At 63.7% G+C, this 55,805-nt stretch carries 57 protein-coding genes (1 of these 57 running past the window's edge); 26 read left to right on the top strand and 31 right to left on the bottom strand.

Translation table 11 applies throughout. The features are described 5' to 3' along the window. Window positions 1-1,932, top strand: partial view of an ATP-dependent helicase HrpB gene (gene hrpB / locus GGR30_RS20965; RefSeq protein WP_183490822.1) — the 3' portion only. It extends 516 nt beyond the left edge of the window; 1,932 of the gene's 2,448 nt are visible here — the last part of the coding sequence; its start codon lies beyond the left edge, outside the window; its stop codon occupies window positions 1,930-1,932. Between the two features lie 11 nt (window positions 1,933-1,943). Further along, window positions 1,944-3,251 (top strand): ActS/PrrB/RegB family redox-sensitive histidine kinase, encoded by a 1,308-nt coding sequence (locus GGR30_RS20960; protein ID WP_183490810.1) that lies wholly within the window; start codon window positions 1,944-1,946, stop codon window positions 3,249-3,251. Here the strand turns inward: GGR30_RS20960 and GGR30_RS20955 are convergent. The 3 genes from GGR30_RS20955 to GGR30_RS20945 all read right to left on the bottom strand — a co-directional run bounded on the left by GGR30_RS20955 (window position 3,242) and on the right by GGR30_RS20945 (window position 6,442). Beyond that, window positions 3,242-4,507, bottom strand: a complete 1,266-nt coding sequence (locus GGR30_RS20955; protein ID WP_183490808.1) for an MFS transporter — start codon at window positions 4,505-4,507, stop codon at window positions 3,242-3,244. The two genes, GGR30_RS20960 and GGR30_RS20955, sit on opposite strands and share 10 nt — an antisense overlap. A gap of 134 nt (window positions 4,508-4,641) precedes the next feature. Beyond that, window positions 4,642-5,172: a gluconokinase gene (locus GGR30_RS20950; RefSeq protein ID WP_246414082.1), complete on the bottom strand. Its 531-nt coding sequence runs from the start codon at window positions 5,170-5,172 to the stop codon at window positions 4,642-4,644. Between the two features lie 148 nt (window positions 5,173-5,320). Continuing rightward, window positions 5,321-6,442 (bottom strand): cytochrome c3 family protein, encoded by a 1,122-nt coding sequence (locus tag GGR30_RS20945; protein ID WP_246414080.1) that lies wholly within the window; start codon window positions 6,440-6,442, stop codon window positions 5,321-5,323. 184 nt (window positions 6,443-6,626) lie between these two features. Between GGR30_RS20945 and GGR30_RS20940 the strand changes: the two genes are divergently transcribed. The 10 genes from GGR30_RS20940 (at window position 6,627) to GGR30_RS20895 (ending at window position 14,347) form a co-directional block, all read left to right on the top strand. Further along, window positions 6,627-7,895: a Na(+)-translocating NADH-quinone reductase subunit A gene (locus tag GGR30_RS20940; RefSeq protein WP_246414078.1), complete on the top strand. Its 1,269-nt coding sequence runs from the start codon at window positions 6,627-6,629 to the stop codon at window positions 7,893-7,895. Continuing rightward, window positions 7,892-8,668, top strand: coding sequence for an RnfABCDGE type electron transport complex subunit D (locus GGR30_RS20935; protein ID WP_183490804.1), 777 nt, complete (start codon window positions 7,892-7,894; stop codon window positions 8,666-8,668). The genes GGR30_RS20940 and GGR30_RS20935 overlap by 4 nt, the downstream gene beginning before the upstream one ends. After that, a complete protein-coding gene (locus GGR30_RS20930) occupies window positions 8,661-9,461 on the top strand; it encodes an FMN-binding protein (RefSeq protein WP_183490801.1) in 801 nt (266 codons plus the stop codon). The genes GGR30_RS20935 and GGR30_RS20930 overlap by 8 nt, the downstream gene beginning before the upstream one ends. Window position 9,462: 1 nt before the next feature. Continuing rightward, window positions 9,463-10,128, top strand: coding sequence for an NADH:ubiquinone reductase (Na(+)-transporting) subunit D (locus GGR30_RS20925; protein ID WP_138746943.1), 666 nt, complete (start codon window positions 9,463-9,465; stop codon window positions 10,126-10,128). Next, window positions 10,125-10,736, top strand: a complete 612-nt coding sequence (gene nqrE / locus GGR30_RS20920) for an NADH:ubiquinone reductase (Na(+)-transporting) subunit E (protein ID WP_183490799.1) — start codon at window positions 10,125-10,127, stop codon at window positions 10,734-10,736. The genes GGR30_RS20925 and nqrE overlap by 4 nt, the downstream gene beginning before the upstream one ends. Next, window positions 10,733-11,959, top strand: a complete 1,227-nt coding sequence (gene nqrF / locus GGR30_RS20915; RefSeq protein ID WP_183490797.1) for an NADH:ubiquinone reductase (Na(+)-transporting) subunit F — start codon at window positions 10,733-10,735, stop codon at window positions 11,957-11,959. Before nqrE ends, nqrF begins: the two co-directional genes overlap by 4 nt. A gap of 4 nt (window positions 11,960-11,963) precedes the next feature. After that, window positions 11,964-12,980 (top strand): FAD:protein FMN transferase, encoded by a 1,017-nt coding sequence (locus tag GGR30_RS20910; protein WP_183490795.1) that lies wholly within the window; start codon window positions 11,964-11,966, stop codon window positions 12,978-12,980. Window positions 12,981-13,002: 22 nt separating this feature from the next. Continuing rightward, window positions 13,003-13,170, top strand: a complete 168-nt coding sequence (gene nqrM, locus GGR30_RS20905; RefSeq protein ID WP_183490793.1) for a (Na+)-NQR maturation NqrM — start codon at window positions 13,003-13,005, stop codon at window positions 13,168-13,170. Further along, the gene (locus GGR30_RS20900; protein WP_183490791.1) at window positions 13,167-13,559 is read left to right on the top strand and encodes a CBS domain-containing protein; all 393 of its coding nucleotides are present in this window, start codon (window positions 13,167-13,169) and stop codon (window positions 13,557-13,559) included. Before nqrM ends, GGR30_RS20900 begins: the two co-directional genes overlap by 4 nt. Before the next feature lie 269 nt (window positions 13,560-13,828). Beyond that, a complete protein-coding gene (locus GGR30_RS20895) occupies window positions 13,829-14,347 on the top strand; it encodes an ActR/PrrA/RegA family redox response regulator transcription factor (protein WP_246072157.1) in 519 nt (172 codons plus the stop codon). 6 nt (window positions 14,348-14,353) lie between these two features. Here GGR30_RS20895 and GGR30_RS20890 read toward each other — a convergent pair whose 3' ends face one another. From GGR30_RS20890 to GGR30_RS20875, 4 genes are read right to left on the bottom strand one after another with little or no spacing between them, the layout of a single operon-like run. Further along, a complete protein-coding gene (locus tag GGR30_RS20890) occupies window positions 14,354-15,415 on the bottom strand; it encodes a 4-oxalomesaconate tautomerase (protein WP_183490787.1) in 1,062 nt (353 codons plus the stop codon). Next, window positions 15,408-16,115, bottom strand: coding sequence for a 4-carboxy-4-hydroxy-2-oxoadipate aldolase/oxaloacetate decarboxylase (locus GGR30_RS20885; RefSeq protein WP_183490784.1), 708 nt, complete (start codon window positions 16,113-16,115; stop codon window positions 15,408-15,410). The genes GGR30_RS20890 and GGR30_RS20885 overlap by 8 nt, the downstream gene beginning before the upstream one ends. A 3-nt stretch (window positions 16,116-16,118) precedes the next feature. After that, a complete protein-coding gene (locus tag GGR30_RS20880; protein ID WP_183490782.1) occupies window positions 16,119-17,090 on the bottom strand; it encodes a VOC family protein in 972 nt (323 codons plus the stop codon). A 41-nt stretch (window positions 17,091-17,131) separates the two neighbouring features. Then, on the bottom strand, window positions 17,132-17,869 hold the full coding sequence (locus tag GGR30_RS20875; protein ID WP_183490780.1) for a PIG-L deacetylase family protein: 738 nt from the start codon (window positions 17,867-17,869) through the stop codon (window positions 17,132-17,134). Between the two features lie 251 nt (window positions 17,870-18,120). On the opposite strand from GGR30_RS20875, the gene GGR30_RS20870 reads away from it, so the two are divergent. Together GGR30_RS20870 and GGR30_RS20865 are read left to right on the top strand one after the other, a co-directional pair. Next, complete coding sequence (locus tag GGR30_RS20870; protein WP_183490778.1) at window positions 18,121-19,014, top strand: NAD(P)-dependent oxidoreductase; 894 nt, start codon at window positions 18,121-18,123, stop codon at window positions 19,012-19,014. A gap of 84 nt (window positions 19,015-19,098) precedes the next feature. Next, the gene (locus GGR30_RS20865; RefSeq protein WP_183490776.1) at window positions 19,099-20,301 is read left to right on the top strand and encodes a LysR family transcriptional regulator; all 1,203 of its coding nucleotides are present in this window, start codon (window positions 19,099-19,101) and stop codon (window positions 20,299-20,301) included. A gap of 3 nt (window positions 20,302-20,304) precedes the next feature. Here GGR30_RS20865 and GGR30_RS20860 read toward each other — a convergent pair whose 3' ends face one another. The 15 genes from GGR30_RS20860 to GGR30_RS20790 form a co-directional block, all read right to left on the bottom strand. Next, a complete protein-coding gene (locus tag GGR30_RS20860) occupies window positions 20,305-20,628 on the bottom strand; it encodes a 2Fe-2S iron-sulfur cluster-binding protein (RefSeq protein ID WP_183490774.1) in 324 nt (107 codons plus the stop codon). 24 nt (window positions 20,629-20,652) lie between these two features. Next, window positions 20,653-21,858: an NAD(P)/FAD-dependent oxidoreductase gene (locus tag GGR30_RS20855; protein WP_183490772.1), complete on the bottom strand. Its 1,206-nt coding sequence runs from the start codon at window positions 21,856-21,858 to the stop codon at window positions 20,653-20,655. Beyond that, a complete protein-coding gene (locus GGR30_RS20850; RefSeq protein ID WP_183490770.1) occupies window positions 21,855-22,319 on the bottom strand; it encodes a GFA family protein in 465 nt (154 codons plus the stop codon). Before GGR30_RS20850 ends, GGR30_RS20855 begins: the two co-directional genes overlap by 4 nt. 16 nt (window positions 22,320-22,335) lie before the next feature. Beyond that, a complete protein-coding gene (locus GGR30_RS20845) occupies window positions 22,336-22,749 on the bottom strand; it encodes a Rieske (2Fe-2S) protein (RefSeq protein WP_183490769.1) in 414 nt (137 codons plus the stop codon). 9 nt (window positions 22,750-22,758) lie between these two features. Then, window positions 22,759-23,859 (bottom strand): amidohydrolase family protein, encoded by a 1,101-nt coding sequence (locus tag GGR30_RS20840; RefSeq protein ID WP_183490767.1) that lies wholly within the window; start codon window positions 23,857-23,859, stop codon window positions 22,759-22,761. A 1-nt stretch (window position 23,860) separates the two neighbouring features. After that, entirely contained in the window at window positions 23,861-24,943 is a 1,083-nt protein-coding gene (locus GGR30_RS20835) for an amidohydrolase family protein (protein ID WP_183490765.1), read from the bottom strand. Between the two features lie 15 nt (window positions 24,944-24,958). After that, window positions 24,959-26,938 (bottom strand): tripartite tricarboxylate transporter permease, encoded by a 1,980-nt coding sequence (locus GGR30_RS20830; protein ID WP_183490763.1) that lies wholly within the window; start codon window positions 26,936-26,938, stop codon window positions 24,959-24,961. Between the two features lie 305 nt (window positions 26,939-27,243). Then, entirely contained in the window at window positions 27,244-28,338 is a 1,095-nt protein-coding gene (locus GGR30_RS20825; protein WP_183490761.1) for a type 2 periplasmic-binding domain-containing protein, read from the bottom strand. A gap of 710 nt (window positions 28,339-29,048) precedes the next feature. Further along, complete coding sequence (locus GGR30_RS20820; protein ID WP_183490758.1) at window positions 29,049-29,969, bottom strand: methylenetetrahydrofolate reductase; 921 nt, start codon at window positions 29,967-29,969, stop codon at window positions 29,049-29,051. A gap of 211 nt (window positions 29,970-30,180) precedes the next feature. After that, entirely contained in the window at window positions 30,181-31,029 is an 849-nt protein-coding gene (purU, locus tag GGR30_RS20815) for a formyltetrahydrofolate deformylase (RefSeq protein ID WP_183490757.1), read from the bottom strand. Window positions 31,030-31,321: 292 nt separating this feature from the next. Then, window positions 31,322-32,626 carry a TRAP transporter large permease gene (locus tag GGR30_RS20810; protein WP_183490755.1) on the bottom strand — a complete coding sequence of 435 codons (1,305 nt, stop codon included), beginning with the start codon at window positions 32,624-32,626 and terminating at the stop codon, window positions 31,322-31,324. Further along, window positions 32,623-33,135 carry a TRAP transporter small permease gene (locus GGR30_RS20805; RefSeq protein WP_183490753.1) on the bottom strand — a complete coding sequence of 171 codons (513 nt, stop codon included), beginning with the start codon at window positions 33,133-33,135 and terminating at the stop codon, window positions 32,623-32,625. Before GGR30_RS20805 ends, GGR30_RS20810 begins: the two co-directional genes overlap by 4 nt. A 4-nt stretch (window positions 33,136-33,139) precedes the next feature. Beyond that, complete coding sequence (locus tag GGR30_RS20800) at window positions 33,140-34,126, bottom strand: TRAP transporter substrate-binding protein (protein WP_183490751.1); 987 nt, start codon at window positions 34,124-34,126, stop codon at window positions 33,140-33,142. 315 nt (window positions 34,127-34,441) lie between these two features. Continuing rightward, on the bottom strand, window positions 34,442-35,827 hold the full coding sequence (gene ligM / locus GGR30_RS20795; protein WP_183490816.1) for a vanillate/3-O-methylgallate O-demethylase: 1,386 nt from the start codon (window positions 35,825-35,827) through the stop codon (window positions 34,442-34,444). A 142-nt stretch (window positions 35,828-35,969) separates the two neighbouring features. After that, window positions 35,970-36,725: a GntR family transcriptional regulator gene (locus tag GGR30_RS20790; protein WP_183490749.1), complete on the bottom strand. Its 756-nt coding sequence runs from the start codon at window positions 36,723-36,725 to the stop codon at window positions 35,970-35,972. Window positions 36,726-36,943: 218 nt separating this feature from the next. Between GGR30_RS20790 and GGR30_RS20785 the strand changes: the two genes are divergently transcribed. From GGR30_RS20785 to GGR30_RS20745, 9 genes are all read left to right on the top strand, one after another. After that, entirely contained in the window at window positions 36,944-37,654 is a 711-nt protein-coding gene (locus GGR30_RS20785; protein WP_183490747.1) for an alpha/beta fold hydrolase, read from the top strand. Continuing rightward, entirely contained in the window at window positions 37,647-37,988 is a 342-nt protein-coding gene (locus tag GGR30_RS20780) for an extradiol ring-cleavage dioxygenase (protein ID WP_183490745.1), read from the top strand. Before GGR30_RS20785 ends, GGR30_RS20780 begins: the two co-directional genes overlap by 8 nt. Next, window positions 37,988-38,827, top strand: a complete 840-nt coding sequence (locus tag GGR30_RS20775; RefSeq protein ID WP_183490743.1) for a class III extradiol dioxygenase family protein — start codon at window positions 37,988-37,990, stop codon at window positions 38,825-38,827. Before GGR30_RS20780 ends, GGR30_RS20775 begins: the two co-directional genes overlap by 1 nt. Next, window positions 38,827-39,159 carry a YciI family protein gene (locus GGR30_RS20770; RefSeq protein WP_183490741.1) on the top strand — a complete coding sequence of 111 codons (333 nt, stop codon included), beginning with the start codon at window positions 38,827-38,829 and terminating at the stop codon, window positions 39,157-39,159. The genes GGR30_RS20775 and GGR30_RS20770 overlap by 1 nt, the downstream gene beginning before the upstream one ends. Window positions 39,160-39,195: 36 nt before the next feature. Beyond that, window positions 39,196-40,098 carry a bifunctional methylenetetrahydrofolate dehydrogenase/methenyltetrahydrofolate cyclohydrolase FolD gene (gene folD / locus GGR30_RS20765; protein WP_183490739.1) on the top strand — a complete coding sequence of 301 codons (903 nt, stop codon included), beginning with the start codon at window positions 39,196-39,198 and terminating at the stop codon, window positions 40,096-40,098. 97 nt (window positions 40,099-40,195) lie between these two features. Continuing rightward, window positions 40,196-41,662, top strand: coding sequence for an aldehyde dehydrogenase family protein (locus tag GGR30_RS20760; protein ID WP_183490737.1), 1,467 nt, complete (start codon window positions 40,196-40,198; stop codon window positions 41,660-41,662). Window positions 41,663-42,059: 397 nt separating this feature from the next. Beyond that, a complete protein-coding gene (locus tag GGR30_RS20755) occupies window positions 42,060-42,845 on the top strand; it encodes a pyrroline-5-carboxylate reductase (protein ID WP_183490735.1) in 786 nt (261 codons plus the stop codon). A gap of 12 nt (window positions 42,846-42,857) precedes the next feature. After that, window positions 42,858-43,496 (top strand): LysE family translocator, encoded by a 639-nt coding sequence (locus tag GGR30_RS20750; RefSeq protein ID WP_246414077.1) that lies wholly within the window; start codon window positions 42,858-42,860, stop codon window positions 43,494-43,496. A gap of 1 nt (window position 43,497) precedes the next feature. Further along, entirely contained in the window at window positions 43,498-43,716 is a 219-nt protein-coding gene (locus GGR30_RS20745) for a DUF1413 domain-containing protein (protein WP_183490731.1), read from the top strand. 574 nt (window positions 43,717-44,290) lie between these two features. On the opposite strand, the gene ispG is transcribed toward GGR30_RS20745, so the two are convergent. From ispG to acs, 6 genes are all read right to left on the bottom strand, one after another. Next, window positions 44,291-45,550, bottom strand: a complete 1,260-nt coding sequence (gene ispG / locus GGR30_RS20740; protein WP_183490729.1) for a flavodoxin-dependent (E)-4-hydroxy-3-methylbut-2-enyl-diphosphate synthase — start codon at window positions 45,548-45,550, stop codon at window positions 44,291-44,293. A 59-nt stretch (window positions 45,551-45,609) separates the two neighbouring features. After that, a complete protein-coding gene (locus GGR30_RS20735; RefSeq protein ID WP_246414076.1) occupies window positions 45,610-46,797 on the bottom strand; it encodes an MFS transporter in 1,188 nt (395 codons plus the stop codon). Window positions 46,798-46,808: 11 nt separating this feature from the next. Next, a complete protein-coding gene (locus GGR30_RS20730) occupies window positions 46,809-47,204 on the bottom strand; it encodes a VOC family protein (protein ID WP_210288133.1) in 396 nt (131 codons plus the stop codon). Then, window positions 47,201-47,971 (bottom strand): DeoR/GlpR family DNA-binding transcription regulator, encoded by a 771-nt coding sequence (locus GGR30_RS20725; protein WP_246414075.1) that lies wholly within the window; start codon window positions 47,969-47,971, stop codon window positions 47,201-47,203. Before GGR30_RS20725 ends, GGR30_RS20730 begins: the two co-directional genes overlap by 4 nt. A 223-nt stretch (window positions 47,972-48,194) precedes the next feature. Further along, window positions 48,195-48,692, bottom strand: coding sequence for a hypothetical protein (locus GGR30_RS20720; RefSeq protein WP_183490725.1), 498 nt, complete (start codon window positions 48,690-48,692; stop codon window positions 48,195-48,197). Window positions 48,693-48,752: 60 nt separating this feature from the next. Beyond that, entirely contained in the window at window positions 48,753-50,711 is a 1,959-nt protein-coding gene (acs, locus tag GGR30_RS20715; RefSeq protein ID WP_183490723.1) for an acetate--CoA ligase, read from the bottom strand. Between the two features lie 198 nt (window positions 50,712-50,909). Between acs and GGR30_RS20710 the strand changes: the two genes are divergently transcribed. Then, window positions 50,910-51,611 carry a DUF1013 domain-containing protein gene (locus tag GGR30_RS20710; protein WP_183490721.1) on the top strand — a complete coding sequence of 234 codons (702 nt, stop codon included), beginning with the start codon at window positions 50,910-50,912 and terminating at the stop codon, window positions 51,609-51,611. 247 nt (window positions 51,612-51,858) lie between these two features. Here GGR30_RS20710 and GGR30_RS20705 read toward each other — a convergent pair whose 3' ends face one another. Together GGR30_RS20705 and GGR30_RS20700 are read right to left on the bottom strand one after the other, a co-directional pair. Further along, on the bottom strand, window positions 51,859-52,476 hold the full coding sequence (locus GGR30_RS20705; RefSeq protein ID WP_183490719.1) for a DUF3800 domain-containing protein: 618 nt from the start codon (window positions 52,474-52,476) through the stop codon (window positions 51,859-51,861). A 76-nt stretch (window positions 52,477-52,552) separates the two neighbouring features. Next, entirely contained in the window at window positions 52,553-52,918 is a 366-nt protein-coding gene (locus tag GGR30_RS20700; RefSeq protein ID WP_183490717.1) for a winged helix-turn-helix transcriptional regulator, read from the bottom strand. Window positions 52,919-53,037: 119 nt separating this feature from the next. Between GGR30_RS20700 and GGR30_RS20695 the strand changes: the two genes are divergently transcribed. After that, the gene (locus tag GGR30_RS20695) at window positions 53,038-54,165 is read left to right on the top strand and encodes an NADH:flavin oxidoreductase (protein ID WP_183490715.1); all 1,128 of its coding nucleotides are present in this window, start codon (window positions 53,038-53,040) and stop codon (window positions 54,163-54,165) included. 62 nt (window positions 54,166-54,227) lie between these two features. Here the strand turns inward: GGR30_RS20695 and GGR30_RS20690 are convergent, their stop codons facing one another. After that, window positions 54,228-54,710: a MarR family winged helix-turn-helix transcriptional regulator gene (locus GGR30_RS20690; RefSeq protein WP_183490713.1), complete on the bottom strand. Its 483-nt coding sequence runs from the start codon at window positions 54,708-54,710 to the stop codon at window positions 54,228-54,230. A gap of 78 nt (window positions 54,711-54,788) precedes the next feature. Here GGR30_RS20690 and GGR30_RS20685 point away from each other — a divergent pair, with 78 nt between their 5' ends. Beyond that, window positions 54,789-55,685 (top strand): EamA family transporter, encoded by an 897-nt coding sequence (locus GGR30_RS20685; protein ID WP_183490711.1) that lies wholly within the window; start codon window positions 54,789-54,791, stop codon window positions 55,683-55,685. Window positions 55,686-55,805: the final 120 nt, after the last annotated feature.

Here is a 55,805-nt window from a genome sequence, read left to right as displayed (position 1 = left end):
CCAGTGATCGAGAGCGCCGGCCGGGCCTTTCCCGTCGAACACCGCTACCGGCCGCGCCCGCCCCGTTCGCGCATCGAGGATGATGTCGCGGCTGCGGTGCTCGACATGCTGGCGCGCGAAGAGGGCTCGATCCTTGCCTTCCTGCCCGGACAGGCCGAAATCCGCCGGACCGCCGAGAAGCTGGCCGCCAGCGTTGCCGACGATGTGATCATCGCCCCGCTTTACGGCAATCTGTCGCGGGCCGAACAGGACGCAGCGATCGCGCCGTCGCCGGCAGGAAAACGCAAGGTCGTCCTGGCAACCGCGATCGCCGAGACCGCGATCACCATCGACGGCGTGCGGGTGGTGATCGACAGCGGCCTGCAGCGCCTGCCGGTGTTCGAGCCGGCAACCGGGATCACCCGGCTTGAAACCGTGAAACTATCGCGCGCGGCGGCCGACCAGCGCGCGGGCCGCGCCGGACGCACCGCGCCGGGCATTGCGCTGAGGCTCTGGCACGAGGGCCAGACGGCCGCTCTTCCCGCTTTCAACCCGCCCGAAATCCTCTCTTCCGACCTCACCGGGCTGGCTCTCGACCTTGCCCATTGGGGCGTCGTCGATCCCGCGCAGCTTTCCTTTGCCGACCAGCCGCCGGGACCTGCCCTTGCCGAGGCGCGCAAGTTGCTGCAGATGCTCGGCGCGCTTGATCCGGCGGGGCGGCTGACGCCTTCCGGCGAACTCTTGCGCGCCATTCCCCTGCCGCCGCGCCTTGCGGGCATGGTCGTCAAGGCGGCGGAAAGCGGCACGGCCTTCAAGGCGGCCGAGCTTGCCGTGCTCCTGACCGAGCAGGGACTTGGCGGCACCAGCATCGACCTTTCCGAGAGGCTCAGACGATTTCGCGCCGAGAAAGGCCCGCGGGCTGAGGCCGCGCGCGGTCTTGCCGCCCGCATCGCGAAGACGGCGGGCGCCAGCCGCGATGACAACGGTCCCTTCGATCCCGGCGCGGCCCTGAGCCAAGCCTTTTTCGACCGCATCGCCATGGCGCGCGGCGCACGCGGGCGCTATCTGATGGCAAACGGTCGCGGCGCGGAGCTTGCCGAGGACGACCGGCTCGCGAGCGAGGACTTTCTCGTCATCGCCGACCTGACGGGCTCCGCGGCGCGCGGGCGCGTGCTTGCCGCCTGCCCCGTGACCCGCGAAACCATTCTCGAGGCCCGCGCGGAGGCGATCGTCACCCGCGCGGAATGCGTGTTCGACCGCGACAGCCTCTCCGTCCGGGCGCGCAGCGTGACCCGGCTCGATGCGCTGGTGCTTTCCGAACGCCAGGGGACAAGACCATCCGGCGCGGAAGCGGCGGAAGCGCTGGCCGAAGGGCTTCGCCGATACGGGCTTTCGCTTCTCTCCTTCCCGAAGGAGGCGGCGCACCTCGTCGAACGGATCGGTTTTCTCCATCGCAAGCTTGGCGATCCCTGGCCGGATGTCTCGGAGACGGGCCTGCTGGAAAGCCTGGACATATGGTTCACCCCGTTCCAGACGGGCGTGACCGCTCTTTCCGCCGTCAGTCCGAAAAGCCTGACGCAGGGCCTGCAGGCGCTTCTGCCCTATCTGCTTGCAGCCGATCTCGACCGGCTGGCGCCGACGCATTTTCAAGCGCCGACCGGCGACCGCGTGCCGATCCGTTATGATGGCGACGAACCGGTTCTTTCGATCCGGGTGCAGATGCTCTACGGACTGAAGAACCATCCGACGATTGCCGGCGGCGTGCCGCTCGTTCTGGAACTGACCTCGCCCGCCGGTCGGCCGATCCAGACGACGCGCGACCTGCCCGGCTTCTGGGCAGGATCCTGGAAGGATGTGCGCTCCGACATGCGCGGACGCTACCCGAAGCATGTCTGGCCGGAGGACCCGGCCGATGCCGAGCCGACACGGCGGGCAAAGCCGCGCGGGACGTAAGGAGGAATGCGATGAACAAACCGGTCACCGATATGGTCGGGCACGAACGCCGCGGAAACCTGCGCCTGCAGACGTTGGTGCGGCTCAGATGGCTGGCTGTTGCCGGCCAGACGGCGACGGCGCTGACGGTTCACTTCGGGCTCGACTTCCCGATGCCGATCATTCCCGTGCTGGCGCTGATTGTCGCGCTCGCGCTCGGCAATCTGGTGCTGAGCGTAAGCTTCCCGGCCACCCAGCGCGTTTCGCCGCGCATCGCCTTCGGGATGATCGGCTTCGACCTTCTGCAGCTGACCGCGCTTCTCTACCTGACCGGCGGACTTGCCAACCCCTTCGCGCCGCTGATCTGCGTGCCGGTGATCATTTCCTTCGCCGCACTGCCGCTGCATTACGCCTTCGCGCTGCTGGCCTTTGCCGTGTCGGGCGTTTCGGCGCTGGCGCTCAGCCCTTTTCCCTTGCCCTGGCATGCGGGGATCATCCTCGAGATCGAACCGATCCTGAAATTCGGCATCTGGATCGCGATCATCTCAATGCTGGGCTTTGCCGCCTTCTACGTCCAGCGCATCACGCTCGAGGCGCAGCAAATCTCGGATGCGCTGGCCGCGACCGAGCTGGTACTGCAGCGCGAGCAGCATCTCTCCCAGCTTGACGGGCTGGCCGCCGCCGCCGCCCATGAACTCGGCACGCCGCTGGCAACGATTTCGGTGGTGGCCAAGGAAATGGCGCGCGCGCTTTCCGATGATCCCGAACATGGCGAGGACGTGCAGCTTCTCGTCAGCCAGAGCCAGCGTTGCCGGGATATTCTCTCCCGCCTCACCTCGCTTTCCAAGGAGGACGAGGCTCATATGCGGCTTCTGCCGCTGACCTCCCTGATCGAGGAAGTCGTCGCGCCCCACCGGCCCTTTGTCTCCGAGATGAAGATCCGCGTTTCCGGCGAGGCTGGCGGCGAACCGGTCGGCAGCCGCAATCCGGGCATTCTTTACGGGCTCGGCAATATCGTCGAGAACGCTGTCGAACATGCCCGCAAGACCGTGGAAATTACGGCGCATTACAGCGACACGCGGGTGACGATCACCGTCACCGATGATGGCGGCGGCTACACGCCGGACATCCTGCCGCGCATCGGCGATCCCTTCGTCTCCGACCGGCAGAAGAACCCGGCCGACAGCCGCGCCGGCGGCCTCGGCCTCGGCCTGTTCATCGCCAAGACGCTGCTGGAACGCTCCGGCGCGCGACTGACTTTCGAAAATGTCGGCGGCGCGCGCATCACCGTCTCCTGGCCGCGCTGGCGGATGGAGGCGGATATGGCGGATCAGAGCTGAGACTTCTCCGCCGGGATCACCTGGGTGAGGAAGATCGCGACCGTGGCGAGCGCCGCAAACAGCGCCAGCAGAAAGCCGGGCGCAAGCGTGAAGCCCGTCTGCTGGATGATGAAGGTGGCGAGAAGCGGCGTCAGCCCGCCGACAATGGCAAAGCCGATATTGTAGACGAAGGCGACGCCGGTATAGCGCACATCGGTCGGGAAGATCGCGGTCAAAAGCACAGGCCCCACGCCCCAGGCAAAGGCGCCGATCAGCGAGATCACGATCATGGCCGGCATCAGCGAGGCGATGCCCTCGTGGATCCAGACATAGACCGGGATGGCCGCGATCGCGAGCAAAAGGGTGGCGACAAAGGCCGGAACCTTGATGCCGATGAAATCGGAGATCGCCCCGGCCACCGGCATGGGCAGCGAGAAGACGATGATGCCGACAAGCACGGCGGTTGCCACCTGGTCCGGATCATAGTGCAGGAAATCGGTCAGGTAGCTGTTCATGTAGAGGTAGAGCAGCGGCACGGCGGCAGCACCCAGCCCGGTGATGAACAGGCCGAGCCAGACGGCGCGGGCATTGTCGCGGAAGAGTGCTGTGAGCGGCACCTTGTGCGTCGCCGATTCCATCTCGGCAAAGGCCGGGCTTTCGGCGAGGCGGGCGCGCAGGATGAAGCCGGCAATGGCCACCAGCCCGCCGATGAAGAAACCGATGCGCCAGCCATAGGAGAGCACCGCCGCATCGCTCAACAGATGTTCGATCGCCCATTGCACCGCCTGGGCCGCCAGCATGCCGACATTGATGATCATGAACAGGAAGCCGCAGGCAAGCCCGCGCCGCTTCGGCATGGTTTCGGTGATCAACGTCATCGCGCCGGGGATTTCGCCGCCAAGGCAAAGGCCCTGCACCATGCGCAACACGACGAGCGCGATGGTGGCCGAAATGCCCCAGGTCGCATAGCCAGGCATAAAGGCGATGAGGAATGTTGCCCCTGCCATGCCGGCAATCGAAAGGCGCAGCATCAGCTTGCGGCCGTGTCTGTCGCCGAAATGGGAGAAGAGAATGCCGCCGATCGGGCGCACCAGATAGCCGGCGGCGAACACGGCGAAGGCCGCCAGAAGCCGGGTCGACGCCTCTTCGGCCGGAAAGAAGGTCTTGCCGATCTGCGAGGCGAAGGTGGCGTAGATCACGAAATCATAGAATTCCAGGCCGCCGCCCATACTTCCCAGAAAAAGCGCCCGGTTGCGCTCACCCGCCGTCACCGCCATGTTTCACCCTCCGATCGGTATGTCGGAGTGAAAATTGGCCGAAGGCAATACGAAAGGCAAGCCTAATATAAGGCGATATCGACAACCGAGGCTTGCGTGAAAGACCGGGAAGCAGCCCTTGCAGCCGCCGCTCTCTAGCGAAAAGACACGGCGCCAAGGCCCGCAATCGCCTCCTCGGCAATCACCTCCAGCGGATTGTTGATATCAACGGTGACCACGCCGGGTTCGCCGGTCGGGTCCTCGAGGGTGTCGAGCTGGCTCTTCAGCAGCGTCGTCGGCATGAAATGACCGGCGCGCGCGCCGATCCGCTCAGCCAGAAGCGCCTCGCTGCCGTTCAGGAACACAAAGGCAAGCGGCTGGCCCGCCGCCGCGCGCAACCGGTCGCGATAGACCTTTTTCAGCGCCGAGCAGGTGATCACGACGCCTTCCGCTCGGGATCTGGCCAGTTCAGCGCCGACGAGATCGAGCCAGGGCCAGCGATCGGCGTCCTCTAGCGGGATGCCGGCGCTCATCTTTTCGACGTTGGAGGCCGGGTGAAGGTCGTCGCCCTCCACCTGGTCGCACCCCAGGCGTTCGGCGACCAGCCTTGCGATGGAGGATTTTCCGCATCCGCTCACGCCCATGACGATGATGGCGCGCGGCGCTTCGGCCTTGTTCGTGTTCATTGATTGTATCATCCGGTCCGGCAGGAAAAACGGCGGGCAATGCCGCCAAGCATGAGCCCTGCGTTAACATGACCGAACCGATTGCAGCAACGGGACAGAATGTCCCGCCGGGCGGAGAGGCCCGACGGGCAGTCTTGGATCACTGCCTTTAACGCTGGATACCCAGCTCGCTGACATCGACCTCAAGCGGGCCCGAAAGGTCCTCGATCGAATCGTAGAGCAGTTCCAGCACATATTGCGGATTGTGCGCGAAGGCGCCGGGGTCGGCGGTGACGAATTTCCAGTTATAGGCCGCCTTCAGGCTGCGCGGCGTCCAGGCCTTGTAGCTCGCTGACCGTCCGTCAACCTCGTCGGCGCGGCCGTCCTGATCGGCATCGACGAAGAAATACGGATAGTGCGGCTCGAAGATGATCGGCGTGCCGGCGACATTGGCGGCGTAATCCTGGATCATCTTCATCAGCAAGGCGGCATTGTTGGCGACATCCGAACGGATGCCCTTGGAAAGATCGCCGCTGCCGTCATAGCTGACGCGGGAAATGCGGATCGCGTCGAAATTGCCGGTCTCGTGGCAGGGGAGACAGGTCTCTTCCGCCACCGTCAGCGTGTGCGGATTGTGGCAGGAGGCGCAGTCAGCGACCGGGCGGGCATGGAAGAAGCGGCCGGAATAGGTCTTGCCGGGATATTCGAAACCGCCTGCCCCGACAGCGCCGAGACGCACGGCGCCGGCCAGAGCGTAGTGCGGATTGACGAAGCCGATTTCCGGATCCGGCGTATCATCGGCCTTTTCGCCGACGGCATTGGAAACCGTCACGCCGGCCGCGCGGCCAGCGTGACAGGTGAGACAAGCCGCCTCGACGCCGGGCTTGACCGGATGTTCGATGCCGCTCGGCAGCGTGATCGCGGTGATTTCGGCAAGGCCGGGATTGTGGCAGGTCTCGCAATCGACGACGCCGCCGACCGGCACGGCCGCCGCCACGCCCGGCTCGCTGCCGTCAAGGCCGTGGAAGGCGCGGAAGCCCGCGCCGGAGTGACAGGTGGAACAGCTCGCGGGAACTTCGCCTTCGCCATCCCAGTGCGTAAAGGCTTCGGCAGAGGCATCGGCATGGGCGGAGCGCGCCCAAGCCTCGATCATCTTCTGCTGCGGGATCGAAATCTGATCCGGACGGAATGGCCCCGATTGCGGCATGACGAAGAGTTCAAGCGCTTCGACCGCCGCCTCGCCTTCCCCGCTATCCTGTGCGGAGACGCCACTAGAATTGACAAACGTCAATGTCGCTGCAATAACTGCAATGAAAGTTGAAGAAAACCGCTTCACTCCATAAGACATGGCTTTTCACCCCCGCTGAAAATTCATAGTCTGTGCTAGGCTTATGCTAAACAATTCGGCCCGTTCCGGCAAATCAAATGTCGGAAAGACCGCATTGTTTGACGCCGAAACGCTTGGGAGTGACTTGTTGGACCGTCTTTTTTCCGCCGGCCTGTCCGTGCCGACCGGCCCTTCATTACCCTCTGACCATGCTGCCGAAACGCTTCTGACCGAAGAGGCGGCCCTTGTGCCTGCCCCCGGCGAGGAACTGCGCGTCGTGCCGCTGGTCGAGGTCGATCAGCGCGTCGTCCAGGGGCAGCCGCTCTTCTCGCTGCGTGCGGCAGAGGAGATCAAGCTTGTCGCGCCCATGCCCGCGCGGGTGGCGGCGATCGAGCTCAATCCCGGCCGAAGGCTGATCCAGATGCTGCTGTTCCGCGAGGATGGCGGCGACCGGCATTCATTCCCGACAGAAAAAGCAGACAGCGATGCAGCGGCGCTGCGGTCCCTGATGCAGGAAGCCGGCCTCTGGCGGCTGTTCCGCAGCAGACCCTTCGGCCATATGCCTGCCCTTTCCGAGACCCCTGCCGCCATCTTCGTGATGGCAACCGATTCGAGGCCTGCCGCGCCCGATCCGCGATTGGCGCTTGCCGGCCGTGAGGAAGCGCTTTCACGCGGGCTTTCCGCGCTCGGCCTTCTCGCCGGCGAGCAGGTTTTCCTCTGCGAGGCCAGCGGCAAGAAGCTCGACCTCGACGGTAGCGCCAAAGTCCGTCGCATAACCTGCGGTTCGCTGCACCCGCAGGGTCTTCCCGGCATCCAGATCCACCACCACGCGCCGGCCACAGTCGACGCCCGCATCTGGGATATCCACGCCGAGGATGTCGCCGATCTCGGCGATCTCCTTGCCTCGGGCCTTCTTCCCGAGACCCGGCTCGTCACCGTCACCGGTTCGGCCATGCGCGAACCGCGGCTTCTGCGCTGCCAGCCCGGCGCGGATCTGCGCGGGCTCTGTCACGGCCATGTACAGCCCGGGCCCTATCAGGTGCTCGCAGGCTCCGTGCTCGACGGCCAGCCCGCCCACTGGCTGGGCCCGCGCGACCGGCAGGCGAGCGTTCTTGCGCGCGGTTCCGGCAAACGGCGCGGCCATTGGTTTTCCGCAGCATTGACCCGCGCCGCCCGGCCGCTGCCGATCATTCCGACGGCCGCCCTGTCTCAGGCCTTCGGCGGCGATATTCCGGCCGCCGCCCTGATGCGCTCGCTTTCCTCCGGCGATCAGGAGGCCGCCGCCCGCCTCGGCGCGCTGTCGCTTCTGGAAGAGGACCTTGCCCTGGTCGATTACGTCACCTTTGCCGAACCATCGCTTTCCGCCCAATTGCGCGGGCTTTTGAACGCCATCGAGAAAGAGGAGGCGCCCGCATGAACCACGGATTGTGGGACCGCGAAACCGTCGCCCTCCTGCTGCTGATTTCGGTCATGCCGCTGGCTCTGACCTGGCTCTGGTATGGCGGGCTGGATGCCGCCGGCCTTCTGGTGCTGGCGCTGATCATCTCCGGCCTCTGGCATGTCATCTTCATGCTGGCCCGGGCCCAGCCGCCCTCCTTTGCCGGCGCGCTGACGGCGCTTGCCATTGCCATGCTGGCGCCGGAGGACCTCTCCATCCTGCAGCTTGTCCTCGGCATCTCTTTCGGCTCGGTCATGGCCGAGCTCGTCTTCGGCGGCTGGGGCCGCAACGTGCTGAACCCGGCGACTGTCACGCTTGCCTTTCTCGGCTTCGGCTTTGTCACGGCCCCCTGGCCGGAACCGCCGCTGCCGCTTGCCTGGGCCGCCATACCCGCCGCCCTTCTCGGCGCGCTCTTCGGCGTCATGCCGGCGCGCGTGATCGCCGGCGCTGTCATCGTCATTGGCGGCGCGCATCTTGCCGGCCTGCCCGTTGCCCCTGCATTTCCAGCCATCGCCGTGGTGCTGGTGCTGCTTGTCGCCGATCCGGTGGCCAGCGCCTCGACAAAGCTCGGCGGTTGGCTCAACGGCGCCTTTTTCGGTGCAATGATCATCCTGTTCACGCTTGGTTGGCAGAGTGCGGCCCATGTCCAATTGGCCGTTTCGGCCGCCCTTCTGACCTCGCTTGCCGCCCCGTTGCTGGACGAAGCCGCCATTGCGCTGTGGCTTGCCCAAAGGAGAAGACGTCATGGCTGACCTGAACCCGTTCTCGGCATGGCGCCGGTTCCTGGCGCTGCCCAATGAAAACCGGACAAAGACCGTCGTCATCGCCTTTCTCGTCTCCGCCGTCTGCGCCCTCATGGTCTCCGGCGCAACGGTCATCCTGCGGCCGATCCAGGCGGCAAACCGCGCGGCGGAAGAACAGGCCCGGCTTGAAGCGCTCGTCGCCGGCATTCCCGGCATGACGCAAATCCTCGAGCAATCCGGCGGTTCGCTGTCCACCGTCGTGATCAACCTGCCGAAGGGGCAGGCCGCGGAGGATGTGACCCCTGCGACGCTTGCGGCAGCCCTGGATGACGCAGCCAACTGGACCACGCTGACGCCGGCGGAAGACACGGCCGGCATCGGCCGGCGGCCGGATTACGCCCAGATCTATCTTCTTCGCAACGAGGCTGGCGACATTTCGCTGGCGCTCTTGCCGATCAGCGGACCGGGCTACCAGGCGCCGATCGACGCGATCGTGGCGCTGCGCGGCGACATGAACACGATCGCGGGCCTTGCGATCACCAACCAGGCCGAAACCCCCGGCCTTGGCGGGCGCATCGAGGAGCCGGCCTGGCTCGCCCAATTCCCCGGCACCGAGCTCGCCGATCAAACGGGCACGGTGCGCTTTGCCGTCGCCAAGGGTGCTGCGGGCAACGACTACGAGGTCGACGGCATTACCGGGGCGACGCGCACCGGCAACGCGTTCACCAAGATCATGCGCTTCTGGGGCGGACCCGAGGGCTACGGCCCGTTCATAGACGCCGTTCAGCGCGGGGAGTTCTGATATGGCCCGGTCAACCAATCTCTGGTCGACGCTGACGGAGCCGCTGGTCCTGCAAAACCCGGTGACGCTGCAGATCCTCGGCATCTGCTCGGCGCTCGCCGTCACCACCTCGGTTGCGACCGCGCTCACCATGTCAGCCTCGCTGACGACGGTTCTGGTGCTCTCGGCCCTGCTCGTCAGCCTCATCCGCCGGCATATTCCCGATTCCATCCGGCTGATCGTGCAGATCGTCATCGTCGCGTCGCTGGTGGTCGTCATCGACCAGTTCCTGCAGGCCTATTTCTTTGACATCAGCCGCAAGCTCTCGGTCTTCGTCAGTCTGATCACCACCAACTGCCTGGTGCTCGGACGCACGGAGAGCTTTTCCCGTTCCAACCCGCCGCTTCCCTCCATGGTCGACGCGCTCGGCAACGGGCTCGGCTATTCGCTGGTGCTGATCGTCATCGGTTCCGCGCGCGAGCTCTTCGGCGCGGGTAAGCTCATGGGCTATCAGGTCTTTCCCGTGGTCGCCGATGGCGGCTGGTTCACGCCGCTCAATCTGATGCTGCTCGCCCCGAGCGCCTTCTTCATGCTCGGCGGTCTCGTCTGGGCGATCCGCACCGTTCTGCCGCAGCAGGCCGAACCCTCCGAATTCAACCCGCCGAAGACAGAGGAGGCCGGAAAATGACCGACCTCTGGAACCTGTTCCTCAGTGCCGCCTTCGTCGAGAATGCGCCGCTGACGCTGTTTCTCGGGCTCTGCACCTTTCTGGCGCTGTCGCGCCGCACGCCGTCGGCCATCGGCCTCGGCATCGCGGTGACCGCCGTCATGGGCGTCACAGTGCCGCTCAACCAGGTCATCTATCACGCGCTGCTGGCGCCGGGCGCCTGGGCCTGGGCCGGCATGCCGGATATCGACCTTTCCTATCTGAAGCTGATCTCCTTCATCGGCGTCATCGCCGCCACCGTTCAGCTCGTGGAAATGGTGCTCGACCGCTTCTTTCCGGCAATCTATGCCTCCTTCGGCGTGTTCCTGCCGCTTCTGACCGTGCATTGCGCCATCCTCGCCGGCAGCCTGTTCATGGTCGACCGCGACTATTCCATCGGTGAATCGGCGGTCTTCGGTCTGGGCCAGGGCTTTGGCTTCGGCGTTGCCGTGGTGCTTCTCGGCGCGATCCGCGCGCGGCTTGCCTATGCCGACCTGCCGCAGGGCCTGCGCGGGCTTGGCATTACCTTCACCCTTGCCGGGATGATGTCCCTCGGCTTTTCCGCATTCGCGCAAATGGTGACGCCATGAACGAGATTGCAGTCGGAGCCCTTGTCGTCATCGGCCTTGTCCTCGTGCTGACGCTCGCGCTCCTGATCACCCGCGCGCGCCTGATCCCCGCCGAGGCGCTGACGGTGACGGTCAACGAAACCATGACAATCGAGGCCAATCGCGGCGACCGCCTGCTCGGCGTTCTGCACGGGGCGGGCATCGGTATTCCCGCTGCCTGCGGCGGATCCGGCACCTGCGGGCTCTGCCGCGTGCATGTGGACGGCGAAGGCGCCGGCGAGCCGCAGGCGACCGAGCGCGGCGTGCTGTCTGCCGCCGAGCGCCGCGCCCATATGCGCCTTGCCTGCCAGACAGCACTGCGCGGCCCCTGTTCGGTAACCGTGCCGCAGGACTTCGTCGGCGCGACCGGCTTTACCTGCCGCGTCGTCTCCAACGAGATGAAGGCGCCGCTGATCCGCGAACTGGTGTTGCAGCTTCCCGAAGGCCAGCCGTTTGATTTCATCGCCGGCGGCTTCATGCAGCTGACAGCGCCCGCCTACAGGCTCGACTTCCGCGACATCGACATCGACCCGCCATTCCGCGACGCCTGGGCGATGTCCGGCTGGTCGGAGATGACGTCCTATGCGGAAAAATCCGTAACCCGCGCCTATTCGATCGCCTGCAGGCCGGAGGACGCGAAGGCCGAGCGCGCCGTCTTCAACATTCGGCTTGCCGCCCCGCCGCCCGGGCGCGAGCAGGAAATTCCGCCGGGCATCGTCTCCTCCTTCCTGTTCGCGCTGAAACCGGGCGACGAGATCGAAGCGTCCGGCCCCTTCGGCGAATTCGAGGTGCAGCCGACCGACCGCGAGATGGTGTTCATCGGCGGCGGCGTCGGCATGGCACCGCTGAGGGCCATGATCCATGACCAGATCGGCAAGAACACACCCCGGCGGATGCGCTTCTTCTATGGCGCGCGCTCGGTCGCCGACCTCTTCTATGTCGAGGAGTTCGAAAAGATCGCCGCCGAGCACGACAATTTCTCGTGGACACCGGCGCTTTCCGATCCCGCGCCCGGCGACCGCTGGACGGGGGCGAGCGGCTTCATCCACGATATCGTGCGGGCCGAGCTTTCCCGCCATCCGGCACCGGAGGATTGCGAATACTATATGTGCGGACCGCCGGTGATGATTTCGGCGGTCACCAATACGCTGCACCGGCTCGGCGTCGAGCCGAAGTCCATCTTCTACGACGATTTCGGAGTCTGACCTCATGAAAGCACGTCATACCTATCTGACCCGCCGCCGCGTTCTGGCGCTTTCCGGAGCAGGCCTTCTGGCCGCGACCGCTGCCCGGGCCGAAGCGCCCGCGATCCTGAGATCCGCGCCCGCGACCCGGCAGATCACCGGCAAGGCCTTTGCCACCACATGGCGGGTCGCCGTGCCGGATAACGGACAGCCGGAAGCGCTTCGCGGCGATATCGACACGCTTCTTTCCGGCATCGACCGGATGATGTCGCCCTGGCGGGACGACAGCGAGATCACCGCCTTCAACCGCGCCGGCCCCGGCGGCAAACGGGTATCGGCCGAGACCGCCTTCGTCGCGCAATCGGCGCTCGATGTGGCGCGCGCGAGCGACGGCTGGTTCGATCCGAGCGTCGGGCCTCTGGTCGCTCGATACGGCTTCGGCCCGATCGAAGGCGATGCAGCCGAGGATGGCGCGCCGCCGCTCTGGCATGCGCTCGGCGTCGACGGAGACCGCCTGGAAAAGACGAAATCCGGCGTGACCATGGATCTTTGCGGCATAGCCAAGGGCCGCGCGCTCGACTTGATGGCAGACCGCCTGATGGGTGCCGGCTATTCCGACTTCCTCATCGATCTCGGCGGCGAACTGGTCGCGCGCGGCAATCATCCGGCGGGACGCCCGTGGCAGGTGGCGGTGGAAGATCCACGGCCGGACGCCAACGGCGGCGCCGGCGTGCTGCGGCTTGCCGACGGCGCGGTCGCCACCTCCGGGCTTCGCGCCCAGAGCTATGCGCTCTCCGGCCATACCTACAGCCACATCATCGATCCGCGCCATGCCGTGCCGGTCGAGGGCGCGATTGCCTCGGTCTCGGTGCTGGCGCAAGACGCGATGACGGCCGATGGTTGGGCGACGGCGCTGACGGCCGCCGGCGAGGATGGCCCGGCGCTGGCCCGCCGCCAGTCGATCGCCGCCCTCTTCCTCTTCCATGAGGGACAAGACCTCAGGCGTGAAACAACGGGCGGTTTCGACCGTTATCTGCTATAATCGCCTCGAAGGGAGCACGGACATGGAAATCCTGCTGGCAATCGCGATCGTCGTTCTCGGCATGGCCGGCCTTGGCGTCAGCCTCTTCGTCGGGCGCGGCCCGCTGAAGGGCTCATGCGGCGGCATGGCCTGCATGAAGGAGGCCGCCTGCGAGGGCTGCCCGAACCGCCTGTCGAGCGAGGCCGAATGACCGACACGATCGCCGAGATCACCAAGACCGACGCGCTGACCGTCACGCCGGAAATGCCGATCCGCCGCGCCGTTGCGCTGCTTGTCGAAAGCAGAGCGGCGGCGGCGCCGGTTATCGATGAAGGCGGAGCGCTTTGCGGCATCCTCACCCAGAAAGACTGTTTCAACCCCGCCCTGCAGGCGAGCTATTACCAGGAATGGAAGGGAACGGTCGGCGACTATATGAGCCGCAATGTCGTCAGCCTGCCGGCAAGCGCCGATCTGGTCGCCGCGGCGGAGGCCTTCATTTCCCATCCGCACCGCGTCTTCCCCGTGACCGACGGCAACCGGCTTGTCGGTCTCCTGCGCCGTTCCGACGTGCTCTCGGCCCTTGTCCGGCTGAGCGGATAGACCGTCCGCAAGAGCCCTCGAGGCCATCGGCCGGCCAGCCGGCCGGATCGCTCCTGCCAAACCGGCCTGCGCCGCGCCAAGACGCGTCGCATACGACCGTTTTTGAGGCGGTGCAGGGTTTACCCCCGGGCCGAGGAGGTCCATAACCATTTGACAGGATTGACGCGCGGTCATTTGCCGCACACGAGAATTCAGGCATGACAGACATGGACGACACGCAAGAAACCGATTTCGGCCGGGATGCACTGACGGGTGAACCGGACGGCGAAATGAGCCTTCTGATCGTTGATGACGACACGCCCTTCCTGCGCCGCATCGCCCGGGCCATGGAAACGCGCGGCTTTGCCATCGAGACCGCCGAGACCGTTGCCGAAGGCATTGAAAAGGCAAAGGCGCGGCCGCCGAAATATGCCGTCGTTGACCTCAGGCTCGAAGACGGCACCGGCCTCGACGTGATCGCCGCCATTCGCGAGGCGCGCGAGGACACGCGCATCGTGGTGCTGACCGGCTACGGCAATATCGCCACCGCCGTGACGGCCGTGAAACTCGGCGCGCTCGACTATCTGGCCAAGCCCGCCGACGCCGACGATATCGTTCATGCCCTGACCCAGGCGCCGGGCGAAAAGGTCGATCCGCCGGAAAACCCGATGTCGGCCGACCGCGTGCGCTGGGAACATATCCAGCGCGTCTACGAGATGTGCGACCGCAATGTGTCGGAAACCGCGCGCCGTCTCAACATGCACCGCCGCACCCTGCAGCGCATCCTCGCCAAGCGCGCGCCGCGCTGAGACGGCTCACCCCTCGCGCGGGAACACGCGACCGTCGAACAGCTTGCGGGCCGTGCGGCGATTGCCCGCGCCGAGGATTTCGCCGTCCGCGCCGATGTCGAGAAACACGTCCAGCGCCCCGGTCGGATGCTCGACCAGATAATTGCCGTCGCCCGGATCGACGGCGAGATCCTTCGCCACCGACCCCTCGATCCGCGTTGCCGTTGCCACCGAGATGGCGGCAAACACGCCGATGGCGGCGTGGACCCTGTGCGGAATGAAGGAGCGCGTGGCAATCGAACCGCCGTTTTCCGGCGCCGAGACCAGCGTCATCTTCGGCACCGAGGCCTCCGTCACGTCGCCAAGCGCCATCATCGGCCCGGCCTTCAGCCGGATCGCCTCAAGCCGTTTCTTCAGTTCCGTGTCCTTTTCCAGCGCCTCCGGCTCTTCCTTGCCGGTGAGGCCGAAATCCTCCGCCCGCAGGATGACGCAGGGCATGCCATTATCGATCAGCGTCGCCTTCACGCCCTCGATCTCGTCCACCGCATTGCCGGTGGGCAAGAGCGCGCCGCACATGGAGCCGGCGATGTTCTTGAACAGAAGCGGGATCGCCGCATGACGGCCGGGCACCCCGGCAATCTCGGCATCGCCAGCATAATTGACCCTGCCGCCGGGCGTCTCGATCCGCGCGACCGCGATCTCGCCGGTGTTGACCATATGGATCCTGACCTCGGTCCGCGCGCCCGTCGCCGGCACAAGCCCGCGCTCGATCGCCGCAGGGCCGACGCCGGCAAGAATATTGCCGCAGCCCTGCTTGTCGCTCACCAGCGGCTTGTCAACGAAGACCTGCAGGAACAGATAATCGACATCGGCATCCGCGCGCGAGGGCGGCGACAGGATCGCCACCTTCGAGGTCAGCGGATCGGCCCCGCCGATGCCGTCGATCTGGCGCGGATCGGGCGAGCCCATGATCCGCAGCAGCAGATCGTCGCGCGCGGCCTTCTCGTCCGGCAGGTCGGAAGCCAGGAAATAGGCGCCCTTGGATGACCCGCCGCGCATCCAAAGACAGGCAATGCCGTCCTCAGACATATTTCAGGCCCTTTTCCGCAAGGCGCGGGCGCATGTCGTAGATGTCGAGGCCGAGCTCGCCGGCGGCAAGCCGCTTGCGCTTCATCTCCTCGTTGTCGAGGCGTTTTTCGGCGGCCGCCAGCACCTTTTCGGCATCCGCCCGTTTCACGACGCAGACGCCGTCATCGTCGGCGACGATGATATCGCCCGCCTCGATCAACTGCCCGCCGCAGATGACCGGCACATTGACCGAGCCGAGCGTTTCCTTGACCGTGCCCTGGACGCTGACCGCCTTGGACCAGACGGGAAAATCCATCGCCTCGAGATCCTTCGTATCGCGCACGCCCGCATCGATGATCAGGCCGCGGCAGCCGCGCACCTTTGCCGAGGTTGCCAGCAGATCGCCGAAATAGCCGTTGTCGCAGGGGCTGGTCGGGGCGAGCACCAGAATGTCGCCCGGCTGAAGCTGTTCGATCGCCACATGGATCATCCAGTTGTCGCCGGGGGCCGCGGAGATGGTGACGGCGGAACCGGCGATCTGCGCGCCGCGATAGATCGGGCGAAGATCGGCGGCAAGGCAGCCGATGCGCCCTTGCGCCTCGTGCACGGTCGCAACGCCCGCCTTGCCGAGCGCGTCGATGACGGCGCCGTCGGCGCGCGGCACATTCTGGATGACATAGCCGGGCGTGCCGGGCGCCAGTTTGAGATTGTCCGTGCTCATCCTTCACTCCTTGCCGGCGACCGGCGGCGTGCCGTGGGTGTGGAAGCTCTCGATCGTCTTCAATCCCCAGGCCTGGCCCTTCTTGCGGTCGGCCTCGGTCCAGCAGACCGGCTGCCAGTCCGGCGCCAGAACAAGACGGGAACCGGCATTGGCGAGCTCGACGCGATTGCCCGCCGGCTCCCACACATAGAGGAAGAAGGTGCCCTGGATGGCGTGCTTGTGCGGCCCGGTCTCGATGTGGACGCCGTTCTGCAGGAAGATGTCGGCGGCGCGCAGAATGTCCTCGCGCTGGTCGGTGGCATAGGTCACGTGATGCAGTCGTCCCTTGCCGCCGCCATGCTCCTCGGTGCAGGCGAGGTCATAGCTCTTGTTGTTGATGGTGAACCAGCAACCGCCGAGCCGGCCATTGTCGAGAAGGATATATTCCGTCACCCGCGCGCCGAGGCAGGTGATCATGAAGCGGCGGAATTCGGTGACGTCTTCCGACAGCAGGTTGATATGGTCGAGGCGGCGCGGCGGCATGCCGGTAAAGGCGGATGCCGTGTTCTTCAGCGCCGCCTTCTCCGCGTCCTCCTGCGGCTCGTACCAGTTGGTGTCGTAATAGATCTCGAACACATGGCCGAAGGGATCCTCGAAACGGAAGGCCCGGCCGTGGCTCAGGTCGCCGTCGTTCCAGCCGATCACCTTGAAATCGGAGGCCTCGATCGCCGCGACGCGCCGTTCCAGCGCTTCCGGCGAGGCGGCGCGATAGCCGATATGGGCGATGCCCGTGGTGTCGGATTTCGTCAGCTTCAGCGTTGCATATTCATAATCGTCCCAGGCCCTGAGATAGGCCGAACTCTCGTCCTGTCCGGACAGTTTCAGCCCGTAGATCCGGGTGAAGAAATCGAGGCTCTCCTCGAACTTGTTGGTCAGCACTTCCACATGGCCGAGATGGGCGATGTCGAAGCTCGGATTTGTCGGTTCCGTCGTCATTCCTGTTCCTCCCCTTTCTTCTTCAGGCGTTTCCCGCCGCCTCAGAGTTCGTCGACCGTGCGCGGAAAGATCGACTGGAACCCTTCCGCATATTTGCAGTCGCGCCCCGAGGCCTGCCCGCCGGAATTGCGCTTGAAATGATTGGCGCGGTTGATGGCGACGCGGGTGTAATACTCCCAGAGGTGCTCCTGCCCGGCCATGCATTCGATCGCCGCGCGCTTCTTCTCCCACACCGGCGTGATGTCGAGAAACGTGTCCGGCTTCCAGCCCATCTGCTCGGTCTGGTGCGGCTCGAACAGATAGAGCTGCGGCGCGCCCAGCACCTTCTCACCGGGATTATGCCCCCAGGCCTGGGCGATCATCCGGCATTCGAGCGCCACCTGCGTGGCGTACATATGGTCGGTGTTGTAGGGGTCATATTGCGAGTGCGACAGCATAAAGGCGGGCTGCACCTTGCGGATGACCTCGACCACCCTGTTCTTGTCCTCGCGGGAAAGCTCCAGCGGATAGTCGCCAAGATCGAGACAGACGAGATCGTGGACGCCAAGGGCTTCCGCCGCCTGTTCGGCCTCCTTGCGGCGTTCGCTCTTCACCTTGTCGAGCGTCATGCCCTCCTGCTTCCAGAGTTTCGCGCTCTCGCCGCGCTCGCCGAAAGAAAGGCACAGCACCGTGACGTCATAGCCCTTGGCAGCGTGAAGCGCGATCGCCCCGCCGCAGCGCCAGACGAAATCGGCGGCATGGGCGCTGATCACGAGCGCGGTCTTGTTGGTTTCCGGCATGGTTTCCTCCGTTACTCCGTTGATCCGCATCTCACGCCGGAGAGCCCGCAATGACAATTTCGGATTGCGGCGTACGCATAAGAATTTGCTATAGAGCCACGCCGAAAACATTCGAATGGCTTGAGCATGACGTCGTTCTATAGCTAATACTTATAGCCGCGCCGGGCTTTTGAATGGCCTTTGCCCCGCCGCGTGGTTCTAGATGTCGGTTCCGGTTTGCCGAGAGGGCGGACACCAACGGAGGAAGAGCCATGACAGCCATCGGATTTATCGGTTTCGGCGAGGCCGCGCGCGCAATCGCGGACGGCTGGGCGGCGGCGGGCATCGCCGCGACCCTTGCCGCCTTCGATATCAAGACGCTGCGGGCCGACACGGCAGAAGCAATCACCGAGGCCTGCGACGAGCGCGGCGTCTTCTGCGCCCCGTCTTCCGCCGCTCTGCTGCAGCGAAGCGATCTCGTCTTCAGCCTGGTCACCGCCGACAACGCATTTTCCGCTGCAGAGGCGGCCGCGCCGCATATCAGGCCCGGCACGCTCTATCTCGACGGCAATTCCTGTTCGCCGGAGACCAAGCGCCGTAACGCGGCGTTGATCGATGCCGCCGGCGCGCGTTACGTCGATGTCGCGATCATGAGCCCGATCCACCCGAAACGCCACGAAACGCCGTGCCTCGTCTCGGGTCCGCACGCGAGAAAAGGCGCGGAGGCGATGGCAGGCCTTGGCATGAACGGACGGGTGACCGGCCCTGAGATCGGCGATGCCTCTTCGGTGAAGATGATCCGCTCGGTGATGATCAAGGGCACGGAAGCGCTGATGGCGGAGTGTTTTCTCGCCGCCGAAAAGGCGGGCGTCAGCGCTGCGGTTCTCGCCTCGCTTTCCGCCTCCGATCCGCAGATCGACTGGCCGAAAAAGGCCGCCTACTGCCTCGAGCGGATGATGGTGCACGGCACACGGCGCGCCGCGGAAATGCGCGAGGTCGCGGCAACCGTGAGCGATCTCGGACTTGAACCGCGCATGAGCGCAGCAACCGCGGCATGGCAGGCGGAAATCGGGGGCTATGAGCTGAAGACGGCAAGAGACGATGACCTCGCGGAGCGCGTTCGACTGATCCTTTCGGCAAAGAGCAATTCCCGCGCCGAAGACTGAGGCCCTCGCACCAACCCGTGCCTTTGCCATCGCTTCCGCCGTTCCGCATGCTATAAATCCGCCGAACACGTCGCGGAGGCGCCCTTGCCCTACAATCTTCGCCATCTCAGGGTCTTCCTGGCCGTCGCCGAGACGCATTCGGTCACGCGGGCGGCAGAATTGTGCTTCGTCTCGCAACCGGCCGTGACCCAGGCGCTGGGCAAGATCGCAAGCCTTGCCGGGGCGACGCTCTTTTCGCGCACGCCCCAGGGGCTCTTCGTCACCGAGGCCGGCGAGACGCTTGCACGCCGAGTCAGGCGCGCTTTCGCCTATCTCGATCCCGCGCTCGCCGATGTCGCGCCGCGCCTGGAGGTGACGGTCACGCGCGCGCAACTGCTTGCTCTGATCGCCGTTGCCGAAACCCAGAACTTCACGCTTGCCGCCAAGCGGCTCGGCCTTGCCCAGCCGACGGTTCACCGCGCCGTCAGCCAGCTTGAAAGCGAGGCGGAGCGTCCTTTGTTCGAGCGCACCTCCTTCGGCATCGTCGCCACCCGCGCGGCATCCGCGCTCGCGCAGGCCGCGCGGCTCGCCTTTGCCGAATTCGCTCAGGCGGACGCCGATCTGGCGGAGGCGATGAAGCGGGAGACCGGCCGGATCGTCGTCGGCGCCATGCCACTGTCGCGCGCCTGCGTGCTGCCGGATGCGATCGTCGCCTTTCGCGCGCTCGGTCGCGCGATCCCGGTCGATGTGCTGGAAGGCGATTACGACGACCTGCTTGCCGGGCTCAGGCGCGGCGAGACGGACTTCCTGATCGGCGCGCTGCGCGATCCGGCGCCGATCGGCGATATTGTCCAGGAGGAACTGTTTACCGACAGCGTGGTTCTGGTCGCCGGGCCCGGGCATCCGCTTCTGCGCGAGAGGAAGGATGGCACGCTGTTGCAGCCGACATTCGAGGCTCTTGCCCGCTATCCCTTCGTCGTCGCCCCTGAAGGCACGCCGATCCGCAGCCATTTCGACCGCATTTTCGAGGCCGCCGGGCTTGCCGTTCCATCACGGCTGGTGGAAACACGCTCGGTGATCCTGATGCGCGAACTTCTGGAAAAGAGCGATCATCTCGGCTGCGTCTCGAAACGGCAGGCGGAGGCGGAAATCGGCCACGGGCTGATGGTCGCCCTGCCGTTCGAACTTCCGGCAAGCGCGCGCCCGATCGGGCTGACCTTGCGCGCCGGCTTCCTGCCGACCGCCGCCCAGGCGCTGTTCCTGAAGCTTCTGCGCGACAAGGCGGCTTCGCTTCCTGGTTCTGAGTGAGGTTCACGCCTGTTCGGCGGGAACCTGAACCGTCAGCCCGTCAAGCTCTTCGGTGACGGTCAACTGACAGGAAAGCCGCGAGCGGCCGGGCTCCATGCCCGGCGCGAAATCGAGCATGTCCTCTTCCATCGGCTCGATCGGCGGCAGACGGTCGAACCAGTCCTCGGCCACATAGACGTGGCAGGTGGAGCAGGAACAGCAACCGCCGCATTCGGCGACAACGCCGTTGACCCCATTGTCGCGCGCGCCCTCCATGACGCTCTGGCCCGCGGCGACGTCAAGCTCGTGGCGCTTCCCGGCATGCTCGATATAGATAATCTTCACCAATTCCAGGTTTCTCCTTGTTGGGGCTCAGGCCGCTGTCAGCGTCTTCAGGTCGGCTGCGGCCAGATCGTCAGGGTCCGGGCTGATCCCCGCGCCAAGCAACCGCCTTCCGGTCATGTAGGCGCGCGGATCGTTCATCGCGTCGATGGCGATGAAGCGCCTGCCGGTGAAATACCAGTGCGAGACCGAACCTTCGCGGTCTCCCTTGCGCACCACGACTCGGTCATAGCCTGTATTGAGACCGGCAATCTGCAGCTTGACCTCATACTGATCCGACCAGAACCAGGGCTCGGGCCGGTAGGGCATTTCTGCGCCCAGCAGGTTCCTGGCCACGCATTCGGCATGTTCGATGGCGTTCTGCACGCTCTCCAGCCGAAGCCTGCCGCCCGCGTTTGGAAAGCTGGCGCAATCCCCCGCTGCCCAGATCGCCGGATCCGCCGTGCGCCCGAAGGCGTCCGTGGCAATGCCGTTGTCAACCACCAGCCCCGCCTCTTCGGCAAGCGCCGTCGCGGGCTGAACGCCGATGCCGACAATCACCAGATCGACGTAAACCGTCGCGCCATCGGCAAGTTCCGCGGCCTCCACTGTCTTGCCGCCAAGAAGCCGGCGAAGCCGCGTTCCCTCTCGCAGGTCGACGCCGTTTTCGCGGTGAAGGGCGCGGAAATAATCCGCCGTTTCCTTCGCCGCGACGCGGCCGAGAATGCGCGGCGCGCTTTCGATCAGGGTCACCTTGAGACCGGAGCGCGCGGCAACGGCCGCCGCCTCCAGGCCGATATAGCCGCCGCCGACCACCAGAAGCCGCGCCCCGGGGACGAAGAGCGGCGCCATGGCATCGACATCGTCGATCCCGCGCAGGGTGAAGACGTTGCCAAGGTCGCCGCCGATTGCTGTCGGTAGCCGCCGGGGGGTTGCACCGGTCGTCAGTACCAGCCTGTCATAGGCAAGTGCCTCATCACCGAACGTGACCGTCCCTGCTTCTCGGTCGATCGCCTCGACACGCGCGCCGAGCCTCAGATCGATATCGTGCTCGGCGTAGAACTCCCTTGAGCGCAAATAGAGACGCTCCCGCGCCAGGTCCCCCAGCAGGAATTTCTTCGAAAGCGGCGGACGCTGATAGGGTGGCCAGGCCTCTTCGCCAAGAAGCTTCAGCGGGCCGTGATAGCCCTCGGCGCGCAGCTTCGCCACCAGCGCCAGACCGGCCTGGCCCGCGCCCGCAACCACGATACCGCTCATCGGCCGGCCTCCTCATGCCCGGCAAGCCACCGCGCCCAGTCGACTTTCAGACGCTCCATGTCCGGGCTCCCGGAATATTGCGCCACGCCGGGTAACGGCGAGAGCCATGGCTGGCGGGACGCGGTGAAGATTTCCGCCGCCGGAAAAAGCCAGGACGGATCGTCGAGCGTGCCGGGCTTGACCACCAGAACCGGACTGTCCTTGCGCTGATGGGTCAGCCGCACGCCGCACGTCCCGCAAAAAACCTGCCGGATCGGCACGCCGGAACCGCCGACCGTCCAGCGCTCCTGCGGCGTGCCGTCGAGCGTCAGGTCCTCGCAGGAAAACATCAGGCTTTCGCCGAACGCGCTGCCGGACTGGCGCTGGCAGCTCGCGCAATGGCAGAGGTAGAAGGTGAGCGGCGCCCCGCTCACCCGGTATCTGAGCGCCCCGCACTGGCACCCGCCCATAAGCGGAAGCACAGGAAGGCGCCCGTTTTCAGATGGTGAGGACGACATAATCATCCTCTGTGCGGACCTCGAATATTTCGGCGCGATAAGGCCCTTCCGCCAGGCTCTGGCCATGCGCCACCTTGACGTCGAAGATCTTCACCCGCATCCGGCTCGGGTCGCAGTAGGAGCGGCCGTTCTCAAGATCGAACTCCCAGCCGTGCCAGGGGCAGCGGACCATGATCTTCTCGTCCTCGGTGCGGTAGGCGCCTGGGCCATCGGCATTCACGAGCGCGGCGACCCTGCCGTGACAGAGTTCCGCCCCCTCATGCGGGCACGTGTTGGTGATCGCCGCGAAGCGATCACCGAGGTTGAAGATGGCAATGACGCGGCCGGCGACCTCGACCCTTTTCGCTTTTCCCTCGGGAATTTCATCGACCTTGCAGATGATGTGATCGGTCATGGCCTCTCCTCAACCCAGTCCGTAAACGGCAAAGGCGTTGTCACGCATGATGCCGCGCTTTGCCTCTTCGCTCAGCCCGACGCGGAAGGCCCGGTCCGGATGGTCGAAGTCCCAGTGCGGATAGTCGGTGGAGAACATCAGCCGGTCCGCCCCGATCCACTGAAGGAGGTTGTTCATGTGCCGGACGTTCGGCGGTTCCTCGATCGGCTGCGTGGTGATCCAGATATTGCGGCGGATATAGTCGGATGGGCGGCGCTTCACATGCGGCACTTCCCCGCGCATGCGCTCCCATTCCCGGTCCATGCGCCACATCAGCGACGGCAGCCAGGCGAAGCCGCCCTCGACCAGCACCACTTTGAGCTTCGGGAACCGCTCGAACACGCCCTCGAAGATCATCGAGATCAGGATGGTCTGGATCGAATGCGAAAAGGCATAGTGCTCCTCGACATAGAAGGAGGCCCAGCCCGCGCCGGTATTGGCGTGCCAGCCCGTTGCCGCCGGATGGACGGCGATCGGCAGGTCATGCGCCTCGGCGATCTCGTAGATCGGCCAGTAGCGCTTGCGGCCGGCCGGTTCGAGACTGCGCGGCACGAATTGCAGCTGGGCGAAGCGCTTGTCCTTCAACCGCTCCTCGATTTCGCGCACCGAGGCTTCGGCGTCTTCCTGGGCAATGGAGATGCCGCCCTTCAGGCGCGGTTCGGGCGCCAGCCATTTGTCGACCTGCCAGTCGTTGATCGCCGCGCAGACGGCCGCGCTTAATTCGAGGTTCTGCAGTGACGGTCCGGGGTTCAGCGCCTGCAGCATGCCAAACTCTATATTGAGCTCGTCCAGAAGCTGCTTCTGCAGGAAGGCGAGGCTGGAGGCCGGCGGACCGCCCTCCGGCGGATAGGCATCCTGGCGCATGCCGCCATGGTTCAGCCGCGGATATTGCAGCATGCCGACGAGCGAACCGCCCGACCGCATGCCGAAATCGCGCACGTGCTCGCGCCAGCGCAGCGGCATGAAGCGGGAGAGTTCGTTCCTTTCGGTCATCGCGGGGTGAATGTCGCAATCGACAATCCCCAGTTTCGTCTTGGCCGTGTCGGGCCTGTCCAGTTCGGCAACAGTCATGTCAGACCTCCAGTCTCGGATAGGTGGCAAGGACATTCTCGCGGCAGATGGCATTGGCAAGATCGGCGGAAAGCCCCTTCGGCCATCCGGCGGCGGTCGGTCCGTGATCATGCGGAAAATCGGATGAATAAAGCAGCAGCTCCGGCCCGCCGATGCATTCGACAACGGCTTCGACCTCTTCCGGCTCGACCGGAAGATCGAAGGGCTGCAGGGTGAAGCGCAACTGCCGCTCCATGATCTTGTCCGGGCCCTCCTTCAGCCACGGCACCTCGACGCGGCAGCCGCGCCAGTCCTTCGCCATGCGCCAGGAAACGCCGAAGAGCCAGGAAATCCCGCTTTCCGCCATCACCACCTTCATGTCGGGAAACTCGGTCAGCACGCCCTCGCTCAGAAGGCTTGCCGCCTGGCTGGCAAAGCCCTGCGACCAGTTGACCTGTTCCTCGACCAGATAGGACATGAAGCCGGATTGCGTCGGCGCGTGGCGGTAATTGCTGCCCGGGTGGATCGAGAGGGCAAAGCCGGCATCGGATGCCGCCTTGTAGATCGGCCAGAACTGGCGCTGGCCGAGCGTCGCCTCGCCCATGCAGATCGCCAGGATCTGGACGAAGCGGCGGTCGTCGGCATAGCGCCTGATCTCCGCCACCGCCTCTTCCGGGTGACGGAAGGGCACCAGCAGCGCGGCGCGCAGGCGCGGATCGCGATCCAGCCACTCCGCCGCCAGCCAGCGATTGGTCGCCTGGCACATCATCGCCTGCATATAGGGGTCGAACAACGCCTGGACGCCGTTGACGACGTTGAGGATCGCCGCCGAAAGGCCCATAGGGTCGAGATGGGCTTCCGCCAGCCGCGCGGGGCTTGCGACCCCGCCATCCGCCCCTTCCGCCCGGAAGGGCTTGGTCGAGAACGGATAGGACATCAGTTCCATATGCCCGATATTGCGATAGGGCATCATGTCCTTCCAGTAACTGTCGACGAACGGGATCAGGTCGGCCATTTCGGGACTGCGTGGATGCACGTCGCAATCGATGGCGCCGATTCCCGCCGCCGGTTCCGGCCTTGTTTCGGCATCAAGCTCTGTCAGCATGTTTCAGTCTCCTCATCACATGAAGAACGGTAATTCGAACGGGGCATGAAGAAGGCGGTCGTAAAGGAAATAGAGCACCGCCCCGAGGCCCGCCGTGTAGAGGGCAACGACCCACCACCGGAACCGGCCCCAAAGCGCCGTATAGATCGCGGCGAAACCGAGGATCGCAGCATAGGTGCCGAGCCACGGCGTCAGCGCCGCCATCAGCGCGATCGCCAGAAAGGTAATGATTTGCCGCTGGTTCGCGGCAATGAACTGCTGCACGGTTCCACCCGCGAGCGCATCACCTGCCCGCCGCGCGGCGGCGATCGCCTGAAGCCGGTTGCGGTCCTGAAACAGGACAAAGCCCATGATGACGATCCCCGCCAGGCCAAAGGCCATCGGCGAGACCTTGGCGAGGAGCTTCCAGTCGCGCGCCATCCAGACCGCCGCGCCGAAGAGGGCGATGAGCGCCACCGCCAGTGTTGACGACAGGATCAGGCTTGCCTTGCTCTCCACGGTATCCTCGATCGCGTGGGCAGCAAGCCCCTGACGGGTCGAGCGCAGCGCGAAAAAGAAGACGAGAGCAAGCACGATGACGAGGCCGATCACCGTGGGGCGCGTGATCACTTCCATCACCGTGTAGCTCTGCCATGTGATCGACATGGCGTTTTCGAGGACAGGCCCGAGCACGAAGCCGAGAATGAAGGGCGGGCGCGGCCAGCCGGCAGCCTTCATGATGTAGCCGAGCAGACCGACCCCTAAAAGCGTGATCCAGGTGAACATGCCCGGCTGCCAGACCCAGGAGCCCATGAAGATGAACAGGATCACCGCCGGCACGATGAAATTGCCGTCGACAAACGCGGCGCGCGCCACCTGGCGGCCCCACATCATCAACGCCGCGGCACCGATGATATTGGCGATGATGATCGTCCACACCATCGAGAAGGTGATGTCGAGATTGTCGCTCAGCATGTTACGGCCGGGCGAGAAGCCGTGGATGGTCAACGCGCCCAGAAGCACCGCCATGGCGCCGCTGCCGGGAATGCCGAAGGCGAGCGTCGGGATCAGCGACCCGCCAAGCACGGCGTTATTGGCCGCCTCCGGCGCGATCACGCCGCGCACATCGCCCTTGCCGAATTGCGGATCGGTCTTGCAGCTCTGCGTGGCGTGCCCATAGGCAAGCCAGTCGACCACGGATGAGCCGATGGCCGGCAACATGCCGACATAGACGCCCATCAGCGAACAGCGGATCACCAGCCAGCGATTGCGGATCGCCGCGCGCACACCGCTCAGGATACTGTCGTCGGCCGTATGCTCGTCGCTGAGATGGGCGATCGCGGTGCGCCGGGCGGCAAGATCCATCATTTCCGGCAGGCCAAAGAGCCCGAGGATGACCGGCACCAGCGGCAGACCGTCAAGCAGCGAGCGTTCGCCGAAGAAATAGCGCGGCATGGAGCTTGCGACGGGATAGCCGATCTGGGAGAGCATCAGCCCGAGAACAGCCGCCCCAAGCCCCTTTGAGACCGCATTGCCGCTGACCGCGCCGACCATGAGAAGGCCGAGCAGCGACAGAAGGAAGAATTCCGGCGAGCCGAAAGCGAGAATGATCGCCAGCGCAAAGGGCAGCGAGGCCGCCATCGCCAGGCCGCCGAGCACCCCGCCAAAGGCCGAACTGACAAAGGCCGCGCCGAACGCCGTCTGCGCCAGGCCGCGCTTGGCCATGGCATTGCCGTCGATCACGGTCGCCTGGCTGGCGATCGTGCCGGGAATGCCGAGCATGACCGATGTGATCGTATCGGAGGTGGAGACCACCGCGAACATGCCGAGCAGCATGGCAAGGCCCGAGGCCGGATCCATGCCGAAGGTGAGCGGCAGAAGCACCACCATGCCGGTAACCCCGCCGAGGCCCGGGACGATGCCGAGCCAGAGGCCGACGGCAATGCCTGCCAGCAGATAAAGAAAACCGGGAAAGGACAGAACCAGCGACAGCCCTGTCATGAATGAATCGAACATGAAGTTCCAGCTCCAGGTCAGCTTGGCTGATCATCGCTCGCCATTTGAGCGAAAGATGACGAAATAGACCTCTTCAGATTGCGCTCCGCCGCGAATGGCGAGCGCCACCTCCGAAAAAAGGGCACGAAAACAAATCGGTAGAACCGATGGAGACCGCGGGCCTGACCTCGAGCGCATTGCGCTGCCGGCGATGCGATCGGCGACGGCAAGGGGCGATCGCATCAATGCGCGATCGACCGCCCGGTGCTCCTTTCCAGGCTCCGGCTCTCGGGGCGGCGATACATGCGCCGCCCTTGGTCTGCCTGCTACTGCTCGATCCGCTCGACCAGCTGGCGCATCGTGTCCTTGATGTCCTCGGAGGTGTTCTGGACATCGTTGATGATCTTGGTCATCTCCTGCCAGTGGACGATATTCGGCGGCGAGCCATAGACCTTGGTGGCCGCTTCCAGATAGTCCGGCGAGGCTGTCGCTTCATCGAAGCTCGTGCGCAGCATGTCGAGGTGGTCCTGCGGCGTGCCGGGGGGCGCGACGATGATCCAGTTGACCGGCGCGGACGACTGGGCGTGATACATGATCAGATCCCAAAGCGGTCCTTCCGGCGCCTTTCCGGTCGCCTTTTCGATATATTCGCCAACCGTCGGCACGCCTTCGAGCGCCGGATCGAGCTTCATCGAACCGTCCGCCTCGATCGGACCCGTCTGCCAGATCGCCATGGTCTCGCCGCTGGCGATCGGACCATCGCCGAGTTCGGAGATGTATTGGGACGTGGTGGCCGGATAGGCATCGATCTCGCCGCGTTGCATCGCCGCATAAAGCGGGCCGTCGCCAAGCATGCCCGAGACGAACGTCCAGTCGACGCCGAGAAGATCGAGCGCCGCGGCCGTCTGCATGCCCTGGGTCATGCGCGGCGAATAGACGCCGACCGTGACGCCGTCGAGATTGGCGAGATCGTCGCGGTCTTCAATCCCGCCGCCAACATCGGTTCTGACGTGGAACAGGAAGTTGGAGCCGCCAATGCCGCCAATCACGCCGAAATCTTGGAACGGGATTTGCAGGACTTCGGGATCGAGGATGCGCGTCGTGCCCTGCCAGGCGAGATAGCCGAGCGTCTTGCCGTCCGGCCGGGCGTCCATGACATAGTCGATGCCCTTGGTCAGCGCGCCGCCGGAGACCGACTGCACCACCATGGTCGGATGATCCGCCATGGTCTTGGACCAGGCGTCGGCCAGCACCTGGGCGCTGATCGCCGTTGCGCCGCCGGGCGCGACATTGTGCACCAGCGTCACCGTTTCGCCTTCCAGGTCGATCGGATCGGCCTTGGCGGCGACGCCTCCCGCCAGCATGATCGCGGCAACGGACACCGCCGCCATGCCGGATCTGATAATCGCATTGAGTTTCATCTGTTCTCCTCCCTCTAGGATCAGTGACACGGATGCCCGGACCTCCTCCGTCCTCGACGTCCGCCATGAGCGCGCGGCCCTGCAGCCCCTCTATCCGGGTGGTTGACCTTCTGGCTGACGGCTCAGTCTCTTAAGATAGCCGCAGCAACCGGGCACACCGCCTCCCGCACATCCGTCGCGAATAGAGACCGGACGCTGAAACGGGACAGCATTGTCTAAAACCGCTAAATTTCCGGCACAGGCCGGGCGGGCATGCGCAGCCGGCCTACCCCACCGGCTGGAATTGCTCCTCGTATCGCGTCGCCCGCTCTGTCGAAAACGGCGTTCAGGCCTGACGCGATCTCGTCCCTCCGCAGGCTTTTGAGGCCCATTTTCCCGACCTCCCAGACGGGAACAAACGCGGAGGTCTCCGGTCTCAATGTATACGCCGATACATGTTTCAATCTGACCGTGCTTATACTTTAGCCCAGTATACTCAATAAATAAACAAAATTAGCGCGTATTTTGAAGAAAATCGATGTTTATATACAAAATGGAAAAAGTCTATCAACAGGTTGCGTATACATTTTGCGTGAAAAGTGCACGATTGACCAGCCGCGTCGGGACTCACTTACGCGGCCTGCGCAAAAAAACCGGCCCGTCGCTCTAACAGACGGACCGGTCGGGTCATGGCTTTGCCTGGTTGTGATCCGGCTTCCCTCGCAGCGACTTCAGACGGCGGCCGAGGCGGGGGCGGCGGCGCTGCGTCGGGCCGCCCAGTTGGCGCAGGCGCCGATGCCGCCCAGCGGGAAGAAGTGGATCTGGGCCACGGCTGAGCCGCCATCCCGTTTCGCCGCATCGGCGAAATCGGCAAGAACATCCGTCGGCTCATAGGGCAGCACCAGCTTGGACACATCCATCGCCCGGCGCTGCAGCACCTTGAGCGACGAGCCGACGCCGCAGGCGATCGCGAACTTGATCAGCGTCTGCAGCTTGGCCGGCCCGGCAATGCCGACATGAACGGGCAGGTCGACGCCGAAACCACGCAGCCGCTCGATCCAGGCCAGCACCGGCGCCGCCTCGAAGGCGAACTGGGTGACGATCGCCATTTCGGCGTCGGTGCGCTCGGCAAAGTCCTGCTTCCACCTGAGGGCGGCGTCGACATTGCCGGTCGACCCGTCGGAATCGATATCCTTGTTGCCTTCCGGATGGCCGGCCACATGAAGCCGCCGGAACCCCGCCTTGTCGAACAGGCCGGTTTCCATCAGCTGCATCGAGGAATGAAATTCGCCGACCGGCGCGGCGACGCCGCCGGCCAGCAACAGCGCCTGGTCGACGCCGGCCTCGCCCTGATAGCGCGCGATCCAGTCTTCCAGCGTCGCCCTGTCCTTGATGATGCGGGCGGGAAAATGCGGCATGACCGGGAAACCATCGTCCGACAGACGCCGCGCGGTGCCCACCATCTCTTCGATCGGCGTGCCTTCGATATGGGCTATGTATACACGGGTACCGGCCGGCAGCAACGCCTTGAAATCATCCACCTTGGCCGCGGTGCGCGGCATGACCTCGATCGAAAAACCTTCTATCAAAGGCTCGATGGCGGCGTTGTCGGCGGCGGCCTGCTTGCCGCGCCTGCCCAGAAATCCAATCATTCCGCAGACCCTCCTCCAGGTTGGGATGAATCAAATGTATACATTTGACTCTCGTCTGGCAAGCTTTTCGCCAATTCTTTCCGCAGGCATTCTCTGACTGTATGCATGACAAGGCGCGCCCTGCTTTGGCGTTTGCGACACCGGAGCGCCATCGACGCCTGCCGCAGCGCTCCCGCCCCAAGGCTAAAAGACGCCCTCCCCGCAACCGGTTCTATTTTTCGAAGACGACGGTCTTCTTCCCGTTCAGCATCACCCGGCGCTGAAGATGCAGGGTCACGGCCTTGGCCAGAACCCGGCGCTCGATGTCGCGGCCCTTGCGCACCAGATCTTCCGGCGTATCGGCATGGGTGACGGCTTCGACGTCCTGGGCGATGATTGGGCCCTCGTCGAGGTCCTCGGTCACGTAATGCGAGGTCGCGCCGATCATCTTCACCCCGCGCTCGAAGGCCTGGTGATAGGGTTTCGCACCCTTGAAGCCCGGCAGGAATGAGTGGTGGATATTGATGCAGCGTCCGGACAGAAACGCCGAGAGATCATCCGAGAGGATCTGCATGTAGCGCGCGAGCACGACCAGCTCCGCCCCCGTCTCGTTCACCAGCGCCTTGATCGCGGCCTCCTGCTGCGGCTTGGTGTCCTTGGTGATCGGCAGGTGATGATAGGGAATATCGCCCATCAGCGTCAGGTTCAGCGCCTCTTTCGGATGGTTGGAGGCAATCGCGACGACCTCCATGTCCAGTTCGCCGATCCGGTTACGGTAAAGCAGGTCGCCGAGACAATGATCGAATTTCGAGACCATCATCAGCACTTTCGGCCGCCGCGCCATGTCCCACAATTCCCAGGTCATGCCGTATTCGGCCGCGAGCTTATCCATCTCCGCGCGCAAGGCGGCCTCATCGCCGGGATATTCCACGACAACGCGCATGAAGAAGGTGCCGCTCACGGCATCGTCGAACTGGCGCGCCTCGGTGATATCGCCCTCGGCGCGGGCAAGAAGCGTGGCAACGGCGGCGACGATGCCGGGACGGTTGGCGCATTTGATGGTCAGGACATAGGACTTCATCGCAGGGATCTCCTCCAAATCGGGGCGCGGAAACCCGCCCCTTTCAGACAGCATGTGTTCCCACCCTCTTGCGGGCGGCGAACGATCTTTCATTCCTTCATGACGCCGCGTTGCGGCTCTCCGGCCGTTTCGGCGCGCGTTTTCCCGCTGCCGGCGCGCAGTCCACGCCGGCAGTCAAGGCTTCGATTGTCTTTCACGGCATTGCCGGGCGCCGCCTTTCGGTCAAAGGCTCCGCCGATATTTCCAACGCACCTGCGGGCGGAGAACCGTCTCCGCCCTTCTGCGAATTCCGCTAGTTCATCATCGTGTTCGGCAGGATCAGCGTGATCTGCGGAAAGGCGATCAGCACGATCAGCGTCGCCAGCATCGCGAACCAGAACGGCGTGACGCCGGCAAAGATGCGGGCGAGCGGCACGTCGCGGGCCACCGATTTGACGATGAACACATTGACCCCGACCGGCGGCGAGATCAGACCCATTTCCAGCGTCAGCACCACCAGCACGCCGAACCAGATCGGATCGATCCCGAGTTGCGAGATCACCGGGAAGTAGATCGGCATGGTCAGCACCAGCATGGCGAAGCCTTCAAGGAAGCAGCCGAGCACCAGATAGGTCAGCAGGATCAGCGCCAGAACCGTGAGCGGCCCGACCTCAAGGCCTTCCAGGAAAGTGCCGACCAGATCGGGAATGTGGGTAAGCGCCAGGAACGGGTTGAGGATATGGGCGGAAATCAGGATCAGCATCACCGCCGCCGTGGTCACGACCGAATCCTTGGCCGCCGTCCAGAATGTTTTTGGCGTCAGCTTGCCCGTCGCCGCGCCGATGACGATGATCAGCCCGGCGCCGACGGCGGAGGCCTCGACCGGCGAGAAGATCCCGGCATAAATGCCGCCGATCGTCAGGATCACAACAGAGAGCACCGGAAGCGCGCCGACGAGTTTCTTCGTCTTTTCGCCCATCGTCGTGCGCGGGCCGGCGGGGCCGAAGCCGGGCCTCAGCCAGCACAGGATGGTGATGGTGGCGATGAACATCGAAAGCAGCAGAATGCCCGGCAAAACGCCTGCCAGAAAAAGCCGGCCGATCGACTGCTGCGTCAGGATCGCGTAGATGACGAAGCCGGTCGAGGGCGGGATCAGGATGCCGAGCGTGCCGCCGGCGGCAACCACCCCGGTCGACAGCCGGTTGTCGTAATTGAAGCGGTCCATCTCGGCCATGGACACCTTGCCCATGGTCAGCGCAGAGGCGACCGAGGAGCCGGAAAGCGCGGCAAAGCCCGCGCAGCCGAGCACGGTGGCCGAGGCGAGCCCGCCGCGAAACCGCCCGACAATGGCATAGGCCGCATCATACAGCCTGCCGCTCATGCCCGTGACCGAGGCGACATTGCCCATCAGGATGAACAGCGGCACCACCACCAGTTCGGCCGAGGAGGCAAGCGTGAAGCTTTCCGAGGCCATCAGGCTCATCGCCGCCTTCAGGTCGCGCAATGCCCAGATTCCGGCAAAGCCGACAGAAAACATTGCCAGCGCCACCGGCACGCGGATCACCAGCAGCACAAACAGGACGGCAAGACCGACCAGGCCCACCAGTTCTCCGCTCATTCCTCAAACTCCCGCCTGGCTCGGCCGTAAGGCCCGGACAGCGCCAGCTCAACGGCGCGAAGCGCCATGCCGATGGCGGTGATCAGCGCCATGATCGACAAGGCCCACTGGAAATACCATTTGGGCATGCGCACGATATTGGTGGCAAGCTTGAGCATCTGCGACAGTTTCGATGAATCGTAGACGGTATAGGCGATGCCGACGAAGATCACCGCGCCGAGAAGCGCGGCGAAGATGTTGAGCCAGTGATTGAAGGCATCAGGGAAATGATCCTCGAAGACATCGACCGCGACATGGCCGCCGAGCTTGTCGCACAGCGCCATGCCGCCGAAGACGATGATGACCATGCCCATCTGGTAGAAGTCCTGCGCGCCGCGAAGCGGCGCGCCGAATGCCCGTCCGATCACGTCCGCAAGCACGACCAGCGTCACGAAGATCAGCCCGAGCGTGCCGGCAAAAGCGGAGAGCGAAATCAGCCCATCCGCGAGCCTGCGGAGCGTGGAAAGCATGGTCTTATTCACCACGCATCGAGGCAAGAACATCCTCGGCGCCGAGCTCGGTCACGATCTCCTCGGTCACCGGAATGGTGATCGCGCCGAAGGCTGCCGCCTGATCGGCATCGAGTGTGATCACGGTCTTGTTGGGATCGGCCTCAAGGCCGGCGATGGTCTCTTCGGCAACGCGGTTCCAAGCCGTCTCCGCGCTTTCGGAGAGATATTCGCCGGCATATTTGTCGATCGCCGCCTTCTGCTCGTCGGTAAGGCCGTCATAGCGTGCCTGGCTCATGACCACATAGAAGGTGAGGCGGCCGAGCGGCGCGCCGATCGTGTAGCTGTCGGCGACTTCGGAAAGCTTGAAATCGGTGACGGCGGACGCGCCGGTGACGACACCGTCGATCAGGCCGGTCTGCAGCGCATTGTAGATTTCGCCGGCCGGCATCTGCACCGGCGTGGCGCCGAGCGCTTCGAGAACGGCGGCAGACGTCGAGCCTGCGGCGCGGATCTTCAGGCCCTTCAGGTCATCAGGCGTGCGGACGTCCTTGTCCTTCATGATGAAGATGTTCGGCTCCGAGGTCCACAGCGCCAGCGGCTTGGTGCCCGGGAACTCGTCCTTGATCATGTCCATGGAACGCCAGATTGCCGGATAGCCGGGCTCGCCGAGCTCGATCACGCCCGGCATTTCGGCGATCATGGTTTTCGGGAACTGCGACGAGGTGTAGCCCGGCAGGCCCCAGACGATGTCGGCGACGCCCTGAAGCACGCGGACATACTGTTCCAGCGGGCCCTTGCCGAGCTCGCCGCCGGGATAGACGCGGATGGTCAGATCATCGCCGACCTCGTTGGCGATACCGTCCTGCAGCGGCTCGATGACCGAGCCGGTCAGCGTGTGCTGCGGAGGAACGAAATGGGCGAAAGACAGTTCTTCCGCCGAAGAGGCCGCAGCAGCGCCGGCAAAAATCGCGGCGGATACGGCAAGAGTGCGCAGGGACCTGTAGATCATGATTCTCCTCCCCAGGTTTCATGACTTGAAAGCGTGAGCGTGTCCGCTGGTCCGCGGCCACGCTCGGATGTTCCATTTTGCGCCGCTCCGGCCACGAAAGCCGGAAATGCTGCGGCCATGCATCAGTTGCAACAGGGAGGTGGCCAGGGCAGCGACCCGGCAGGCCCTCCTCGGCCTTCCCGGAACCCCGAGTTCCACCCATTTGCCGCGCCGGCGACGATGGCAACCGCCATGACGCCGCGCAGCGCATTGCAACCTAGCACATTACCGGCCGCCGCCCTAGACAAAGGCGGCGCCGTTTAGACGAAAGGGCGATCAGCGGCTCGCCTTGGTGCGCCAGCTGTCGGCGTAGTTCTCGCGGGCCTCGGCCGCATAGGGCGTCGGCGAAACGCGCACGCGGATCTCGGCCTGGCGATGCGGCTCGACCGAAGTCTTCTGCGTGGCCTCCGGCTCGCCCCATTTCAGCGTCAGCACGTCGCCGACATTGACGTCCGGGCTGACGACGCCGAGCGAGAGAACCCGGCGCTCATTGTAGGAATAGCCGTTGAACATCGACATGCCGACCATCTTGTCGCCGTTCATGACCATGTCGGCCGTCGACGACGCATAGTTCGGCTGCGGGAAATCGATCCACTTGTAGGGCGTGCCGTCCTCGAAATTCGAGGCGATGACCTTCAGGACATCTTCCGGGTTCCACTCGAAGGTGACCTTCTTGCGGTTGGTCGGCGCGTCCTTCAGCTTGGCGAGCGCGTCCTTGCCGATGAAATCATCCTTCTTCCAGCCGATATAGAAGCCGTAGCCGAGCTCGAACGGGTTGGTGTAGTAGTCCTCGACATTGTCGGAGACGAAGGAACCGCCGATGGAACCGACGGCCTCATAGGCATCGGCGCCCAGCCAGTCGCGATAGTCGGCCATCATGCCGTCGCCGGAATAGATGCCCGGCAGCGGCGAGGGAATCCAGCCGGATTCCAGCGTGTTGGTGGAATAGGCGCGCGAACCGACGCGGCGCAGATCGACGCCGGTCTTGGCCGCCGCTTCAAGGATGACCGACAGGACATAGGCCTTGTCGGAATAGGGACCCCAGATTTCCAGGCCCGGCGCGCCGGCCATGCCGTGGCGCAGCGCCTGCACCCGCTTCGAGCCGACATTGATCCAGTCGACATGGAAGAACTTGATTTCGGGAACCGGACCGCCATTGATGGCGTCGAGGATCTTGTTCGCGTCCGGACCCTGGATCTGGTAGCGATAGTGGGTGCGCAGCACGCGCTCGCCCTCGGGCCGCGAATCCGAACGCGGATCGTGGATGAGGCGCACGTTCCACTTGCCGATGGCGGCCTGGAACTTGGTCCAGTTGGCGGTCGGCTGACGACCGACGAGCACGAACTTGTCCTCGCGCTCGCGGAAGATGATCATGTCGCCGATGACATGGCCCGCGGGCGTGACCGGCACGAAATGCTTGGCGCGGTTCTGATCGAAATTCGAAAACGCATTGATACCAACATAGGCGAGAAACGCCTCGGCGTCCGGACCCTCGACGATCAGCTCGTCCATGTGATGGGTCTGGTCGAACAGCACGGCGGTGTGGCGCCATGCCATCTGTTCGCTGCGCCAGTTGGAAAACTCAGGCGCCACGACGGGGTATACATAAATCCCCGAACGCGAATTCCTCAAAAGCTCTACAGGGTTTGAAAACCCCTTCATTACAGTCGAAAGGCTTTGACCTGACACTTTCTCGCTCCTCCCAGCTCGTAAAAAATGTATACATACATTTGCAAGTCGGCCTCGAGAATGCAAGCGGAAAAATCACCCCGCCTGCAAATTCTCGCGATACTGGCACGCGCGCTCAGGGCAGTGCCGGGTCGTTCGGCGCCACCAGCGCAAGGCCGGGCACGGTGCTGACGAGATTGCGGTCCTTGGAGAAGATATATTCGAGGTTTCGCCGCGCCGCGCAGGCATGTTCGCGCGTCAGGGCTTCCGCCCGCGACCCCTGTCGCTGCGCGATCGCGGTGACGATCTCGCGGTGCTGCTCCTGGGCCACCTGCAGCGAGCGGCGGAAGTCGGAAAGCTTGGTCTTGTCCGGCAGGAAGGCAGAGGGCGAGGCAAACGGCAATTGCTTGGCACGGGCCAGTTCGCGCTCCAGCGTGGCCGAGCGCGGCAGGGCGGCAAGCGCATCGTGAAACTCGCTGTTGAGTTCCGAATAGGTCTCGAAGTCCACCTCGTCGGGATGAACGCCGACACAGCCGTCAAGCGCGCGGACAATGGCGGATATCTCCTTCAGCTCCTTCTCGCTCGCCCCGCGTTCGGCCGCAAGCCGCGCCGCCGTCCCCTCCAGCACGCCGCGCAGTTCGATCGTGTCCAGCACATCGGCATAGGCGAAGCTGCGAACCAGAAAGCCACCGCTGCGGGCGCGCTCCAGAAGTCCCTCTTCGGCCAGACGCGACATTGCCTCGCGCACGGGGGTCCGCGAAATCTGAAGGTCGTCGGCCAACGCCACCTCGAACAGGCGCGTGCCGCCCGGAATGGCGCCGTCGAGAATCCGCTTGCGCAGTTCCACCAGCGCCCGCATCGTGTGGGTCTTCGCCGTCGTTTGCCTGTCCATTCCTACCTCCGGACCTGATGCGACCCGCTGGACCGGGTCATGAACGCCTAATGTATACATAGTACGAACCGGGGCAAGCTCATCCGAGCCGCCAGCCCGCCCTGAACGTCTTTCGATCGATCTATGTATACATAATGGGCGATTTTTGGTTGATTTACCCCATATTTTTCGCTAACCCTACAAAAAATGTATTCACGACGGCGTTGGGAGGGCCGATCATGACCACATTGCTTCTCATTCCCGGCCTGGTGTCGGATGCCCGCGTCTGGCGCGCTGTTGCCCAGGCCGCGCCGGAATGGCTGTCCGCGGCCAACGCCGACATCACCCGCGAACCGACCATTGAGGACATGGCGGCCAGGCTCCTGCGCGAGAACGACGGCCCTCTGATCCCCGTCGGCCATTCCCTGGGCGGGCGCGTTGCCATGGAAATGGCGCACCAGGCGCCGGAGCGCGTGCGCGGCCTCGTTCTGGCCAATACCGGGCATGACGGCGTGGGAGAGAACGAGGCGCCCAAGCGGCTCGCCAAGATCGCCCGCGGCTACGAGGACATGACGGCCCTTGCCGCCGAATGGCTGCCGCCGATGCTCGCTGAAGGCGTCACGCCGGACCCGGCGCTTGTCGACGACCTGACGGACATGGTGCTGAAAGCCGGTCCCGACATTCATGCCCGCCAGATCCGCGCCATAATGGAGCGCCCGAACGCGATGGACTACATCGCCGACATCGCCTGTCCGGTTCTGCTGCTCACAGGCGCGCAGGACAGTTGGTCGCCGGAAAAGCAGCATCGCGAAATCGCCGAGAAGCTTGCGGTCTCCGAGCTTCAGATCATCGACGGCGCCGGGCATTTCATGCCCGTCGAGCGCCCGGACGAAACGGTTGCCGCCATCACCGGCTGGCTCGATCAGCACAAGGAGGTGCTCAATGTCTGACGTGCTCGAAATCCCCGAAACGCCGCTCTTCGAGCGAGAGCGCTCGAAAAACGGCTACCGGATGAACAAGATGGCCATGTCGCTCGGCAAGCCGGAAAACCGCGCGGCCTTCATCGCCGACGAGGAGGCGTTCCTTGACAGTTTCGGCCTCGGCGAGGCGGAGAAACAGGCGGTCATGAACCGCGACTGGCACAGGATGGTCTCCCTTGGCGGCAATCTCTTCTTCATCCTGAAGATCGCGGCGATCGACCCGGCCAGCATGGCCGAGATCGGCGCGGCGCAGGCCGGCATGAGCCAGGAAGAATTTCTCAAGACAAGACTGGGGAAGATGTAATGGCCGAAATCATTGGCGGCGTGGGCACCAGCCACGTACCCTCGATTGGCGTGGCGCTCGACAAGGGCCTTGCCGAAACGCCCGACTGGAAGCCGTTCTTCGACGGCTATATTCCCGGCAAGAAGTGGATGGCGGACAAGAAGCCCGACGTTGCGGTCGTCATCTTCAACGATCATGGCAACACCTTCTTCCTCGACCGCGTGCCGACCTTCGCCATCGGCGTTGCCGACAGCTACAAGCCGGTGGACGAGGGCTGGGGCCCGCGCGCCGTGCCGGAATTCGAGGGCGCCGTCGATCTCTCATGGCATATCGTCGACACGATGGTGGAAAACCACTTCGACCCGCTGGTCTGCCGCGAGATCGAGGTCGACCACGGCCTTCAGGTGCCGCTGGAACTGTTCTTCGGCCGTCCCGAACACTGGCCGGTCAAGGTGGTGCCGATCTGGGTCAACACCATCCAGTACCCGATCCCCACCCCGCAGCGCTGCTGGGAGATGGGCAAGGTGCTGCGCAAGGCGATCGAAAGCTTCCCCGGCGATGAGCGCGTGGTGATCATGGGCACGGGCGGACTTTCGCACCAGCTTCAGGGCAGCCGCGCCGGCTTCATCAACCGCGAGGCCGACGAGGCCTGGCTCGACGGCATCGCAAATGACTACGAGAAATACCGGAACATGAGCCGCAAGGACTATGTCGACCAGTTCGGCTCGGAAGGCGCGGAACTGATCATGTGGCTGGTGATGCGGGCGGCGATGAACCCGCATGTGGAGATGAAGCACAGGCATTATTATGCCCCCGCCTCGCTCACCGGCGCCGGCATGGTCGTGCTGGAGAACGCGTGATGGCGTTTTTCCTGATGCGCTGCCTGAACAATCCGGATGTCCATGAATTGCGCGAAAAAATCCGCCCGCAGCACCGCGAATGGGTGGGCTCCGGCGGCAATGGTCTGGTCTCGGTGCTGATCGGCTCGGCGCTTGTCGATGACAAGGGCAGCTCCTGCGGCAATTTCGGCATATTGGAAGCCAAAAGCCGCGCCGATGCCCAAGCCTTTGCCGAGGGCGACCCCTTCCGCAAGGCCGGCATTATCGCGACCATCGAGCTGACCCCCCTGCCCGACACGTTCCAGGTCGGGCGGATCAGCGAGCCGATGAGCCCGCGCCTTCCGGCAGAGTGAGCCGGCTCGCATGGGAAACGCCGACGGGAGGAGAACATGACGGCGAAGATCATTGACGGAAAGGCCTTTGCGGCCCGCATTCGCGGCGCGGTGGCCTGCCACGTATCGCGGACGAAGGCCAAACACGGCGTAACGCCCGGCCTTGCCGTGGTTCTCGTCGGCAATGATCCGGCATCCGAGGTCTATGTCCGCGCCAAGCACAAGCAGACGGTTGAGGCGGGCATGAATTCCTTCGAGCACCGCCTGCCGGAGGAAACGTCCGCCGCTGACCTTCTGGCGCTGGTCGCCCGGCTGAACGCCGACGACGCGGTCGACGGCATTCTCGTGCAATTGCCCCTGCCCGCCCATATTGCCGAAGCCGAGGTTCTGGCGGCGATCGACCCGGCGAAGGATGTCGACGGTTTTCACATCCACAATGTCGGGCTTCTCGCTACCGGACAGAAGGCGATGGTGCCCTGCACCCCGCTTGGCTGTCTGATGATGCTGAAGGCCGAACATGGCGATCTTTCGGGCCTTGAAGCCGTCGTCATCGGCCGCTCCAACATCGTCGGCAAGCCGATGGCCCAATTGCTGCTTTCCGCCAACGCCACCGTCACCATCGCCCATTCGCGCACAAGAGACCTGAAAGCAGTCGTCAGCCGCGCCGATATCGTGGTCGCCGCCGTCGGCAGGCCGAACATGGTCAAGGGCGACTGGATCAAGCCCGGCGCGAGCGTGATCGATGTCGGCATCAACCGCATCGATGCGCCGGAACGCGGGGAAGGAAAGACCCGGCTGACGGGCGACGTCGATTTCGCCGCCGCAAGCGCTGTCGCCGGCGCGATCACGCCGGTTCCGGGCGGCGTCGGCCCGATGACGATCGCCTGCCTGCTTGCCAACACGCTGACGGCCGCCTGCCGCCGCCACGGCCTTGCCGAACCGGAGGAGCTTACGGCCTGATGCCCCTCCTTCCGGAGGATGGTGTTTTTCGCGGGCCAAGCGCAATCTGTGACTGTAGAATACATCATCGCGGTCTGACATAGGGAGGAGAAGACCAGTGAATATTGCACAGGACGTGAAACAGGCGGCAACGCGCGCGCCGGACAAATTCTTCATCGACGGCGCGTGGGTCGCGCCGTTGTCGTCTGCCAAAATCAACGTGGTCTCGCCGGTCACCGAGGAGGTCGTGATGACCTATCCGGAAGCCTCGACGGCGGATATCGACCATGCGGTTGCCGCCGCGCGCGAGGCCTTCGACAACGGCCCCTGGCCGCATATGGCGCCGGCGGAGCGGGCCCGCTATCTGCGCAAGGTCGCCGAACATCTGCGCGAACGGCTGGACGATGTCGCCCATGACTGGTCGTGGCAGATGGGCGCGCCGATCTCGCTGACGAAGAAGCTCGCCGGCCAGAGCCCGCTGCTCTTCGACAATTACGCCGATATCATCGAGACCTATCCCTTCGTCGATCCGCGCGACCGGCTCGACGGCGGCGTCACCCGCGTGGCGCAGGAACCGGTCGGGGTCGTCGGCGCGATCACGCCGTGGAACGCACCTCTGGTGCTTCTGACCTACAAGGTCTCCGCAGCGCTCGCCGCCGGCTGCACCATGGTGGCCAAGCCCTCGCCGGAAACGCCGCTTGAGGCCTATATCCTGGCCGAATGCATCGAGAAGGCAGGCCTTCCGCGCGGCGTGTTCAACCTGGTACCGGCGGGCCGCGAAGGCGGCGATCATCTCGTGCGCCATCCCGGCATCGACAAGGTGGCCTTTACCGGCTCAACCGCCGCCGGCAAGAAGATCGCAGCCGCCTGCTCCGAACGTCTGGCCCGCGTCAGCCTGGAGCTCGGCGGCAAGTCGGCCGCCGTCCTGATGGAGGATGCGAACTTTGCCGCCGCCCTTCCCTCGCTGATGGTCTATACCATGCCGATCACCGGGCAGGTCTGCTTCTCGCTCACCCGCATTCTGGTGCCCGAATCCCGCAAGCAGGAATTTGTCGATCTTTATGTCGGCGCGCTCAAGGGCGTGACCGTCGGCGATCCGATGGATCCGGCAACGCTGATGGGTCCGCTGGCCAAGGCCGAGCAATATGCCCGGGTGACCAATTACATCGATCTCGGTCGCAGCGAGGGCGCGACGCTTGCCTGCGGCGGCGGCCGGCCGGCCGGCCTCGACAAGGGCTATTTCGTCGAGCCGACCGTCTTTGTCGATGTCGATCCCTCGATGCGCATCGCCCAGGAGGAGATCTTCGGCCCGGTCGTCTCGATCATCACCTATGACGGCGAGGCGGATGCGATCCGCAAGGCCAATGACAGCGTCTACGGCCTCAACGCCTCGATTTATGCCGGCGATCCGGAACGGGCCTTCCGCCTGGCCCGCCAGGTGCGGGCCGGCAACATCACCGTCAACGGCGTGATCGTCGATCCGCGCATGCCCTTCGGCGGGTTCAAGGAATCCGGCATGGGCCGCGAGGGCGGTCTTGAGGGGCTCGCCAACTATCTGGAGACCAAGTCGATCCATATGGCGTGAGCGCTGCGGAAAATGAGGGCCGGATCATTTCAGGCCCCAGACTGCTGAGAAAATCTGTTGCAGAAGCAATGACCCTGCTCCCGTTCTCCGTCACCCCGGCCTTGAGCCGGGGTCCAGGGCCACAAAAACACATTTTGTAACAGTGCCTTAATCGCGAGCGTTATCGCTATTCGGCCCTGGGTGCCGGCTCAAGGCCGGCATGACGGAGGAGAGTGAGGCGAACTTTGTCAACAAACTGAGGGCCTGATCAATTCAGGCGCTTCAGCAATACAGGGCGGCGCAAGTCTCCTCCGGCGGCAACGCCGCGCGCCGCCCTGGACCCGCTTTTCCGGGCGACCCCCGTTTTCAAACTGGTCATGGCTTCCTATGCTGGGGCAGCAATTCAGGAAGGAATGTCATGACAATCGGGTTTATCGGAACGGGCGAAATCACGAAAGCCGTGGTGACCGGCATGAGCACGGTCGATGGCGAGAAGCCGACCATCCTTGTCTCGCCGCGCAATGAGGAGATCGCGGCCGGACTTGCCGACCGCTTCGAGAATGTCGAAATCGCGGCGAGCAATCAGGCCGTGATTGACGGCGCGGAAACCGTGTGCCTGGCGCTGAGGCCGGGCGATGCCGAAGAGATCATCAAGACACTGAAATTCGGTCCATCGCACCACGTCATCAGCTTCATGCCGACCTTCAGCCAGGCGCGGCTTTCAGGGATCGTCGCCCCGGCGACGCGGATCACGCTGGTGACGCCGCTGCCTGCGGTCGCCTTTCACGGCGGCCCGACGCCGGTCTTCCCGCCGGATGAGGATGCGATTGCGATGTTCGATCCGCTCGGCACCGTGGTTGCCGCCGAGACGGATGACGAATACCAGGCGATGTGCGTCGCCACCGCCTCGCTTGCCGGCGCCTATGCCTATTACGAGACGATTGCCGACTGGCTGCAGGCGAAGAACCTGCCGGCCGACAAGGCACGGGCCTTTTCCGGCGCCGTGTTCTACGCGCTTGCCGCAACGGCTCGCAACGCGCCGGAGATGTCGTTTTCCGAACTGACGCATGAATCGGCAACGCGCGGCGGCACCAATGAACAGGTGCTCAAGCATTTGAAGGACAACAACGTCTACACCGCGTTTTCAAAGGCGCTTGACGGCATCTGGGATCGGTTCGAGAATGCGAAACCCTCTTCCGACTGACAGGACACGATGATGGATACGCCGCAGCTTCTGGGTTCTCTGGCGCTTGCCTGGGCGGCCTATTTCATCGCCGTCGTCAGCCCCGGCCCGGCAACGCTTGCCATTGCCGGCACGGCCATGGGCCAGGGCAGGCGGCAGGCCGTGGCGCTGGCAAACGGCGTTCTGACCGGGTCCTTCTTCTGGGCTGTGCTGGCCGGCGCCGGCATGGCCGCCGTGGTGACCAAGCTTGCCTATGGGCTGATGGCGCTGAAGATCATCGGCGGATGTTATCTGCTGTACCTTGCCTACAAGAGTTTCCGCGCCGCCATGCGCGCGGACGCCGCCGACATGGCGCCGAAGATAGCCGGGCGTCTCAGCCTCGCCGCCTTCTACCGGCGTGGCCTCTATATTCACCTCACCAATCCGAAGGCGATCTTTGCCTGGGTTTCGCTCGTATCCATCGGCCTGCCGAAGGATGCCGATCATGGCACCATCATCCTGTTCATCGCCGGCGCCAATATCATCGGCTTTCTGACCTTCAACGCGCTGGCGCTGATGTTTTCGTCCGACGTTGTCGTGCGCGGCTACCGCAAGGGCCGTCGCGCCATCGAGGGGACCATGGCCGCGCTCTTCACGCTTGCCGGCCTGAAACTGCTGACGACAAGGTTCTGACATGCTCGACGAAGACGAGATCGCAAATCGGCTCCTCGCGCTGGAGCCGGGCGAATTTCATTTCCCGGAACTTTACGGCGAAGGCTGGAACCGGCTCTATATCGGCGACAAGGTGAAAATCGGCCGCGAATTCCTCAACGCCGTGCGCAAGGGCCGCTTTCCCGGCGTTGAAGACACCGGCCGCAAGAAGGGCGGCGGCCGCGTTTATGTGAAGAGGTGATTCGCCATCAGAGCAGCCAAATTGGCTGTTTTGACAAGCCCAGCCGATCAATAAACACAGAATCCTGTGGTTTTTCTCTTAGAAATCACATCGAAATGTGCATTCCCAATGCATATAGACACTTCAAGTTGACAGGAAAAAGCGAGTCGATCCATATATATAGTGTTGCTTGAAGAAGAAAACCGTCACTGGCAGGTGACGGTCTTCAATTTCAATCCCACCTAAATTGTTATCAGGTGTGGGACCGAGCAGTGTATGCAAAGCAGACGTTACAGTCTGCGGACTCCTCGGGTCAAGCCTGATATCGCTTTCATAGGAACGAAAAATGAAAGCTAACAGCACTGGAAGACCTTCTCACAGGCTTACATTTGATGAAGCTGTAGTCGTCCACCAACTACTTCTTGATGGCTGGCTCCAAAGCCGTATTGCTGCGAAGTTTGACACAAATGGCGGTCGGATTTCGGAAGTCAAAACGGGGAAGCGTCACCCTGGAAGTCGAGACGTGGCTTTGAGTAAGAAGAAGCACTAAAACGCAACTGGAGGCCGCTCAACTCATGGGCGGCCTCTATGCTTCTTATTCCGCAGCCTGACTGCCCGAACCAAAGCGGTTCTCGATATAATCGCTGACCATCGCCTCGAAATCGGCGGCGATGTTCGGGCCGCGAAGCGTCTTGGCCTTCTTGCCGTCGATGAAAACTGGGGCGGCGGGCGTTTCGCCGGTGCCGGGCAGCGAGATGCCGATATCGGCATGTTTGCTTTCGCCGGGACCATTGACGATGCAGCCCATGACGGCGACGTTCAGCGCTTCCACGCCGGGATATTTCTCCCGCCAGACCGGCATATTGCGGCGGATATCGGCCTGGATCTTCGACGCCAGTTCCTGAAACACGGTCGAGGTCGTGCGCCCGCAACCGGGACACGCCGCCACCACCGGCACGAACTGGCGGAAACCCATGACCTGCAGCAGCTCCTGCGCCACCTGAACCTCGCGGGTGCGATCGCCGCCGGGTTCCGGCGTCAGCGAAACCCGGATCGTATCGCCGATGCCGTGCTGCAGCACATAGCCCATGGAAGCCGAGGAGGCTACGATGCCCTTGGTGCCCATGCCCGCTTCGGTGAGCCCCAGATGCAGCGCATGGTCGGAGCGTTCGGCGAGCATGGAATAGACGGCAATCAGGTCCTGAACCTGGGAGACCTTGGCCGAGAGGATGATGCGGTTGCGCGCAAGGCCGATCTCTTCGGCCAGCTCAGCCGAGAGCAGCGCGGACTGCACGATCGCCTCACGCGTCACATCGCGGGCCGAAAGCGGCGAACCGGCCTCGGCATTCTCGTCCATCAGCCGGGTCAGCAATTCCTGGTCGAGCGAGCCCCAGTTGACGCCGATGCGGACCGGCTTGTCGTAACGGATCGCCATTTCGATGATCTCGGCAAACTGCTTGTCGCGCTTGTCGCGGAAGCCGACATTGCCGGGATTGATGCGGTATTTGGCAAGCGCCTCGGCGCAGGCCGGGTGATCGGCCAGAAGCTTGTGGCCGATATAGTGGAAATCACCGACGAGCGGCACATCAAGCCCCAGATGCTCCAGCCGTTCGCGTATGCGCGGCACGGCGGCGGCCGCCTCGTCGCGATCAACGGTGATGCGCACCAGTTCGGAGCCGGCCTTCGACAAGGCCGCAACCTGGGCCACGGTGGCGTCGATATCGGCCGTATCCGTGTTGGTCATCGACTGCACGACCACCGGCGCGCCGCCGCCGACAATGACGCCGCCGACATCGACGGCGACCGAGGCGCGGCGGGGCAAGGGGTCGAAATTGCGGGGAGCGGCAAGCGTCATGATCTTCTCCGGAACGGCTCTGCCCTTCAGGTGGTACAATGGCGCGGTCTTGTCAACTGTCAGCCCACCCGGTCGCGGTCGGCGTAGCGCATCAGCGGCGCCAGCAGGAAGACGATGACATGGAGAAGCGACAGGCCCATGAAGATCGGCGAGAAGCCCGTGTGCTCGGCGAGAAAGCCGATCAGCGATGGAGCAACCAGAATGCCGGAATAGCCGAGCGTGGTCGTGACCGACAGGCCGATGCCCGGGGCCATGCCCGGCAGATTGCCGGCGGCCGAAAAGGCGATCGGCACCATGTTGGAAATGCCGAGGCCGGCAATGGCAAACCCTAAGATGATCAGCGGCGTGGTCGGCGCAAGGCCGGCAAGCAACAGCCCCGTGACCGAAAGCACGGCGCAGATCCGCATGGTTTTGACCCCGCCAAGGCGGTCGCGCACATGGTCGCCGGCAAAGCGCATCGTCGTCATGGAGAGCTGGAAGGCGGCGAAGCCGAAACCGGCAAGGGCGATATCGACGCCGCGCTCATTGCGCAGATAAAGCGCGCTCCAATCCATGATCGCGCCTTCGGGGATCATCGAGAACAGCGCGACGACGCCGATCAGCCAGGGCAGCGGCGTCATCGGCAGGCGGATTTTCTGCTGACGCTCCTCGCCGGAGGGCGTGTCTTCGACAAGGCGTGGAAAGCCGATCGCCAGGAACAGCCCCGCCACTAAAGTTGCCGCAATCGCGTGGCCGAGCGGCCCCGTCATTTCGATCAGAAAGCCGCCCATCGCGGCGCCCAGAAGTCCGCCAAGGCTCCAGAAGGCGTGACAGGAGGACATGATCGCCCGATGTTCGACCTTTTCAACGGCGACCGTATTGGCGTTCATCGACACATCCATCGAGGCCATCAGGCCGCCAAACAGGAAGATCACGATCGCCGCCAGCCAGACGGTGTTGGAAAGCGTGATCAGGATCAGCATCGGCAGGAACATCAGCGCCGCCGCCTTGCCGACCTTTGTCGAGCCGTAGCGGGCGTTGAAAATGCCGGTGAGCGGCATGGCGAGGATCGAGCCGACACCGAAAACGAGGATCATCAGCCCCAGCTCGCCTTCCGACAGCCCAAGCTTCTCGGCGAAGATCGGGATCTTCGGCGCCCAGGACCCCATGTAGAAGCCGTTCATGAGAAAGAGCAGCGACACGCCGAGGCGGTGAGGCGACATGTAGCGGCGCGGGCGGCGGGTCTCGTCAAGCGGGGTGTCGGTCATTGGTCTTCTCGTCATGCAGTGATTTCAATCAGATTACCGTCCGGATCGGTCAGCATGGCCTCGTAAAAGCCGTCGCCGGTCCGGCGCGGCGGACTTTTCAGAAAGCCGCCTTGATCCGCTTCCTCCGCCAGCTGGTCAACCGCCGCCGCGCTGCCGAGGCTGATGGCGATATGGGCATAACCCGGACGCTCGCCCGCCGGATCCTCGGCCGGGTCGAGCCAGGGCGCCTGCATGATCTCGATAGCAGGACCGTCTGACAGCGTCATGAAGCGCGAGACGAAACCGGGACGGCGGCGGCTTTCATAGCGCGCGCCGGCATGCGCGGCGAAGACGCGCTCATAAAAGGCCGCAAGTCGTTCGAGATCGGCAGTCCAGAGGGCGACATGGGCAATGCGAATGGCGGTCATCGTTCCGCTTCCTCCCCGATCAGTTCCAGGCCGGTTTCCTTAAGCGCTGCCCGTGCCGCGGCATCGAGCGTTTCCGGGACGGCAAGCGCATCAAGCGCGTCGAGCGCGATGACGCTGCAGGGCGCACGGGTGGCAAATTTCGCGGCCGTCATGGCGGTGACGACGCGGCGGGCGCAAGCGGCGGCCTCGCGCTTGAACAGGGCGTCCTCATAGTGAAAACAGGTCAGTCCCGCCTCGACGTCGATCCCGCAGGCGCCGAGCAGACAAAGATCGAAATGAAAGGCCTGAAGGTCTTCGATCGCGCCCGCGCCGATGGCCCCGCCGACCTCGCGGTGGATGCGGCCGCCGATTATGATCACATCAAGCGTCTGGTGCCCGTCGAGGGCGGCGGCAATGGCCGGCGCGTTGGTGACGATCACCGCTCGGAGGGTCTCCGGCAGAGCGCGGGCGGCGGCGATATTCGTGCTGGAGGCATCGAGAAAGACGCTCATGCCATCGCGGATTTCGCCGGCAAGCAGGCGGCCGAGCGCCTGCTTCTCCGCGTCATTCTTCTTGTCGCGGGCCTTCAACGGCCCCGCGGCCGGCGCAACGGGCAGCGCCCCGCCATAGACGCGTTCGCACAATCCGCGCGCGGCAAGCTCACGCAGGTCCCGGCGGATCGTGTCCTCGGACACGGAAAACTCCGCCGCCAGATCGGCGGCCAGAACCCGGTTGCCGGTTTTCAGCCGTTGCAGAATGATGTCCTGTCGTTCGCGGATCAGATGCATGGTCTCGCCCAAATCGTGCATAAACGTGCATAATCGAGATTGAACGTGCAGGCAAGGGTAAAGCGCGATGCCGGCGGCCAGGGTTGCATGATTATCCGGCGCACTGCGCCCGGATCGGCATCGTAAACGGTGAAGTCTGTCTTTGGAGAAAACGTGGTGCCTCTCACAAGAGGCGCGCCGGGACCCTATCGGCAGGAAGAAATGGCTCTCTTCCTATAATGGCCTAACGAGGCAAAACAGGGCAGTTGGCCTTGACGATCTCAAAGGCCTTTCCGGCCCCGATACTGCTGATCAGCCCATTCTTTTCATCGGTCCGGAAGGCGAGATCGGCTCCGCCGGCATCGGCAAACAGGATCATGATCTTCTGCGACTGCTCGGGATCCACGGCAAGCAGGTTTCCGAAAGCCGGAAGTTTCTCGGCAACGAAATTGTATTCCGTGACCGCGTCGCCCGAACGCAGGGCAAGCTTGGCCGAGGTGTCGAAAAACATGAACCGCTCGGGCTGGAAGAAGATGATGACATCTCCCTCACCCGAGCAGAGGGCGCCGAGGGAAGCCTTGTCGAAATCGTCGCCTTCCTCGCTCACCATCGCCAGCGGCACGATCGTCCTGTCGAAGGTATCCTGGTGGAACTGAACGCTCCAACCCGGTTTCAGGTCATCCGCCCACGTCGCCGTCACTGCAACAAGCGATATGGCAGCCGCAATTGCGATCCGGCTCATCGCGTTTCCTCCCCACCCAGGGCAATCGGAAAGCCGCCGAAACGGCTTTCCGGTCCTTGATCACGCCGCCTTGGACTTGTTCTGGCGGTTTTCGATGAGGTCGTCGACGACGCCGGGGTCGGCGAGCGTCGATGTGTCGCCGAGCGCGCCGAAGTCATCCTCGGCGATCTTGCGCAGGATGCGGCGCATGATCTTGCCGGAGCGCGTCTTCGGCAGGCCGGGCGCGAACTGGATCTTGTCGGGCGTCGCGATCGGGCCGATTTCGGCGCGCACCCATTTGATCAGTTCCTGGCGGAGCGCCTCGTCGGGATCATGCTCGCTCATCAGCGTGACATAGCAATAGATGCCCTGCCCCTTCACCGGATGCGGATAGCCGACAACGGCGGCCTCGGACACGAAGTGATGCGAGACCAGCGCGCTCTCGATTTCCGCCGTGCCGAGACGGTGGCCGGAAACATTGAGCACGTCATCGACGCGGCCGGTGATCCAGTAATAGCCGTCCTCGTCGCGCCGGCAGCCGTCGCCGGTGAAATATTTCCCCTTATAGGTGGAGAAATAGGTCTGGACGAAACGGTGATGGTCGCCATAGACCGAGCGCGCCTGCCCCGGCCAACTGTCGGTGATGCAGAGGTTGCCGTCGGCCGCCCCCTCCAGCACATTCCCTTCATTGTCGACAAGCTGCGGCTGGACGCCGAAGAAGGGTTTCGTCGCCGAACCGGGCTTCAGGTCGGTGACGCCCGGCAGCGGCGTGATCATCATGCCGCCGGTTTCCGTCTGCCACCAGGTGTCGACGATCGGGCAACGCTCCTCGCCAACGACACGGTAATACCATTCCCAGGCTTCCGGGTTGATCGGCTCGCCGACCGAGCCGAGCAGGCGCAGGCTCTCGCGCGAGGATTTCTTCACCAGATCGTCGCCCGCGCCCATCAGCGCGCGGATCGCAGTCGGCGCCGTGTAGAGGATGTTGACCTTGTGCTTGTCGACCACTTCCCAGAACCGTCCGGAATCCGGGAAGGTCGGCACGCCCTCGAACATCACCGTCGTCGCGCAATTGGCGAGCGGCCCGTAGACGATATAGGAATGGCCGGTGACCCAGCCGACATCGGCCGCGCACCAGAAGATCTCGCCCTCCTTGTAGTCGAACACATATTCATGGGTCATCGAGGCCCAGACGAGATAGCCGCCGGTGGTGTGCAGCACGCCCTTCGGCTTGCCCGTCGAACCGGAGGTATAGAGGATGAACAGCGGGTCTTCCGCGCGCATCTTCACCGGCGGGCAATCGCCCTTCACCGTCTTGATTTCCTCGTGATACCAGAGATCGCGCCCGCGGGCCCAGCCGACATGACCGCCGGTGCGGCGCACGCAGAGCACGTGGTTGACCATGACATACTGCTTGGCGGCGATATCGATGGCGAGGTCGACATTTTCCTTAAGCTGGATCGGCTTCCCGCCCCGCACGCCCTGATCGCAGGTGATGACGAAGGTCGATTCGCAATCGACGATGCGGCCGGCCAGCGCTTCCGGCGAGAAGCCGGCGAAGACGACCGAATGGATGGCGCCGATGCGCGCGCAGGCGAGCATGGCGAAGGCTGCTTCCGGCACCATCGGCATGTAGATTGTCACCCGGTCGCCCTTCTTGACGCCGTGCTTCTTCATCACATTCGCCATGCGGCAAACCTGATCGTAAAGCTGGTTATAGGTGATCTTCTTGTCGATATAGGGGTTGTCGCCTTCCCAGATGATGGCGGTCTGTTCCCCGTGCGTCTTCAGGTGCCGGTCGATGCAGTTATAGGAGACGTTGGTCTGTCCGTCCTCGAACCACTTGATCGAGACCCGGCCGGTAAACGAGGTGTTCTTGATCTTGGTATAGGGCTTGAACCAGTCGATCCGCCGGCCGTGCCGGTCCCAGAAGATTTCCGGCTCCTCGACACTTTCCTTGTACCATTTCTCGTATTTGTTGGCGTCGATCAGTGCGCGCGTCTTTGCCGGCTTCAAAACCGGATATGTCTTGCCTGACATACTTTCCTCCTCGAAAGTTCCTCCGTTGCCCCATTCATACAGGCTCACACGATGTCTTCAATAAGACATTCGTCAATTGTTTCGACGTGATTGCATTCGAAGCGCTAAGGGATTATATGGGGCCCAACTATTCCCGGAAATTGTGGCAAACACCCACGGACCGCGACACCGGCGCGGACGACAGAAGGACTTTATCCAATGGCACAAAAGCTGCTTATGCCCAAGGCGACAGCCGTATGGCTCGTGGACAACACGGCCTTGTCGTTCGATCAGATCGCCGAGCTCTGCAAACTCCACCCGCTGGAAGTCAAGGCCATTGCCGACGGCGAGAGCGCGCAGGGCATCAAGGGTCTCGACCCGATCTCGACCGGCCAGCTTTCGCGTGACGAGATTGCGCGCGCGGAGAACAATCCGAACCACAAGCTGAAGCTCTCCGAGCCGAAGGTGCGGGTGCCGGAATCCAAGCGCAAGGGACCGCGCTACACGCCCGTCTCCAAACGCCAGGACCGTCCGAACGCCATCCTCTGGCTGGTGCGCAACCATCCGGAACTGAAGGACGCGCAGATTTCGCGCCTCGTCGGCACCACCAAGTCGACGATCGAGCAGATCCGCGACCGCACCCACTGGAATTCGGCCAACCTGACGCCGATGGATCCGGTGACGCTCGGCCTCTGCAGCCAGATCGACCTTGATCTCGAAGTCGAAAAATCCGCCAAGGACCGCCCGCTGCCATCGGCCGAGGAACTCGACAACGCCCGCCTCGCCTCGGCTGCCGAAATGGAAAGCCTCGGCGACAGCGTAAGCTCCTCGCAGGAAGACAAGGGAATGTCCGCCGACGAGGTGTTCTCGCGCTTTGCCTCGCTGAAGAATGACGAAGAAGAAGACGAGGATGACCGCTAAGTGCCCAAGCACGGCGGTCGTATTGATAAACAGTGGAGGCCGTGAGCCTCGCTTGGTTTTGACAAATACTATTAATAGCCTGACCTGTTGATGAGTCGAAACAGAAAACGAAATGTCAATACGACCTTGTGGATTGCGGGTATTTTCGCTATATAAAGAGAGCGAAGTCGCCCAACCTGTCCGAACTGTCTCCGTAGGGTGTGCGTTCCATACAGGCTGTATGGATAGGCAGGTGGGGCGCACCCTTTCATTTGAAATCCCACACGTCGTGTAAATGTCCCGATCGAGATAGCATCGATCGCCAGCGACCTGATTCCTTTTTATCGCCATCATATGAGCGGGCGATTGCTCCGGCACACATGTCAGCCAATTGCACAAGAGGGTCTTTCCGCGAATCTTTAAATTCGATCTTTTTTATTGTGCCGGAAGGAAGCTCTTTCCTCATATAGGATTGCAGTTCTTGCTTGAATCGGCGATCTCCTGATCCGTCGATAACTACCTTTGCATTCTGTAATATATCGCCATCATGTGAGCACATAAGGCGCGTAAAAAAGTTATAAAATTTCCTAGGATTTTTCTTCAAAAGGTCTGACCTAATTATCTCTTTTTTGACAACGATTGCTCTGCAGAAAAAATCTACCTCACTGATAGAACTGAAGAAGTCGTCTTTTGCGTCAAAACTTGACTTGGAGAATTTCCATTCGGGTTTCACCCTGTTTCGAATCATTGCGTCGCGAACTAGTGACGATGCCGACTGGGCTTCAGTCAAATCATGAAATATCGCCATCGCTATCACAAAGACTTCAGATGACCCTCTCGCGATCTTAAATCCCGGGTCCCCCGATTCATCGACAAATACGAGCATAGCAGGGAAGCCCTCATAAAACCCCGACCCCTAGTTTCCCGGATTCTGCGCCATCCAGTCATCTCTTATCCATGGGTCACGTTTTTGAACGAGAGTCAAACGTCGCGCGCGCCTCGGCGATCTCGTCGCGGTTATCAATCGTCCAGCGATAGAGGGCGAAATGAAGCGATTTCGCCGAATGGCCGAGCGAGGTCAACGCGTACTCCACGCCGACCGGCGAGGTCGGCAGCACGCGGCGTTCGACGAGCCCATTCCTCTCAAGCCGGCGCAGCGTATCCGTCAGCGCCTTCTGGCTGACCCCTTCCAGATGACGCTTGATGCCGTTGAACCGCATCGGCCCGTGATCGAGAACGGCCAGCGTCATGATCGACCATTTGCCGGAGATCTGATCGAGAATGTCCCGGCTCATGCAGCCGGCATCGAAATGGGGGCATCCGTTCATGGCTCGGGTTTCCTCCACTATACCTGAAAAACATATAGTGCCTTATTGACACTAGGTCCACAATTTATACCTATAGCGACATTCGATCCCAAGGCATCTGAGCCCGAAAAGGAATGTCCATGCCCAGTTCAGCCACCCAAACCCTGTTCAGGCCGTTCAAGTTCAAGTCTCTCGAACTGAAGAACCGCATCGTCATGGCGCCGATGACGCGCACTTTTTCGCCCGAAGGCGTGCCTGGCGACAATGTCGCCGCCTATTACAGGCGCCGGGCGGAAAACGACGTCGGCCTGATCCTCTCCGAAGGTACGGTCATTGACCGCCCGACCTCCAAGAACCATCCGGCGATCCCCGATTTTCATGGAGAGAAGGCGCTTTCCGGCTGGAAGAATGTGATCGATAGCGTTCATGCGGCGAACGGCAAGATGGGCCCGCAGATCTGGCATGTGGCCAACACCGTCGCCCACCCCGAATGGCCGAAGGCCGAAGATACCGAAAGCCCTTCCGGTTTCGTCAAGCCCGGCGAGAAGCGCGGCCGCGCCATGAGCGAGGAAGATATCGCCGACACAATCTCGGCCTTTGCCAAAGCTGCCGCCGACGCCGAACGCCTCGGTTTCGACGTGGTCGAACTCCATGGCGCGCATGGCTATCTGATCGACCAGTTCTTCTGGCCGGAACTGAACCTGCGCGAGGACCGCTGGGGCGGGCCGGCGATCGCGGAACGCGCGCGCTTTGCCGCCGAGGTCATCAAGGCCGTGCGCGAATCCGTCTCTGACGACATGCCGGTGATCATCCGCCTCAGCCAGTGGAAGCAGCAGGACTACAACGCCAGGATCGCCACCACGCCGGCCGAGATGGCCGAATGGCTGGAGCCGCTGGTGGATGCCGGCGCCGATATTCTCCACTGCTCGCAGCGCCGTTTCTGGGAACCGGAATTCCCCGAGATCGATGGGGAGAACGGCCTCAACTTCGCCGGCTGGGCCAAGAAGATCACCGGCGTGCCGACGATTTCGGTCGGCTCGGTCGGGCTCGATGGTGCGGACTTCCTTGGCTCCTTCGGCGGCGCGGAGACGTCTGCTTCCGCGTCCGGCATCGCCAAGCTGGTCAACCGCATGGAAAAGGACGAGTTCGACCTGATCGCCGTCGGCCGCGCGCTGATCAAGGATCCCGAATGGGTGAAGAAGGTCGAGGCCGGCGAGATCGACAAGCTTCAGGCCTTTTCACGTGAAACGCTGGCGGAACTCGTCTGAGTTTTCGCAAAGGAGGCCGGGTGTCGAGGCATCCGGCCTTCGCCCCTTCGGCGCGGCCGCAATCATTCAAACGCCGCCAGCCACTTCGCCAGGAGCCGGTCAAGCGCAGCGCGGTCTTCCATCGGCAGCGCCGCGATCAGCCTGTGCTGGTTTTCGACATGGGCAGTCACCGCCTCGTCGATCAGGGCGTAACCCTTGTCTGACAGCGCGATGACGAAGCCGCGCCCATCCTCCGGATTGCGCTCGCGCGAGATGAAGCCCGCCGCCTCCAGCCGGTCGAGCCTATTGGTCATGGTGCCCGAGGAGACCATCGTCCGCTCCATCAGCGCCGAGGGCGAGAGCGCATAGGGCGGGCCGGAACGCCTCAGCGTTGCCAGCACGTCGAAGCTCGCGGCGTTCAGTCCGTAGCGGGAAAACACCGTCTCGAGATTGCGCGCAAGATGCTGCTGCAGCCGTTTGAGGCGTCCCATGACGCCCATCGGCATGGCATCAAGGTCCGGGCGCTCGGCCTGCCACTCGGCAAGAATACTGTCGACATGATCCATGGTTCGACCATGCTGAGATTTTATCTTGACGTCAAGCTATAATCAGATAGTTTGACGTCAAGATAAATGGAGGCAGCCATGCCGAGAACATCCGATGTCCTGCTGACCGCGCTGGCGCCCGCCATCTGGGGCAGCACCTATATCGTCACCACCGAGCTTCTACCGCCCGGCCTGCCCCTGACGCTTGGCCTCCTGCGCGCGCTGCCGGCGGGTCTGATCCTGCTTCTCGTGGTCCGGCAATTTCCGTCCCCCGCCATGCTGCCGCGCCTGTTTGCGCTCGGTTTCCTGAACTTCGCGCTGTTCTGGAGCCTGCTCTTCGTTGCCGCCTACCGCCTGCCCGGCGGTGTTGCCGCAACCCTTGGCGCAACCCAGCCGCTGATCGTGCTGTTCCTGTCGCGCGCAGCGCTTGGCACGGCCATCCGGCCGCTCGGCGTGCTGGCCGCGCTCGGCGGGCTCGCAGGCGTCGCCTTTCTCGTGCTGTCGCCGCGCGCCGTGCTCGATCCGCTCGGCATTGCCGCAGCTTTCGGCGGCGCGCTGTCGATGGCGGCGGGCACGGTACTCACCCGTAAATGGCAGTTTCCCGTGCCGCCGCTGACGCTGACCGCCTGGCAACTGACCACCGGCGGCCTGCTGCTCCTGCTGCTCGCCCTCATCCTCGAACCCGCCTTCCCGGTTCCGACGGCTGAAAACCTGATCGGCCTTGCCTGGCTCGGCCTCATCGGCGCGGCGCTCACCTATTTCTTCTGGTTCCGCGGCATCGCCAGGATCGGCCCCTCGCGCGCCGCCCTCCTCGGCTTCCTGAGCCCCTTGAGCGCGGTCCTGCTCGGCTGGATCCTGCTCGGTCAGGCCTTGTCGCCGCTACAGGCCGCAGGCGCCGTGCTGGTGCTGGCGAGCCTCTGGCTCGGCCGCATGACAGGCGGTCCCGCCCCGTCGCCCATCGCCACGCACGCACATGCAAAAACCCCGGCCGAATGACCGGGGTCAGGCTGCTGACAAAGTTCCCTCCTCCGTCATGCCGGCCTTGAGCCGGCATCCTGTGTATAGCGGCTTGTGGTATGATGTGTGCGGGCGGAAGGTCGTCCGGCATCCTGGTCG

The sequence above is a fragment of the Martelella radicis genome, from assembly GCF_014196625.1.
Taxonomy (GTDB): domain Bacteria; phylum Pseudomonadota; class Alphaproteobacteria; order Rhizobiales; family Rhizobiaceae; genus Martelella; species Martelella radicis.
Note: the sequence above shows the minus strand (reverse complement) of the source record. Positions and strands in the feature narration are given on the sequence as shown.

Bases quoted from the DNA above. Each gene is read 5' to 3' on its own strand.
- nqrE (WP_183490799.1), top strand. From the start codon at position 10,125: ATGACCGACCTCTGGAACCTGTTCCTCAGTGCCGCCTTCGTCGAGAAT.
- GGR30_RS20710 (WP_183490721.1), top strand. From the start codon at position 50,910: ATGGCACAAAAGCTGCTTATGCCCAAGGCGACAGCCGTATGGCTCGTG.
- GGR30_RS20750 (WP_246414077.1), top strand. From the start codon at position 42,858: ATGGATACGCCGCAGCTTCTGGGTTCTCTGGCGCTTGCCTGGGCGGCC.
- GGR30_RS20725 (WP_246414075.1), bottom strand. From the start codon at position 47,971: ATGCATCTGATCCGCGAACGACAGGACATCATTCTGCAACGGCTGAAA.
- GGR30_RS20835 (WP_183490765.1), bottom strand. From the start codon at position 24,943: ATGCTGACAGAGCTTGATGCCGAAACAAGGCCGGAACCGGCGGCGGGA.
- GGR30_RS20735 (WP_246414076.1), bottom strand. From the start codon at position 46,797: ATGACCGACACCCCGCTTGACGAGACCCGCCGCCCGCGCCGCTACATG.
- GGR30_RS20785 (WP_183490747.1), top strand. From the start codon at position 36,944: ATGACCACATTGCTTCTCATTCCCGGCCTGGTGTCGGATGCCCGCGTC.
- GGR30_RS20925 (WP_138746943.1), top strand. From the start codon at position 9,463: ATGGCCCGGTCAACCAATCTCTGGTCGACGCTGACGGAGCCGCTGGTC.
- GGR30_RS20840 (WP_183490767.1), bottom strand. From the start codon at position 23,859: ATGACTGTTGCCGAACTGGACAGGCCCGACACGGCCAAGACGAAACTG.
- GGR30_RS20775 (WP_183490743.1), top strand. From the start codon at position 37,988: ATGGCCGAAATCATTGGCGGCGTGGGCACCAGCCACGTACCCTCGATT.
- GGR30_RS20720 (WP_183490725.1), bottom strand. From the start codon at position 48,692: ATGAGCCGGATCGCAATTGCGGCTGCCATATCGCTTGTTGCAGTGACG.
- GGR30_RS20810 (WP_183490755.1), bottom strand. From the start codon at position 32,626: ATGAGCGGAGAACTGGTGGGCCTGGTCGGTCTTGCCGTCCTGTTTGTG.
- GGR30_RS20685 (WP_183490711.1), top strand. From the start codon at position 54,789: ATGCCGAGAACATCCGATGTCCTGCTGACCGCGCTGGCGCCCGCCATC.
- GGR30_RS20700 (WP_183490717.1), bottom strand. From the start codon at position 52,918: ATGAACGGATGCCCCCATTTCGATGCCGGCTGCATGAGCCGGGACATT.
- GGR30_RS20805 (WP_183490753.1), bottom strand. From the start codon at position 33,135: ATGCTTTCCACGCTCCGCAGGCTCGCGGATGGGCTGATTTCGCTCTCC.
- GGR30_RS20790 (WP_183490749.1), bottom strand. From the start codon at position 36,725: ATGGACAGGCAAACGACGGCGAAGACCCACACGATGCGGGCGCTGGTG.
- GGR30_RS20690 (WP_183490713.1), bottom strand. From the start codon at position 54,710: ATGGATCATGTCGACAGTATTCTTGCCGAGTGGCAGGCCGAGCGCCCG.
- ispG (WP_183490729.1), bottom strand. From the start codon at position 45,550: ATGACGCTTGCCGCTCCCCGCAATTTCGACCCCTTGCCCCGCCGCGCC.
- GGR30_RS20780 (WP_183490745.1), top strand. From the start codon at position 37,647: ATGTCTGACGTGCTCGAAATCCCCGAAACGCCGCTCTTCGAGCGAGAG.
- GGR30_RS20770 (WP_183490741.1), top strand. From the start codon at position 38,827: ATGGCGTTTTTCCTGATGCGCTGCCTGAACAATCCGGATGTCCATGAA.
- GGR30_RS20900 (WP_183490791.1), top strand. From the start codon at position 13,167: ATGACCGACACGATCGCCGAGATCACCAAGACCGACGCGCTGACCGTC.
- GGR30_RS20875 (WP_183490780.1), bottom strand. From the start codon at position 17,869: ATGCCGGAAACCAACAAGACCGCGCTCGTGATCAGCGCCCATGCCGCC.
- GGR30_RS20820 (WP_183490758.1), bottom strand. From the start codon at position 29,969: ATGATTGGATTTCTGGGCAGGCGCGGCAAGCAGGCCGCCGCCGACAAC.
- GGR30_RS20705 (WP_183490719.1), bottom strand. From the start codon at position 52,476: ATGCTCGTATTTGTCGATGAATCGGGGGACCCGGGATTTAAGATCGCG.
- acs (WP_183490723.1), bottom strand. From the start codon at position 50,711: ATGTCAGGCAAGACATATCCGGTTTTGAAGCCGGCAAAGACGCGCGCA.
- GGR30_RS20910 (WP_183490795.1), top strand. From the start codon at position 11,964: ATGAAAGCACGTCATACCTATCTGACCCGCCGCCGCGTTCTGGCGCTT.
- GGR30_RS20960 (WP_183490810.1), top strand. From the start codon at position 1,944: ATGAACAAACCGGTCACCGATATGGTCGGGCACGAACGCCGCGGAAAC.
- GGR30_RS20755 (WP_183490735.1), top strand. From the start codon at position 42,060: ATGACAATCGGGTTTATCGGAACGGGCGAAATCACGAAAGCCGTGGTG.
- GGR30_RS20825 (WP_183490761.1), bottom strand. From the start codon at position 28,338: ATGAAACTCAATGCGATTATCAGATCCGGCATGGCGGCGGTGTCCGTT.
- nqrM (WP_183490793.1), top strand. From the start codon at position 13,003: ATGGAAATCCTGCTGGCAATCGCGATCGTCGTTCTCGGCATGGCCGGC.
- GGR30_RS20745 (WP_183490731.1), top strand. From the start codon at position 43,498: ATGCTCGACGAAGACGAGATCGCAAATCGGCTCCTCGCGCTGGAGCCG.
- nqrF (WP_183490797.1), top strand. From the start codon at position 10,733: ATGAACGAGATTGCAGTCGGAGCCCTTGTCGTCATCGGCCTTGTCCTC.
- ligM (WP_183490816.1), bottom strand. From the start codon at position 35,827: ATGAAGGGGTTTTCAAACCCTGTAGAGCTTTTGAGGAATTCGCGTTCG.
- GGR30_RS20730 (WP_210288133.1), bottom strand. From the start codon at position 47,204: ATGACCGCCATTCGCATTGCCCATGTCGCCCTCTGGACTGCCGATCTC.
- GGR30_RS20695 (WP_183490715.1), top strand. From the start codon at position 53,038: ATGCCCAGTTCAGCCACCCAAACCCTGTTCAGGCCGTTCAAGTTCAAG.
- GGR30_RS20890 (WP_183490787.1), bottom strand. From the start codon at position 15,415: ATGTCTGAGGACGGCATTGCCTGTCTTTGGATGCGCGGCGGGTCATCC.
- GGR30_RS20800 (WP_183490751.1), bottom strand. From the start codon at position 34,126: ATGATCTACAGGTCCCTGCGCACTCTTGCCGTATCCGCCGCGATTTTT.
- GGR30_RS20895 (WP_246072157.1), top strand. From the start codon at position 13,829: ATGAGCCTTCTGATCGTTGATGACGACACGCCCTTCCTGCGCCGCATC.
- folD (WP_183490739.1), top strand. From the start codon at position 39,196: ATGACGGCGAAGATCATTGACGGAAAGGCCTTTGCGGCCCGCATTCGC.
- GGR30_RS20950 (WP_246414082.1), bottom strand. From the start codon at position 5,172: ATGAACACGAACAAGGCCGAAGCGCCGCGCGCCATCATCGTCATGGGC.
- GGR30_RS20880 (WP_183490782.1), bottom strand. From the start codon at position 17,090: ATGACGACGGAACCGACAAATCCGAGCTTCGACATCGCCCATCTCGGC.
- purU (WP_183490757.1), bottom strand. From the start codon at position 31,029: ATGAAGTCCTATGTCCTGACCATCAAATGCGCCAACCGTCCCGGCATC.
- GGR30_RS20930 (WP_183490801.1), top strand. From the start codon at position 8,661: ATGGCTGACCTGAACCCGTTCTCGGCATGGCGCCGGTTCCTGGCGCTG.
- GGR30_RS20870 (WP_183490778.1), top strand. From the start codon at position 18,121: ATGACAGCCATCGGATTTATCGGTTTCGGCGAGGCCGCGCGCGCAATC.
- GGR30_RS20955 (WP_183490808.1), bottom strand. From the start codon at position 4,507: ATGGCGGTGACGGCGGGTGAGCGCAACCGGGCGCTTTTTCTGGGAAGT.
- GGR30_RS20935 (WP_183490804.1), top strand. From the start codon at position 7,892: ATGAACCACGGATTGTGGGACCGCGAAACCGTCGCCCTCCTGCTGCTG.
- GGR30_RS20830 (WP_183490763.1), bottom strand. From the start codon at position 26,938: ATGTTCGATTCATTCATGACAGGGCTGTCGCTGGTTCTGTCCTTTCCC.
- GGR30_RS20855 (WP_183490772.1), bottom strand. From the start codon at position 21,858: ATGAGCGGTATCGTGGTTGCGGGCGCGGGCCAGGCCGGTCTGGCGCTG.
- GGR30_RS20885 (WP_183490784.1), bottom strand. From the start codon at position 16,115: ATGAGCACGGACAATCTCAAACTGGCGCCCGGCACGCCCGGCTATGTC.
- GGR30_RS20845 (WP_183490769.1), bottom strand. From the start codon at position 22,749: ATGACCGATCACATCATCTGCAAGGTCGATGAAATTCCCGAGGGAAAA.